The sequence below is a fragment of the Halorubrum sp. CBA1229 genome (assembly GCF_003721435.2).
In the GTDB taxonomy this organism is placed as follows: domain Archaea; phylum Halobacteriota; class Halobacteria; order Halobacteriales; family Haloferacaceae; genus Halorubrum.
Genome location: NZ_CP054585.1, coordinates 1997069 through 2050034 on the forward strand (window position 1 = coordinate 1997069; position 52966 = coordinate 2050034).

At 69.8% G+C, this 52966-nt stretch carries 61 protein-coding genes and 3 tRNA genes (1 of these 64 only partly in view); 30 read left to right on the top strand and 34 right to left on the bottom strand.

The genetic code is table 11. From position 1 onward, the window contains the following. Window positions 1-91: 91 nt before the first annotated feature. The 4 genes from Hrr1229_RS09925 (at window position 92) to Hrr1229_RS09940 (ending at window position 3621) form a co-directional block, all read left to right on the top strand. Window positions 92-943 carry a hypothetical protein gene (locus Hrr1229_RS09925; RefSeq protein ID WP_123113044.1) on the top strand — a complete coding sequence of 284 codons (852 nt, stop codon included), beginning with the start codon at window positions 92-94 and terminating at the stop codon, window positions 941-943. Beyond that, window positions 940-1716: a hypothetical protein gene (locus Hrr1229_RS09930; RefSeq protein WP_123113043.1), complete on the top strand. Its 777-nt coding sequence runs from the start codon at window positions 940-942 to the stop codon at window positions 1714-1716. The genes Hrr1229_RS09925 and Hrr1229_RS09930 overlap by 4 nt, the downstream gene beginning before the upstream one ends. Before the next feature lie 90 nt (window positions 1717-1806). Continuing rightward, the gene (locus Hrr1229_RS09935) at window positions 1807-2922 is read left to right on the top strand and encodes a putative sulfate/molybdate transporter (RefSeq protein ID WP_123113042.1); all 1116 of its coding nucleotides are present in this window, start codon (window positions 1807-1809) and stop codon (window positions 2920-2922) included. A 369-nt stretch (window positions 2923-3291) separates the two neighbouring features. Further along, the gene (locus tag Hrr1229_RS09940) at window positions 3292-3621 is read left to right on the top strand and encodes a transcription factor S (RefSeq protein WP_123113041.1); all 330 of its coding nucleotides are present in this window, start codon (window positions 3292-3294) and stop codon (window positions 3619-3621) included. 69 nt (window positions 3622-3690) lie between these two features. Here Hrr1229_RS09940 and Hrr1229_RS09945 read toward each other — a convergent pair whose 3' ends face one another. From Hrr1229_RS09945 to Hrr1229_RS09980, 8 genes are all read right to left on the bottom strand, one after another. Next, window positions 3691-4503: a hypothetical protein gene (locus Hrr1229_RS09945; protein ID WP_123113040.1), complete on the bottom strand. Its 813-nt coding sequence runs from the start codon at window positions 4501-4503 to the stop codon at window positions 3691-3693. 77 nt (window positions 4504-4580) lie between these two features. After that, on the bottom strand, window positions 4581-5237 hold the full coding sequence (locus Hrr1229_RS09950; protein ID WP_123113039.1) for a CocE/NonD family hydrolase: 657 nt from the start codon (window positions 5235-5237) through the stop codon (window positions 4581-4583). Between the two features lie 24 nt (window positions 5238-5261). Then, the gene (locus Hrr1229_RS09955; RefSeq protein ID WP_123113038.1) at window positions 5262-5660 is read right to left on the bottom strand and encodes a DUF5778 family protein; all 399 of its coding nucleotides are present in this window, start codon (window positions 5658-5660) and stop codon (window positions 5262-5264) included. An 88-nt stretch (window positions 5661-5748) separates the two neighbouring features. Further along, on the bottom strand, window positions 5749-6744 hold the full coding sequence (locus tag Hrr1229_RS09960; RefSeq protein WP_255212477.1) for an A/G-specific adenine glycosylase: 996 nt from the start codon (window positions 6742-6744) through the stop codon (window positions 5749-5751). Window positions 6745-6769: 25 nt separating this feature from the next. After that, window positions 6770-7492, bottom strand: coding sequence for a hypothetical protein (locus Hrr1229_RS09965; RefSeq protein ID WP_176329392.1), 723 nt, complete (start codon window positions 7490-7492; stop codon window positions 6770-6772). 133 nt (window positions 7493-7625) lie between these two features. Further along, a complete protein-coding gene (locus Hrr1229_RS09970; RefSeq protein WP_123113037.1) occupies window positions 7626-8330 on the bottom strand; it encodes a haloacid dehalogenase type II in 705 nt (234 codons plus the stop codon). A 138-nt stretch (window positions 8331-8468) separates the two neighbouring features. Next, window positions 8469-8540: transfer RNA gene (locus tag Hrr1229_RS09975), tRNA-Thr, on the bottom strand. A gap of 112 nt (window positions 8541-8652) precedes the next feature. Further along, a complete protein-coding gene (locus tag Hrr1229_RS09980; RefSeq protein WP_123113036.1) occupies window positions 8653-9318 on the bottom strand; it encodes a hypothetical protein in 666 nt (221 codons plus the stop codon). Window positions 9319-9377: 59 nt separating this feature from the next. Between Hrr1229_RS09980 and Hrr1229_RS09985 the strand changes: the two genes are divergently transcribed. The 3 genes from Hrr1229_RS09985 to Hrr1229_RS09995 all read left to right on the top strand — a co-directional run bounded on the left by Hrr1229_RS09985 (window position 9378) and on the right by Hrr1229_RS09995 (window position 11665). Continuing rightward, window positions 9378-10082 carry an enoyl-CoA hydratase/isomerase family protein gene (locus Hrr1229_RS09985; protein WP_123113035.1) on the top strand — a complete coding sequence of 235 codons (705 nt, stop codon included), beginning with the start codon at window positions 9378-9380 and terminating at the stop codon, window positions 10080-10082. 87 nt (window positions 10083-10169) lie between these two features. Then, window positions 10170-10240, top strand: a tRNA-Gly gene (locus Hrr1229_RS09990). A 258-nt stretch (window positions 10241-10498) separates the two neighbouring features. After that, a complete protein-coding gene (locus Hrr1229_RS09995) occupies window positions 10499-11665 on the top strand; it encodes an inorganic phosphate transporter (protein ID WP_123113034.1) in 1167 nt (388 codons plus the stop codon). A 57-nt stretch (window positions 11666-11722) separates the two neighbouring features. On the opposite strand, the gene Hrr1229_RS10000 is transcribed toward Hrr1229_RS09995, so the two are convergent. Then, window positions 11723-12460, bottom strand: a complete 738-nt coding sequence (locus tag Hrr1229_RS10000) for an undecaprenyl diphosphate synthase family protein (RefSeq protein ID WP_123113033.1) — start codon at window positions 12458-12460, stop codon at window positions 11723-11725. Window positions 12461-12567: 107 nt separating this feature from the next. Here Hrr1229_RS10000 and Hrr1229_RS10005 point away from each other — a divergent pair, with 107 nt between their 5' ends. After that, entirely contained in the window at window positions 12568-13110 is a 543-nt protein-coding gene (locus tag Hrr1229_RS10005) for a hypothetical protein (RefSeq protein ID WP_123113032.1), read from the top strand. A gap of 45 nt (window positions 13111-13155) precedes the next feature. Further along, window positions 13156-13686 (top strand): DUF5812 family protein, encoded by a 531-nt coding sequence (locus Hrr1229_RS10010; protein WP_255212478.1) that lies wholly within the window; start codon window positions 13156-13158, stop codon window positions 13684-13686. 36 nt (window positions 13687-13722) lie between these two features. On the opposite strand, the gene Hrr1229_RS10015 is transcribed toward Hrr1229_RS10010, so the two are convergent. Continuing rightward, window positions 13723-14073: a hypothetical protein gene (locus Hrr1229_RS10015; protein WP_123113031.1), complete on the bottom strand. Its 351-nt coding sequence runs from the start codon at window positions 14071-14073 to the stop codon at window positions 13723-13725. Window positions 14074-14184: 111 nt separating this feature from the next. Here Hrr1229_RS10015 and secF point away from each other — a divergent pair, with 111 nt between their 5' ends. The 3 genes from secF to Hrr1229_RS10030 all read left to right on the top strand — a co-directional run bounded on the left by secF (window position 14185) and on the right by Hrr1229_RS10030 (window position 17658). After that, the gene (gene secF / locus Hrr1229_RS10020) at window positions 14185-15066 is read left to right on the top strand and encodes a protein translocase subunit SecF (RefSeq protein ID WP_123113030.1); all 882 of its coding nucleotides are present in this window, start codon (window positions 14185-14187) and stop codon (window positions 15064-15066) included. Further along, a complete protein-coding gene (locus tag Hrr1229_RS10025; protein WP_123113029.1) occupies window positions 15066-16667 on the top strand; it encodes a preprotein translocase subunit SecD in 1602 nt (533 codons plus the stop codon). The genes secF and Hrr1229_RS10025 overlap by 1 nt, the downstream gene beginning before the upstream one ends. A gap of 235 nt (window positions 16668-16902) precedes the next feature. Next, complete coding sequence (locus Hrr1229_RS10030; RefSeq protein ID WP_123113028.1) at window positions 16903-17658, top strand: TMEM165/GDT1 family protein; 756 nt, start codon at window positions 16903-16905, stop codon at window positions 17656-17658. Here Hrr1229_RS10030 and Hrr1229_RS10035 read toward each other — a convergent pair. The 3 genes from Hrr1229_RS10035 to Hrr1229_RS10045 all read right to left on the bottom strand — a co-directional run bounded on the left by Hrr1229_RS10035 (window position 17655) and on the right by Hrr1229_RS10045 (window position 20598). Further along, window positions 17655-18398, bottom strand: a complete 744-nt coding sequence (locus tag Hrr1229_RS10035) for a ribonuclease HII (RefSeq protein WP_123113027.1) — start codon at window positions 18396-18398, stop codon at window positions 17655-17657. The two genes, Hrr1229_RS10030 and Hrr1229_RS10035, sit on opposite strands and share 4 nt — an antisense overlap. Before the next feature lie 50 nt (window positions 18399-18448). Beyond that, window positions 18449-18820, bottom strand: a complete 372-nt coding sequence (locus tag Hrr1229_RS10040) for a 30S ribosomal protein S8e (protein ID WP_123113026.1) — start codon at window positions 18818-18820, stop codon at window positions 18449-18451. Between the two features lie 143 nt (window positions 18821-18963). Further along, window positions 18964-20598, bottom strand: coding sequence for an NAD-binding protein (locus Hrr1229_RS10045; protein ID WP_123113025.1), 1635 nt, complete (start codon window positions 20596-20598; stop codon window positions 18964-18966). Between the two features lie 150 nt (window positions 20599-20748). Here Hrr1229_RS10045 and Hrr1229_RS10050 point away from each other — a divergent pair, with 150 nt between their 5' ends. The 4 genes from Hrr1229_RS10050 to Hrr1229_RS10065 all read left to right on the top strand — a co-directional run bounded on the left by Hrr1229_RS10050 (window position 20749) and on the right by Hrr1229_RS10065 (window position 22822). Further along, window positions 20749-21147, top strand: coding sequence for a helix-turn-helix domain-containing protein (locus Hrr1229_RS10050; protein ID WP_123113024.1), 399 nt, complete (start codon window positions 20749-20751; stop codon window positions 21145-21147). Next, on the top strand, window positions 21144-21422 hold the full coding sequence (locus tag Hrr1229_RS10055) for a hypothetical protein (protein WP_123113023.1): 279 nt from the start codon (window positions 21144-21146) through the stop codon (window positions 21420-21422). The genes Hrr1229_RS10050 and Hrr1229_RS10055 overlap by 4 nt, the downstream gene beginning before the upstream one ends. Window positions 21423-21531: 109 nt before the next feature. Beyond that, window positions 21532-22233, top strand: coding sequence for a helix-turn-helix domain-containing protein (locus tag Hrr1229_RS10060; RefSeq protein ID WP_123113022.1), 702 nt, complete (start codon window positions 21532-21534; stop codon window positions 22231-22233). A 43-nt stretch (window positions 22234-22276) separates the two neighbouring features. After that, a complete protein-coding gene (locus tag Hrr1229_RS10065) occupies window positions 22277-22822 on the top strand; it encodes a DUF1684 domain-containing protein (protein WP_123113021.1) in 546 nt (181 codons plus the stop codon). 77 nt (window positions 22823-22899) lie between these two features. On the opposite strand, the gene Hrr1229_RS10070 is transcribed toward Hrr1229_RS10065, so the two are convergent. Further along, window positions 22900-23295, bottom strand: a complete 396-nt coding sequence (locus Hrr1229_RS10070) for a ribbon-helix-helix protein, CopG family (protein WP_123113020.1) — start codon at window positions 23293-23295, stop codon at window positions 22900-22902. Window positions 23296-23396: 101 nt separating this feature from the next. Here Hrr1229_RS10070 and Hrr1229_RS10075 point away from each other — a divergent pair, with 101 nt between their 5' ends. Next, on the top strand, window positions 23397-24224 hold the full coding sequence (locus Hrr1229_RS10075; protein ID WP_123113019.1) for a hypothetical protein: 828 nt from the start codon (window positions 23397-23399) through the stop codon (window positions 24222-24224). 58 nt (window positions 24225-24282) lie between these two features. Here Hrr1229_RS10075 and Hrr1229_RS10080 read toward each other — a convergent pair whose 3' ends face one another. Beyond that, window positions 24283-24468: a hypothetical protein gene (locus tag Hrr1229_RS10080; RefSeq protein WP_123113018.1), complete on the bottom strand. Its 186-nt coding sequence runs from the start codon at window positions 24466-24468 to the stop codon at window positions 24283-24285. A 148-nt stretch (window positions 24469-24616) separates the two neighbouring features. On the opposite strand from Hrr1229_RS10080, the gene Hrr1229_RS10085 reads away from it, so the two are divergent. From Hrr1229_RS10085 to Hrr1229_RS10095, 3 genes are all read left to right on the top strand, one after another. Beyond that, window positions 24617-25720: an NADH:flavin oxidoreductase/NADH oxidase gene (locus Hrr1229_RS10085; protein WP_123113017.1), complete on the top strand. Its 1104-nt coding sequence runs from the start codon at window positions 24617-24619 to the stop codon at window positions 25718-25720. 56 nt (window positions 25721-25776) lie between these two features. Then, a complete protein-coding gene (locus Hrr1229_RS10090) occupies window positions 25777-26625 on the top strand; it encodes a hypothetical protein (protein WP_123113016.1) in 849 nt (282 codons plus the stop codon). Window positions 26626-26729: 104 nt separating this feature from the next. Beyond that, complete coding sequence (locus Hrr1229_RS10095) at window positions 26730-27239, top strand: universal stress protein (RefSeq protein WP_123113015.1); 510 nt, start codon at window positions 26730-26732, stop codon at window positions 27237-27239. Window positions 27240-27282: 43 nt separating this feature from the next. Here the strand turns inward: Hrr1229_RS10095 and Hrr1229_RS10100 are convergent, their stop codons facing one another. From Hrr1229_RS10100 to Hrr1229_RS10125, 6 genes are all read right to left on the bottom strand, one after another. Then, window positions 27283-28032 carry a sugar phosphate isomerase/epimerase gene (locus Hrr1229_RS10100; protein WP_123113014.1) on the bottom strand — a complete coding sequence of 250 codons (750 nt, stop codon included), beginning with the start codon at window positions 28030-28032 and terminating at the stop codon, window positions 27283-27285. A 174-nt stretch (window positions 28033-28206) separates the two neighbouring features. Further along, a complete protein-coding gene (locus tag Hrr1229_RS18185) occupies window positions 28207-28479 on the bottom strand; it encodes an SHOCT domain-containing protein (protein WP_255212479.1) in 273 nt (90 codons plus the stop codon). Window positions 28480-28542: 63 nt separating this feature from the next. Continuing rightward, complete coding sequence (locus Hrr1229_RS10110; RefSeq protein ID WP_123113013.1) at window positions 28543-28965, bottom strand: hypothetical protein; 423 nt, start codon at window positions 28963-28965, stop codon at window positions 28543-28545. Between the two features lie 168 nt (window positions 28966-29133). Continuing rightward, the gene (locus Hrr1229_RS10115; RefSeq protein WP_123113012.1) at window positions 29134-29766 is read right to left on the bottom strand and encodes a MarR family transcriptional regulator; all 633 of its coding nucleotides are present in this window, start codon (window positions 29764-29766) and stop codon (window positions 29134-29136) included. Between the two features lie 207 nt (window positions 29767-29973). Further along, on the bottom strand, window positions 29974-31044 hold the full coding sequence (locus tag Hrr1229_RS10120) for a methionine synthase (RefSeq protein WP_123113011.1): 1071 nt from the start codon (window positions 31042-31044) through the stop codon (window positions 29974-29976). After that, window positions 31044-32045 (bottom strand): 5-methyltetrahydropteroyltriglutamate--homocysteine methyltransferase, encoded by a 1002-nt coding sequence (locus Hrr1229_RS10125; RefSeq protein ID WP_123113010.1) that lies wholly within the window; start codon window positions 32043-32045, stop codon window positions 31044-31046. Before Hrr1229_RS10125 ends, Hrr1229_RS10120 begins: the two co-directional genes overlap by 1 nt. 111 nt (window positions 32046-32156) lie before the next feature. Between Hrr1229_RS10125 and Hrr1229_RS10130 the strand changes: the two genes are divergently transcribed. Then, window positions 32157-33137, top strand: a complete 981-nt coding sequence (locus Hrr1229_RS10130; RefSeq protein WP_123113009.1) for an ABC transporter substrate-binding protein — start codon at window positions 32157-32159, stop codon at window positions 33135-33137. Window positions 33138-33154: 17 nt separating this feature from the next. On the opposite strand, the gene Hrr1229_RS10135 is transcribed toward Hrr1229_RS10130, so the two are convergent. From Hrr1229_RS10135 to gpmI, 6 genes are all read right to left on the bottom strand, one after another. Then, complete coding sequence (locus tag Hrr1229_RS10135) at window positions 33155-33790, bottom strand: HemK2/MTQ2 family protein methyltransferase (RefSeq protein ID WP_123113008.1); 636 nt, start codon at window positions 33788-33790, stop codon at window positions 33155-33157. Further along, entirely contained in the window at window positions 33787-35136 is a 1350-nt protein-coding gene (locus Hrr1229_RS10140) for a mechanosensitive ion channel family protein (RefSeq protein ID WP_255212480.1), read from the bottom strand. The genes Hrr1229_RS10135 and Hrr1229_RS10140 overlap by 4 nt, the downstream gene beginning before the upstream one ends. Before the next feature lie 8 nt (window positions 35137-35144). After that, a complete protein-coding gene (locus Hrr1229_RS10145) occupies window positions 35145-36086 on the bottom strand; it encodes a 16S ribosomal RNA methyltransferase A (protein ID WP_123113007.1) in 942 nt (313 codons plus the stop codon). Between the two features lie 43 nt (window positions 36087-36129). Then, window positions 36130-36717, bottom strand: coding sequence for a DUF655 domain-containing protein (locus Hrr1229_RS10150; protein WP_123113006.1), 588 nt, complete (start codon window positions 36715-36717; stop codon window positions 36130-36132). A 47-nt stretch (window positions 36718-36764) separates the two neighbouring features. Beyond that, window positions 36765-37907 carry a thiolase family protein gene (locus Hrr1229_RS10155; protein WP_123113005.1) on the bottom strand — a complete coding sequence of 381 codons (1143 nt, stop codon included), beginning with the start codon at window positions 37905-37907 and terminating at the stop codon, window positions 36765-36767. Window positions 37908-37973: 66 nt separating this feature from the next. Then, on the bottom strand, window positions 37974-39539 hold the full coding sequence (gpmI, locus tag Hrr1229_RS10160; protein WP_123113004.1) for a 2,3-bisphosphoglycerate-independent phosphoglycerate mutase: 1566 nt from the start codon (window positions 39537-39539) through the stop codon (window positions 37974-37976). A gap of 140 nt (window positions 39540-39679) precedes the next feature. Here gpmI and Hrr1229_RS10165 point away from each other — a divergent pair, with 140 nt between their 5' ends. The 4 genes from Hrr1229_RS10165 to Hrr1229_RS10180 all read left to right on the top strand — a co-directional run bounded on the left by Hrr1229_RS10165 (window position 39680) and on the right by Hrr1229_RS10180 (window position 42805). Then, complete coding sequence (locus Hrr1229_RS10165; protein ID WP_123113003.1) at window positions 39680-40351, top strand: ArsR family transcriptional regulator; 672 nt, start codon at window positions 39680-39682, stop codon at window positions 40349-40351. Window positions 40352-40429: 78 nt separating this feature from the next. After that, the gene (locus Hrr1229_RS10170) at window positions 40430-41350 is read left to right on the top strand and encodes an EamA family transporter (protein ID WP_123113002.1); all 921 of its coding nucleotides are present in this window, start codon (window positions 40430-40432) and stop codon (window positions 41348-41350) included. Between the two features lie 171 nt (window positions 41351-41521). Next, on the top strand, window positions 41522-42115 hold the full coding sequence (locus Hrr1229_RS10175; protein ID WP_123113001.1) for a GNAT family protein: 594 nt from the start codon (window positions 41522-41524) through the stop codon (window positions 42113-42115). Between the two features lie 102 nt (window positions 42116-42217). Continuing rightward, entirely contained in the window at window positions 42218-42805 is a 588-nt protein-coding gene (locus tag Hrr1229_RS10180) for a transporter (protein ID WP_123113000.1), read from the top strand. A 32-nt stretch (window positions 42806-42837) separates the two neighbouring features. Here Hrr1229_RS10180 and Hrr1229_RS10185 read toward each other — a convergent pair whose 3' ends face one another. Continuing rightward, window positions 42838-43290, bottom strand: coding sequence for an RNA-binding domain-containing protein (locus Hrr1229_RS10185; RefSeq protein WP_123112999.1), 453 nt, complete (start codon window positions 43288-43290; stop codon window positions 42838-42840). After that, window positions 43287-43889 (bottom strand): AAA family ATPase, encoded by a 603-nt coding sequence (locus Hrr1229_RS10190; protein WP_123112998.1) that lies wholly within the window; start codon window positions 43887-43889, stop codon window positions 43287-43289. Before Hrr1229_RS10190 ends, Hrr1229_RS10185 begins: the two co-directional genes overlap by 4 nt. 102 nt (window positions 43890-43991) lie before the next feature. Between Hrr1229_RS10190 and Hrr1229_RS10195 the strand changes: the two genes are divergently transcribed. Continuing rightward, window positions 43992-44066 (top strand) — tRNA-Arg (locus Hrr1229_RS10195). A gap of 123 nt (window positions 44067-44189) precedes the next feature. Here Hrr1229_RS10195 and Hrr1229_RS10200 read toward each other — a convergent pair. The 3 genes from Hrr1229_RS10200 to Hrr1229_RS10210 are packed head-to-tail and all read right to left on the bottom strand — an operon-like array spanning window position 44190 to window position 45983. After that, on the bottom strand, window positions 44190-44711 hold the full coding sequence (locus Hrr1229_RS10200; RefSeq protein WP_123112997.1) for a hypothetical protein: 522 nt from the start codon (window positions 44709-44711) through the stop codon (window positions 44190-44192). Then, window positions 44708-45694, bottom strand: coding sequence for a hypothetical protein (locus Hrr1229_RS10205; protein ID WP_176329393.1), 987 nt, complete (start codon window positions 45692-45694; stop codon window positions 44708-44710). The genes Hrr1229_RS10200 and Hrr1229_RS10205 overlap by 4 nt, the downstream gene beginning before the upstream one ends. Beyond that, window positions 45687-45983, bottom strand: coding sequence for a winged helix-turn-helix domain-containing protein (locus Hrr1229_RS10210; RefSeq protein WP_148041750.1), 297 nt, complete (start codon window positions 45981-45983; stop codon window positions 45687-45689). The genes Hrr1229_RS10205 and Hrr1229_RS10210 overlap by 8 nt, the downstream gene beginning before the upstream one ends. A gap of 148 nt (window positions 45984-46131) precedes the next feature. On the opposite strand from Hrr1229_RS10210, the gene Hrr1229_RS10215 reads away from it, so the two are divergent. From Hrr1229_RS10215 to Hrr1229_RS10230, 4 genes are all read left to right on the top strand, one after another. Continuing rightward, entirely contained in the window at window positions 46132-46320 is a 189-nt protein-coding gene (locus Hrr1229_RS10215) for a hypothetical protein (protein WP_123112993.1), read from the top strand. Between the two features lies 1 nt (window position 46321). After that, the gene (locus Hrr1229_RS10220; RefSeq protein WP_158606061.1) at window positions 46322-47389 is read left to right on the top strand and encodes a DNA cytosine methyltransferase; all 1068 of its coding nucleotides are present in this window, start codon (window positions 46322-46324) and stop codon (window positions 47387-47389) included. Between the two features lie 345 nt (window positions 47390-47734). Further along, on the top strand, window positions 47735-48649 hold the full coding sequence (locus Hrr1229_RS10225; RefSeq protein WP_123112991.1) for a substrate-binding domain-containing protein: 915 nt from the start codon (window positions 47735-47737) through the stop codon (window positions 48647-48649). Between the two features lie 112 nt (window positions 48650-48761). Continuing rightward, the gene (locus Hrr1229_RS10230; protein WP_123112990.1) at window positions 48762-50660 is read left to right on the top strand and encodes a prolyl oligopeptidase family serine peptidase; all 1899 of its coding nucleotides are present in this window, start codon (window positions 48762-48764) and stop codon (window positions 50658-50660) included. Here the strand turns inward: Hrr1229_RS10230 and Hrr1229_RS10235 are convergent. After that, complete coding sequence (locus Hrr1229_RS10235) at window positions 50643-51944, bottom strand: RNA-guided endonuclease TnpB family protein (RefSeq protein ID WP_123112989.1); 1302 nt, start codon at window positions 51942-51944, stop codon at window positions 50643-50645. The two genes, Hrr1229_RS10230 and Hrr1229_RS10235, sit on opposite strands and share 18 nt — an antisense overlap. Before the next feature lie 181 nt (window positions 51945-52125). Next, window positions 52126-52966: the 3' portion of a GTP 3',8-cyclase MoaA gene (gene moaA / locus Hrr1229_RS10240; protein ID WP_123112988.1), read on the bottom strand. It continues 164 nt past the right edge of the window; 841 of the gene's 1005 nt are visible here — the last part of the coding sequence; the start codon falls outside the window, past its right edge — the gene reads right to left on this strand; the stop codon is at window positions 52126-52128.

The following is a 52966-nucleotide window of genomic DNA, read 5'->3' on the forward strand; positions in this document are numbered from 1 at the left end:
ATTCCGTCCGCCGAGTATCGATCCGGAGAATGACGCGACAGATTACTTAAGTCTCCTCCCTAAACGGAGTGTAGATGACGGGGGACCCGCGATGAGCGACCTCGATCCGACCGACGGGACGGTCGACGCCGCGATCGAGGCCGCCGCCGACGAGGCCGGCGTCGGCCGCGAGGAGCTGCTGAAGCGCGCGATCGTCACCCTCGCGGAGGGGGAGGACATCGACGTCCCGGACGCCGAGGAGGTGGCGGCGCTCGAGTCGCGGCTCGACGAGCTCGACGCCGACGTCGACGAGAAGGTGGCTGACCTCCGCGAGCGCTTCGTCGAGCTCTACCGCGACCTGGAGGCGAAGGCGCCGGCCGACCACGCCCACGCCGAAACGGCGGAGCGGCTGGACGCGCTCGCGGCCGACCTCGACCGGGTCTCAGAGCGACTCGACGAGCTCGAGGCGGACGCGGTGTCGCGTTCGACCGTCGACGAGGCGGTCGAGGAGCGCGTCGGCGACCTCGACGACCGGCTCGCCGACATCGAGTCGCGGACGGCGGACCTCGCCGAACTGGAGGCGCGCGTGGATGCGATCGACACCGACGACCTCGACGACAAGCTCTCCCGGGTCGCGGGCGCGGTCGTCAGGGTCCGGCGCCGGCTGGAGGCGGCCGAGCGGGACCGCGCCGACCGAGAGCGTCTCGACGCCCTCGCGGCGACCGCGAACCGAAACGGCGTGCGGAAGGCGGCCTGCACCGACTGCGGCGAGACCGTCGACGTCGGGCTGTTGACGGAGCCCGAGTGCCCGCACTGCGGGCGAGAGTTCGGCGAGCTGGAGCCGAACCCCGGCTTCCTCGGCACCTCGCGGCTCGTCGCCGGGGAGCAGCCGGCCCTCGAGGGCGACGTCGACGACGGGCGAGACGGCGGCGTGAGCACCCGCGACGTCGGGGGAGATCGATGAGCGACGACGAGGGCGATCCGCGGCGCGACACGGGCTCCGACCCGAACCTCGACTCGAATCGCGATCCGAATTCTGACGAGGAGTTCGACTCTCTCGACGACCCGGCGGCCGAGCTCGACGATCCCGCGGCCGAGATCGACGACCCTGCGACAGAGTTCGACGACCCTGCGACAGAGTTCGACGATCCCGCGGCCGAGATCGACGACCCATTCGCCGAGCTCGGTGCGGGCGTCGACGAGCGCGACACCGGAGGGGCTGAGTCGGGATCCGACGCGGACGCGGGAGCCCACGCCGCCGACGGATCCGAGTCGTCTCTACCCGGCCACGCGTCCGACGCGGGGAGCGGCGATCCCTTCGACGAGCTCGGGTTCCCCGACGCCGGGCGCGAGGGCACTTCGGACGACGCCGCGGGTCGGGGCGATCCGGGCGACTGGGACGACGAGATGGACGCCCTCGACGACGCGTTCGAGCAGATGGACGTCGACGGCCCGACCGAGGAGGACGTCTGGGAGTCGCTCGACGCCGACGCGGCCGACGCGTTCGGCGCCGCCGGGATCGGCGGGGCGACGTCCGTCCCCGGCGGGCGCGACACGGAGCACGTCGTCTCCAAGCGGACGTACTGCCAGCAGTGCCCGCACTTCACCTCGCCGCCCGAGGCCGCGTGCACCCACGAGGGGACGACCATCGTCGAGGCGGTCGGCTTCGACGAGTTCCGCGTCCGGAACTGCCCGATGGTCTCCGAGGAGAACCCGACGTTCGACGGGGACAGCTGACGGAACCTATTTCCGTTACGCTCCGTCCGATCGGGACCGTGGCCGGTTTCTGAACAGCCTCAAGCGTCCCCGGGACAGATCGTCCCTACGGTGGGTATCGTCGACGCAACGCGACGGCGCGGGATCGAGTTCGGTCCGGGAGCGCTCACCGGGGCGATAGGGGATTCGATTACGGTTATCCCGCTCGTCGTCGCGCTGTCGCTCCTGACGGGCGTGTCGCTGCCGCACGCGCTCGCCGGGTTCGGGGTCTTCCAGATCGTCTGGGGAGTCCGGTACGGGCTGCCCGTGTCCGTCGAGCCGATGAAGGCGCTGGCGGCGCTGGCGATCGCCGGCGCCCTGACGTACGCCGAGCTCGCGCTCGCCGGGCTGATCCTCGGCGTCCTCCTCCTCGCGATCGGGCTCTCCGGCACGCTCGCGCGAGTCGAGCGCTGGATCGGCGAGCCGGTGATACGCGGCGTGCAGTTCGCGGTCGGGCTGATCCTCTTGGAGACCGGGGTCGACCTCGCGCTCGGCGACCCGGTCCTCGCGGCGCTCGGGGTGGCGATCGCCGCCCTCGCGGCCCTCGCCGGGTATCGGACGGCGAGCGCGCTCGCGGTGGCGGTCGCGGGCGTCGCGATCGCCGTCGTCGTCGCGGACGTCCCGGCGCCGCAGTGGCCCGGGGCGCCGCCGACCCCGTCGCTGTCGGCGCTCTCGGCGGCGGTCACCCGGCGCGCGGCGGACGGCGTGGCCGCCCAGCTCGCGATGACGATCGGGAACGCCGCGCTCGCGACCTCCCTGCTGTTCGCCGACCTGTTCGACGCCGACGTGACGGCCGACGAGCTGTCGGCGAGCATGGGCGCGACGAACCTGCTCGCGGTGCCGCTCGGCGGGATCCCGATGTGTCACGGCTGCGACGGCGTCGCCGGGAAGCACGCGTTCGGCGCGCGCACCGGCGGCGCGAACGTCGTCCTCGGCGCCGGCTACCTCCTCGCCGTCCCGTTCGCGACCCCCGCACTCCTCGGCGCGTTCCCGCTGGCGATGCTCGGCGCGCTGCTCGCGATCGTCGCCGTCTCGCTCGCGCGCAACGCGCTCGACTCCGAGAACGTCGCGCTCTCGGTCGCTATCGGCCTCGTCGCGCTGGCGACGAACCTCGGCGCCGCGTTCCTGCTCGGGATCGTCGCGCATCTGGCGTGGGAGCGGATCGGCGACACCGACGGCGGTTTATAAATAGACGGCGGTGTAGCGGCGCGCGCCTCCGAGCGCCCGCAGGGCGCGAGGAGCGCGTGCGAGGGAGTCAGTCGCCGGAGCGAAGCGGAGGCGACTGACGAGGCTGGGGAGGCGTGAGGTGCGGTGCGGTTGCGGAGGGTGGGACTCAAAGGGGCAGCCGCGAGGACGAAGCACGGCGACGGTAGCACCGCAGCGAGGGAGCGAAGCGACCGAGCGAGGAGCGCGCCGAGCCGCGCGAGTCGTCGCGGCTGGGGCTTTGGAGGTGTTCACCGCGATGTCGCCGACCACGCATAAACGACCAGAATACGCATACCTGTATCGAGCGCAGTCACGGAAGCTAAACCGCTCTGTCCCGTACGCCACCTATATATGCAGTTCTGTGACGACTGCGGTTCGATGATGGTCTCCGTCGACGGCGAGATGGTGTGTCAGAACGACGACTGCGGCGGCACCGCCGAGCGCGACGAGTCGCTCGCGGCGGAGTTCGAGTCGACCGCGGAACAGACCGGCGACGAGGTGATCGAGACCGAGGAGGGCGCGAACTTCGAGGGGAAGCCGACCGCCACCGACGTGGTCTGCGACGAGTGCGGCCACGGCGAGGCGTGGTACACGATCAAACAGACCGGCGCCGCCGACGAGCCCCCGACGCGCTTTTTCAAGTGCAAGGAGTGCGGCCGTCGCTGGCGCGGGTACAACTGATCGGACCGATCGGCGGCCCGCCACGCGGTTCCCCCGAAACGACCGGTCGCCGGGAACCGGGGAACCACCTCAGAGTACCACCTCGCTGTCGGTGAGGAGGTCCCGCTTCGCTCGTTCGGCCTCCGGCCCTTCCGGAACGATACCGGGCGTCGAAGCCTCGTCCTCGAACCGATCCGGGTCCGGTGAGAGGGAGTCGAGCACCTCCGCGAACGTCGGTCCCCGCCTCCCCGTGAGGTGGACGAACCCCCCGTACTGTCGCTCCTCGATCGGCGTCGCGTCCGGATCCGCGAACGCTTCGCGAATGCAATCGACGTTCTCCCGGAGGTACTCCGCGGCCTTGTGCTGCGAGTACTGGCTGTCCGCGTAGTACTGTCCCTGATCGCTGTCTGTGAGGTCCGCCTCCGCGAGCGTCGAGGACTCGTACCGAACCGCGTCCTCGCTGATATCGCCGGTGAGGAAACTGAGATTCACGGTGAAACAATCCGGATACCGCAGGATCACCAGAAAGAAAATCTGCTCATCAACGGTGTAGCGCTCCTGCAAGCGGTAGTAACACTCCAGATAATACGCCGCGAGGGCTCCGATCCAGTCGTCGCGTTCGCCGTCGAGATACGCGGTCGCAACGTCGTAGTAGTCCTCGCCGGCGACCTGCTGTAAGCGGTACTCGAAGCTCTGCCGCATCTCGTCGAGCTCGTCCTCGTACACCTCCGTCAACGGGACATCCGGATCGTCGAGGAGCCTGCTTTTCCGCTCGCCGGCGTCCGCGATCCGCATCATGTTCTCGTGGAGGTCTCTCTCCGCGTTCACGTCCGGGAGCGGAATTCGAACCGCCTGTCGGCGCAGCATGTCCGTCCCGGAGCTCAATCTCTCGCGCCAATCCATGTCGGTACGCTCGTCTCAGATAGGTATTAAAATCCGAGGCCGATCGCCGTCGAGTCTCAGACCCGACCGACCGCTCCTTACGGATCGTCCCGCAGCCGGGGGCCGAGAAACGCCGCCGCGCTGTCACCCACGTCACCCGATCGCCCGACGAAGAAGTGGTCCGACTCGAACGCCTCCGTCTCGATCCCCAGCTCCTCGGCCCGCTCCACCACGGGCTCCCAGTCGGCCGTCGAGTCGCGGGTCGCGTACAGAATCCGGGCCGGTACGCCGAGGTCGACGAGGTCGTCGAGGGCGGCGACCGCGTCGGCGTCGGGATTCAGCCGCGCGGTCGGTGCGAGCGCGCAGACGCCGGCGAGGCCGGGGCGCGATGCGGCGGTCACGAGCGCGACCGTCCCCCCGAACGAGAAGCCGAACAGGCCGACGCGCTCGTAGTGCTCGACCGCCCACGCGACCGCGTTGTCGGCGTCCGTGCTCTCGCCGTACCCCTCGTCCCAGTCGCCGTAGTCGAAGCGGAGGCAGTCGATCCCCCGCCCGGTCAGCGCGTCGCTCGCGGCGGTCAGGCGCTCGTCGCCGCGGTGGCCGCCGTGCTGCGGGTGCGGCGGACAGGCGACGACGACGCTGTCGGCGCGGGAGCCGTCGTTCGCGTCGCCTCCCACCCCTCCGCCGTCGCCAGCGGCGGTGTCGAGCGTGGCCCGAACGTCGCGCCCGCCAGGGATCAGGACGGTCTCGCTCACGGTTTAAACGGACACGTCGCCGCGTCAGGGAACCTGCGTCACGCGGTCGACGCCGTCGAGCGCGGCCAGGTCCTCGGCGAGCGCCTCCTGATCGACGTTCGCCTCGTAGTAGAACACTAGGTCGAAGGTGCCGTCGCGGAGGAGCTGCTGGCACTCCCAGACGAACTCCTCGCCGTCGAGGGTGAGCCCCTGAAACTGGTTCGAAGAGAAGTTCGTGTCGTCGTTGCCGGCCTCGATGTACGCCTCGCCCTTGCCGGCGCGGTCGGCGATGACATCGTTAGCGGCGACCGTGAGCTCGTGCATCTCTAAGTCCTCCTGCCCGCCGAGCGTCGTGTGGACGATACAGCCCACGAGTTCGATGTCGCCCGGCTCCAGCAGGGCCTTCGTCCGCGTGTAGAGGTCGGAGTCGACGGTCTCGCTCATGGGTAGTCGTTCCCGCTCCCGCGATAAACGGGTGACGGTTCACACGCGGGCGATATTTATCCGACCGTCGAGCCGGCACCGCACCGACTCAGTTCCCGAGGCGGACCACCGGTCCGTCGGACCGCTCGTCGATGTCGACCAGCCCGTCGTCGGCGAGGTCGTCGACGAGCCCGCGGAGCCACTCCCGCCCGTGCTCGCCGTCGGGCGCGTAGTCCACGCGGACGCGGGGGCCGAGCTCGTCGAGCGCCAGCTCGTCGTACTCGCCGAGCGCCCGGACGACCCGCCCGCGGAACTGCCGGCGGCTCCCCTCGAAGCTCGGCTGCTCCGGCACGTCGGGCGCGGTGAAGTCGCCGGTCTCGTACGCGTGACACCGCCCGCGCCACGGGCAGCCCGCCTCGTCGCAGCGCGGGGTCGTCCCGCAGGCGACGCCGCCGAGCTCCATGATCGCGTTGTTCCAGACGCGGGACTCGCCGTCGGGCATGACACGGGAGGCGACTCGTTCGAACGCCGAATCGTCGTCGGGGACCGCGAACGCGCGGTGGAGCACGCGCTTCACGTTGGTGTCGACGACCGCGTCGCCGTTATTGAACGCGAACGACGCCACCGCGTCGGCGGTGTACGGGCCGACGCCCATCAGCTCCTCCAGTTCGTCGGGCGACTCGGGGAACTCGCCGCCGTAGTCGTCCTCGACCTGCCCGGCGGCCTCGTGGAGGTACTTCGCGCGGTTGTTGTAGCCGAGCGAGTGGTCGGACCAGAACGCGACCACGTCGCCGCGGTCGGCGGCGGCCAGGTCGGCCGTCGTCGGCCACTCGTCGATGAAGTCCTCCCACGCGGGGACCACCCGGTCGAGCTGCGTCTGCTGGCTCATCACCTCGCTGACGAGGATCTCGTAGGGGTCCTCCGTCCGACGCCACGGGAAGTCGCGGTGGTCCGCCTCGTACCACTCGATCAGCGCCTCGCGGACTGCGTCGAGATCGGCCGGCAGCTCGGGGGCGTCGCCGTCGGCGAGCCCTTCCGTGCCGCCGTCGGTGCGGAGGGCGCCGCCGGGGTCACCCCCCGTCGCGGTCGCGTCCGGATCGGTCATTACCCGTGGTCGGGCCGGCGCTCGTTTATCGGTGCTGGTCCTCGCCGCGTTCGACCGGGGTCATCGAGCGCGGGTCGCGGTCCGGCCCCGGATACTCGCCGCCGACGGCCTCGGGGTAGAGGTTCTCGGCGGAGAACACGGTCGCGAACGCCCGCGGCTCTCGGACGCTCACGGGCAGCCGGTCGCGGAGTCCGGCGGCGGCCCCTGCCCCCGTGAGCGACGGGTCGAGGCTCACGACCTGCATCGCGGCGCCGCGGTACGCCGACGCCAGCGCCGGGTGGTCGCCCGCGGGGTGCGCGACCGGCTCGCGCCACGCCTCGACCGCGTCGCGCCAGTCGGCCGCGAGGTCGGCGTCCGCGAGCGCGGCGATCACCGCCTCGGCGTCGTCGAGGAGGGCGTCGCTGGCGACGAGCGTCGTCCACGAGTGGGCGCGCAGCGGGTCGAGCGCCTCGCGGGCCGCGCCGCCGACGAGCAGGTCCGCCGCGAGGACGTCGGCGTCGGCGACGACGCGGGCCGGGCTCGGCTCGCGGTCGACCGGGGAGACGTCGGCGTCGGAGGCACCGCTGTCGTCGGAAGCATCGCTGTCGTCGGAGGCACCGCTGTCGTCGGAGGCATTATCAGTGGTGTCGCCCCCCCGAGCGGCGTCCTCGCCCTCGGGCTCCGATCGGCGATCCGCGAGCGCGACGCGCACTGCCTCCTCGGTCGCGTCGGACGCGGCGGCCCGCTCGAACAGGTCGGCGAAGGTCATGGTCGGACCGTGGTCGGCGACGGATTTCCGAGTTGCGACTGCGAGCGTGGCCGACCGTCCGCGACGCCCGCCAGCGCCCCTCGACCGTCCGCGACGCCCGCCAGCGCCCCTCGACCGGCCGGACTCGACGCCCTCACTCGAGGCGGTCCGCGAGGTCGTGGAACCCCTCGATTACGACGTCCGGGTCGGGACCTAGCTCCTCCGTCGGGAGCGTCTCCCCCGGGCGGGAGACCCACGCGGTCGACATGCCGGCGTGTTTCGCGCCCCAGACGTCGCGCATCCCGCCGCCGGAGGCGTGCAGTATCTCGCCGATCGGCGTGTTGGTCCGCTCGGCGGCGTGCTCGTAGATTCCCGCCTCCGGCTTGTACGTCTCGACCTCGTCGGCGCTGATCGCGTCCGTCACGACGTCGCCGAGGCCCGCGGCCGCGACCAGATGCTCTAACATCTCGGGCGACCCGTTCGAGACGATGTACACCTCGTAGCCCGCGTCGGTGATCCGGCCGATCCCGTCCCCGACGTCGTCGAAGATCGACAGCTCATCCTCGTAGACGGTGCGCCGGATCTCGTCGCGTGTCGCCTCCGGCACGTCGTACCCGTTCGCCTCGAGCGCGTATCGGAGGCCCTGTCCGATGAGCTCCCAGAACGGCTGGTAGGCGTCGATGTCGTTCGCGATCATCGAGTACTGGAGGTACTGCGCGCGCCACAGCTGCGAGACGCTCTCGGCGTCGTCGAGGCCGTCGACGTGCGCCTCCAGCACCGCCTCCTGCGAGCCGATGTCCACGAGCGTGCTGTACGAGTCGACGGTGACCGTCGAGACGGAATCGAAGTCCATAGTCATGGTACACCGACCCACGTCATAACCGTGGTGAATCCGGCGGCGACGGCGTCGTTTGACCGACTGACCGTCGCAGATCAGCGGAGTGCTCGACCAGTTATAACCAGGCGCGGCTCCGTGGAGCGCGCGGACCGCAGAAAGAGCCTAGGCCGAGATTTGAACTCGGGGTCTCGTCCTTACCAAGGACGCGCTTTACCGCTAAGCTACCCAGGCACGCAATCAGTCGTTGACCGGATTCGACTTTATGGGTTTCGATCCGCCGCCGAGTCGTCGCCCGATCCGGCTCCCCCGCGGTCGCGCGACCGGCCCCTCGCCGATCGGCCGCTCACCGGTCCGTCGCGCTCACGGCGCGGTCCGAGATGTCGGCGATCCGGTCGGCGGTCGCGTCCGGGAGCGCGCGCCCCGGCGGCGGGAACTCGCCGTCGTAATCGGCCGCGAGCTCGCGGGCGTACGTCAGCAGCTCCTCCGGCGGGTCGCCGCCGACGGCCGTGGTGCCGGCGACGACCGCCAGTTCGAGGGCGTCGACCTCCAGGTTCCGGTCGAGCGCGGCCGCCGCGGCGGGGTCGGTCCCATCGCGGTCGCGGAGCGTCTGGTCTCGGCCGAACGCGCGCACGACCTCGACCGCGGCGCCGGCGGCGTCGGTACACGCCAGCAGCGAGAAGCCGCGCGAGACGAGCACGTCGGCCGTGAGCACGTCCATGTCCGCGTCGATGTCGGTCTCGCTGGTGGGCGCGGTCACCCACGGCTCCTCGTGGGCCACCGTGCGGGTGAGCCGCAGTCCCTCGTAGATGAGCTGCACGCCCGCCGCCCGGTCGACGAGCTCGTCGAGGTTCACGTCGGGGTCGACCGCCCGGGCCGTGACCAGCGCCAGCACACCGGGCGTCACGGCGGCGTCCAGAATGCGGTTCTCGAGGGCCTTGCGCAGTTGCTCGGGCTCGACGTCCGCGAGCGCCTCGTGAGCGGCCTCACGCGCTCGCGCGGCATCGTCCATTACCACGAGATAGTCGAGCGAAGGGCAAAGACCTTTGGAAACGACCGGGATACCACGCCGTGATCCGCACCCAAACCGACGACCGCGTCCGCGTCGTCACGATCGACCGCCCCGAGCGGCGGAACGCGCTTCGCCCCGAGGACCTCGACGCGCTGCGGAGCGCCGTCGCCGACGCCGAGACGCCCGTCACCTACCTCCGCGGCGCCGGTGACGCCTTCTGTGCCGGCGCCGACCTCGACGTCGTCGCCGACCTCGACGCTGCCGACGACGCGGCCTCGTTCGCCCGGCGCGGGCAGCGCACCGCCGCGGCCGTCACGGACGCCGACACCGTCGTCGTCTGCGGGATCGACGGCGCGGCTCGCGGCGGCGGGGTCGAGCTCGCGCTCGCGGCCGACGTCCGGGTCGCCACGCCCGCGGCGACGTTCGCAGAGCCGGGCGTCGAGTTCGGGCTGTTCGGCGCGTGGGGCGGCACGGTCCGACTCCCGCGGGCGATGCGCGAAGGCGACGCCCTCGACTTCGCGCTCTCGGGGCGGGTCCTCGACGCCGACGAGGCGCTCCGGACCGGGCTCGTCTCCCGGGTCGTCGACGACCCGCGCGCGGTCGCCGACGAAATTGCGGCCGGCAAGCCGGACGCGCTTCGGACCGTCAAGCGTCGGGTGCGCGACCGGCGGGACGACGCCGCGCAGGCGGACGCGGAGGCCGAGGCGTTCGCTGCCCTCGTCCGGGCGCACGGGGCCGAGATCGCGGCGTCGCGGACCGAGTGAGTCCCCGAGCGAACCGGGACGACCCCGCCGCCGTCCCGATGTGACAGGTTTAAGTGGACCTCCGACCAATCATCGAGTGCGAAGCACGCACCGGTAGTGTAGTGGTATCACGCAACCTTGCCATGGTTGCAACCCGAGTTCAAATCTCGGCCGGTGCACTCCTTTCAGTCGTGTACCGCCCTGACCCCCCGCTCGTTTCACTCGCGGGGAGTCTCGGCCGGTGCATTTGTAACTGACTTCTGCGGTCGACGTTCGTCTCACTTCGTTCGACGAACTCCCTGCAGGCGGCGCACTTCTGACTGACTCCGACGGGAAGCGTCGCCGCCCGTCAAACCGGCGGTCGGGCCGCGAGCGCACCGGCCGTCGGCGCCGCAAACCTGTTCGTTTAACCGGCCGTGCGTTGTTGTTGCGAGTATATGGTCGAGGTCTTGCTTCTCGTCGGTTTCGTGGTTGCGGCGTTCGTCGGGTACAACATCGGGGGCGCCACGACCGGTCCCGCGTTCGGGCCGGCCGTCGGGTCGGGGGTGCTCTCGAAGGCGGGCGCGGCGGCGCTGATGTCGATCTTCTTCTTCGTCGGCGCCGGGACGCTCGGACAGCGCGTCGTGACGACGCTCGGTGAGGACCTCGTCACCGGGGGGAGCGTGTTCACCCTGGAGACGAGCATCGTGGTCCTCTTTTTCATCGGCGGCGCGCTGTTCGTCGGGAACTTCGCCGGCGTCCCCGCGTCGACCTCGATGACGGCGGTCGGGGCGATCGCGGGGCTCGGCCTCGCCACCGGCACCCTCGACAGGGCGGTGATGGGGGAGATCGCCATCTGGTGGATCGTCGCGCCGATCATCGGCTTCTGGGTCTCCGGGGTCGTCGGGCGCTACTTCTACCCGGCCATCGACCGGTGGGTCGCGATAGACAGCACCGACGGAGCGCTGTTCGAGTTCGACCGCTCCGGGGCGATCCCGAAGCCGGTCGCGGGTCCGAACACGACCCGGCGCGAGCTCGTCGGCGGGTTCGTCGTCATCGCCATCGGCTGTCTGATGGCGTTCTCCTCGGGGACCTCGAACATCGCGAACGCGATCGCGCCGCTCGTCGCGCTCGACGGCGTCGAGATGACGCCGATGATCCTCCTCGGGAGCGCCGCGGTCGCGGTCGGCGCGTTCACGATCGCGCGGCGGACGCTCGACACGCTCGGCAACGACATCACCGACCTCCCGCTGACCGCGGCGATCGTCGTCGCCTGCGTCTCCTCCGGGATCGTGATCAGCCTCTCGGCGGTCGGGATCCCGGCGTCGTTCGTCATCATCGCGACGATGTCGATCGTCGGGCTCGGCTGGGGGCGCGCGACGCGGACCGTCACGGTGCGGCAGGGGATCAGCGGCGAGAAGGAGCCGAAGGTGTCCGTCGGCGCGCTGAAAGCGGACGAGACGGGACCGATCGGCGAGGGCGACCCGACCGACATCCCCTCGGCGTCCGACCTGTTCAACCCGAGCACGAGCGCGCGCGTCGTCCTGATGCAGAACGTGGTCCCGATCCTCTCGACGGTCGGAGCGCTCGTCACGTTCACGCTGCTGTTCCGGTTCGTCTGGTAAATTCGGACTCCTTTTTCCGAGCCGCCTCCCGCCGGAATCGCCTCCCGCCGGAACCGCCTACCGCCCGAACCGCCGCTGACGGTCCTGGAAGTCGAGGACCGCGCGCAGGTAGTCCCGCCGCCTGAAGTCGCGCCAGTTCACGTCGGTGAAGTAGAGCTCGGCGTACACCGACTGCCAGATTGCGAAGTCGGAGAGCCGCTCCGCGCCCGTCTTGATGACGAGGTCCGGCTCCTCCGGGAACACGAGCCGGTCGGCGACGTCGGCGGCGTCGATCGACGCCGGATCGAGTTCCCCGGCGTCGACGTCGCTCGCGATCTCGCGGACTGCGGCCGCGAACTCCGCCTTCCCGCCGAGCCCGACGGTGACCCTGATGGGCACGTCGTCGTCGGTCCCGGTATTGTCGGTCCCGGTACTGTCGGTCCGGGTGTCGTCGGTCCCGGTATTGTCGGTCCCGGTACTGTCGGTCCGGGTGTCGTCGGTCCCGGTGTCGGCGTCGCCGTCGGCGCCCGCCCCGATGGCCGCGTCGTCCGGACTCCGCACGACGAACCGGGCGGGCGCGTCCAGCCGGCGGAGCTCGCGCGTGAGTGTCGGGACCACGGACTCGTCGAGCACCGAGACCGAGACGGTGACGCGCTCGGCGCCGTACTCCAGCGCCCACCCGAGCGCCTCGGCGAGGGTGTCGAACGCCCCGTCCGCGAGGAGGTCCCGTTCGGTGATGACGATCGCGACGTGCTCCGGCGGGTCTCCCTCGTGCAGTCGGTGGCGGACGCCGAGGTACGTGTCGTACAGGCCCACGTTCTGTGGTTCTCCCGCGGGGAATAAAACGTCACGTCCGCCGGTGAGGGGGTCACCCCACGCCCGCCGACGAGGGGTTTAATTCGCCGTCGGCCGTAGCGGAGACGATGGCAGACAGCTACCGCGGGGTGTTCGGCGCGATCCCGTACGCGATCCGGCACACCGAGTCGTGGACCATGCGCGTGTACGGTGTCGTCGGCGCGCTCACGGCCGGGCTGATCGCGACCGTCGTCACTCTCGCGCTCGTCGTCTGGATGGCGGAGACGACCGACGTGCAGGGCGGCACCTTCCTGTTCTCGCGGTCCCTGTACGTGATCGCCGGGTTCGCCGCCGTCGCGCCGCTGCTCGCACCGCTCCTGTTCGTCGCGCGCCGCCACCGCCGCGGCGACCCGGTGAAGCCGGGGTACGACCGGAAGATGGCGTACGGCGGATTCCTGTTCCTCCTGTCGCTGTACGCCGGTCTGGTGATCTCCGCACCGGCGGAGCTCCGCGACCCGACCGAATCCGTGGTCGTCAACGCCCTCTACGCCCTCCCGCAGCTCGCCGGCGTCGTCCCGCCCGTCGCCGCCGCGCTCGTCGTGTTCGCGGTTCACTACCGGCTCCGCGTGACCGGCGGGGCGGTGCCGGACGATCCGGCGACCGACGACTGACGCGGCTCGAAACCCCGAAAAGGGTCCGTCGCCTATCGCGGGGTAATGACCGACGATCCGGCGCGTTCCGACGCGGAGAAGACGGAGGCCGACGACGGTGCCGAAACCGCCGACGGAAAGGAGAGCACGTTCCTCGTCACGCACGTCGAGAGCGACTCGGCGGTGCTGAAGGACGTCCACGACGGGCAGGTCCACACGCTCAGCACGAATCCGGGGCTCGAGGTCGACGACGCGGTCGAGGCGACCGTCGCCCCCGACCCCCCGATGGAGGTCACGTACCGGGTGATCGAGGTGGCGGAGCGCCGGCGCCTCTCGATCGAGGAGAGCGAGGAGCCGCCGACCGTCCACGAGCGCGAGCTCGCGGCCGAGGCCCCGGCGGGGGAGCTCGCCCGCGAGCCCCGCGCCGGCGAGGGCGAGGTCCACGTGTTGACGCCGCCCGAAAGCGACACCGCCGAGGCGGTCGCGGACGTAATCGAGGACCGCGAGGCGACGCTGTCGCGGGCCGCCCGGCTGGGCGTGAATCGCGTCGAGGTCCGGTCGGAGCCCGGGGTCGTCAGCGTTCGGTACATGCCCTGACGGCGTCGGGACCGCACCGGCGTCCGGCTCCCCGACTCAGTCCCGCTCCCCGGTCGCGCCCGACGGGCCGGCCGCGCTCTGGACCCGCCAGCCGCCGTCGACGTCGCCGGCTCGCGTCTCGTAGTCGACGGTCGTCTCCCCCGTCACGACCGCGGTGTCGACGGCGTCGCCGTCGACCTCGATCCGCTCCACGCGGAACGGCACGTCGAGGCTGTCCCCGCAGCAGCCGACGTCGACGAACTCCTCGCGGACGTCGTCGACCGCGGCCTCGCCCATCACCCGAGCGAAGTACCCTCGGTAGCGGTCCGTCTCGATCTGGTCGCGTCCCCAATCGCTGAGCCCGTCGGGATACGAGAGGACGACGCGGTCGGCCTCGGGCGCGTTCATGCGTCTTGGTACCGCGGCTGTCGGCTAGTTCGTTTCGGTGGTCCGCGACGCGTTCGCCGGAACGCGACGGAGTGAGAAGGCTTATTCGCGCCCGCGCAGGAACCGGTATTTATGGTAGCGATCGAGGTACCGGAGGTCAACTACACCGAGTACTCGAACCGGCAGCTCGTGGCGGTCCCGATCGCGGTCCTGGTTCTCGCGCTCGCGATCATCCTCGGCTGGTATCTCGTCACGGGTGCGCCGGCGAACCTCGGACTGGCGTTCACGGGCGGCGTCGAGCTCCGGGTCGCCGACGACGGTGGTAACGTTGAGGAACGCATCGAAACCGAGTTCGACCGACAGCCCGACTCGATCCGGTCGATCCCCGCGGACGACGTGTACGTCGTCACCTTCCGCGCGGCCGACGAGAACCCCGAGGGGCTGGCGGAGGAGCTCGGGCAACAGGCGGACGACGCAGGGCTCACCACGACGGCGATCGATCAGGTGTCGCCGAGCTTCGCCAGCGACACGGCCCGGACCGCGATCTTCGGCGTCGCGCTGGCGTTCCTCGGCATGAGCGTGCTCGTGTTCGCGATGTTCAGGTCGTTCGTCCCCTCCATCGCCGTGGTCGCCTCGGCGTTCTCCGACCTGGTCATCCCCGTCGCCGTGATGAACCTCCTCGGGATCCAGATGACGCTGGGGACGATCGCGGCGCTCCTGATGATCATCGGGTACAGCGTCGACTCCGACATCCTGTTGAACAACTCCGTGTTGCGCCGGACGGGAGACTTCTACGAGTCGGTGAGCCGCGCGATGCGAACTGGGATCACGATGACGCTCACGTCGATGGCCGCGATGATCGTGATGACCGTCGTCGCGACCGTCTTCGGCGTCGACCTCCTCCGGAACATCGGGATCATCCTCGCGGTCGGCCTCTGTGCCGACCTGATGAACACGTACCTGCTGAACGTCTCGCTGCTCCGCTGGTACAAGTTCGAGGGGGTGAAGCGCTAATGTTAGAGCCGATCAAGAACAACTGGCGGATCCTGCTCCTCGTCGCCGTCGTGGCCGGCGCGTCGATCGCGCTGTTCGCGCCGCAGTTCGCGCCCGAGACCGCCCCCGGCGAGAACCAGAGCGAGGCGAGCCAGGGAGTAACCAACCTCCAGTACGGGCTGGACCTGGAGGGCGGGACCCGCGTTCGGGCCCCGCTGCAGGGGTACACCGCCACCGGCGTCGACTTCGCCGGCGACGACCCGGCGACGGTCGAACGGGCCGTCGCCGACGAGCTCGACGACGTGCAGCTCCGCGACGTGGGATCGAGTGTCGGCGAGGACGTGCGGGCGGTCGAGGTCACCGACCCGTCCGTGAGCGAAGACGAGTTCCGGGCGGCGATGGACGCCTCGGGGTACTCCTACGAGAGCATCCGCCCCGGCGTGACGGCCGAGACCCGCGATCTCACCCAGAGCATCATCGAGGGCAAGATCAACGAGGCGGGGCTCTCGGGCGGGAGCGTCCAGCAGGTCCAGTCACTCAGCGGCGAATACTTCATGCTCGTCGAGGTGCCCGGCGAGAACCGTAGCGACGTCGTCTCGCTGCTCCAAGACCGGGGAACGGTCCAGATCGATATCGCGTACCCGAGCGAGAACGGCACCGCCGTCGAGGAGGGCGTGCTCGTCCAGGACGACTTCGAGAACATCGGGACGGCGTCGCAGCGGGACCGCGGCACGGGCTCGTACGTCCCGGTGACCGTCAGGAACACGGCCTCCGGCGGCCAGCAGTCTCCCGCCGAGGGGTTCCAACAGGCCGTCGTCGACCGCGGGTTCCCCTCGGCGTACCAGTCGGACGCGGACCGCTGCGAATACGACCCCGAGACGGGGGAGATCGGCAATTCGAACCCGTGTCTCCTCCTCACTGTCGACGGCGAGGTCGTCAACTCCTTCGGGATGGACCCGGGGCTCGCCGACAGCATGGAGAGCGGCTCGTGGGCCGACACCGCGAACTTCCAGCTGACCACGCCCGAGTTCTCGACGGCCCAGGAGATCTCGGTCAACCTACGCGCCGGCGCGCTGCCGGCGGAGCTCGACATCAGCGGACAGGGGACCTCCAGCACCATCTCGGCCGCGCAGGGCGAGAACTACAAGAACTACTCGCTGGTGACGGGGATCCTCGCGGTGTTCGCGGTCGCGGGCATGGTGTTCCTGCGCTATCGCGAGCCCGCGGTGGCGCTGCCGATGATCGTCACGGCGCTCGCGGAGGTGTACGCCCTGCTCGGCTTCGCCGCGCTGGTGAGCTACCCGATCGAGCTGGCGGTCATCGCCGGCTTCATCGCGGTCGTCGGGACCGGCGTCGACGACTTGGTGATCATCGCCGACGAGGTGATGAGCGAGGGCGAGGTGAACTCCCGGAAGGTGTTCAACTCCCGGTTCCGCCGGGCCTTCTGGGTGATCGGCGCCGCCGCGGCGACGACGATCGTCGCGATGTCGCCGCTGATGGTGCTCTCGCTCGGGGACCTTTCCGGGTTCGCGATCTTCACTATCCTCGGCGTCCTGATCGGCGTCCTCGTCACCCGGCCCGCCTACGGCGACATCCTGCGCCGGCTGCTGACGATCCGGTGAGACGGCGCCGGAGCGGCCGTCCGTCTCCCCACCCCGCAGCCCCGGTCGGCTCGCCGCCGCGAACGAGAAGACGACAAACTATTATTTTAGACGACTCTAATATAACTGTGATCACCGACGACCGCCCAGAGCCGGCCGGCCGGACCGACCCGCGAGCCGAGACGACGGCCGCCGGACGGGCGGACGCGTTCGGGCGGTCGGCCTCGATCGGTCAGCGTCGTGACGGAGGGAATGCATGACGGCCTACTTTGAGATCCTCATCGTCGCGTTCGTGGCCCAGTTGGCCGTGTTGCCGGGCGAGAAGGTGCAGTTCATGATCGCCGCGCTGTCGACGCGGTACGACCCGAGGGTCGTCGTCGCGGCCGCCGGGTCGGCGTTCGCCGGCTGGACCGCGGTCGAGATCGCCTTCGGGCAGGCGCTGCAGTCGGCGCTGCCGGGGGTCGTCCTCGACGCCGTGACCGCCTCGCTGTTCTTCGTGTTCGCGTACCTGCTGTACCGGTCGATGCCGGACCGCGAGACGAGGGAGGTCGCGTCCGGCGACGGCGGCGCGGAAGCGACGGCCGCCGGCGCCGAGGATCCCGACCCGGAGGCCGTCGACGCCGACTACGCCGACCTTGACTCAGTGACGCTCCCCGGCCCGCTCGCCCGGTACGAGGGGTCGTTCGGCGGCTTCCTTCCCATCTTCGTGCTCATGGCCACCGGCGAGTTCGGCGACAAGACGCAGCTGGTCACGATCGGACTGGCCGTGCAGTACGGGGTGACCTCCGCCATCTGGGTCGGCGAGATGCTCGCGATCATCCCGATCAGCATCGCGAACGCGTACTTCTTCCACACGTTCGCCCACCGGTTCAACGTGCGGCGCGCGCACCTGGCGTCCGCGGTGCTGTTCGCCTTTTTCGGCGCAGACACCGTCCTCTCGATCGTCGCCGGCTTCTCCGTCTGGGAGACGTTCATCGGCGCCGTGAGCGGGGCGGTCTCGACGCTCGTTTAAAACTCGTCCAGTCCCGACTGCTCCGCGGCCGCCAACACGTCGTCGCAGGTCGCCCACGACCGGCGCGCGCAGTCCGGGACGTCGCCGTTGTCGGCGACGTACGCTCGCAGGAACGACCGCGTCGTCGGGTCGCTCGGGTAGCCGCTCCCGACGCCGTCGTACGCCGGGTAGCGGTCGTCGAGCGCCGCCATCCGGGCGTCGCGAGCCACCTTGGCGACCACGCTCGCCGCGCCGACGACCGGGTCGTCCTCGTCGGCGCCGTGGAAGGCCTCGACGTCGACCGCGGGGAGGTCGTCACCCCCGCTCTCGTCGCCGGGGTCGTGGACCCCGCTCTCGTCGCCGGGGTCGTGGACCCCGCCCTCGACGAACTCGCTGAGCCGCCGCGCGAACCGCGCCTCGCTGGTGTCGCCGGCGTCGGCGACGACGCGGACCGGCTCGTCGCCGACCCTTTCCCCGCCCTCGGCGAGCGCGGCCCGCACCGCCCGCGCCTGTCCGCTGACGGTGAGCGTGTTCATATCGGTGTCTGGTCGGTCGATCTCCGCGGGCTCGACGAGCGCGACGCCGACGGCGACGCCGTCGATCCCGCGGATAGCCTCGTCTATCGCCTCGCGTCGCTCCGGGGCGAGCCGCTTCGAATCGTCGACGTCGGCCGGGAGGCTCGACGGGGCCGCGAGCACGGCCGCGGCGACCATCGGCCCGAGCACGGGTCCTTTGCCGGCCTCGTCGACGCCGAGGTACACGCGTCGGTGGTCGTCGGCGAGGGGTAAATACGTTCAGAAAAGGCGCGGACTTACTCGACGAGGACCGCGTTGACGTGCCCGGACTGGCCGGGGCGCGAGGTGACGCGGGCGCGGCCGGCGGACGTGTCGATGATGGCGCCCTTGGTGACGATGTTCCGGCGGGCGTAGTTGACGTTCGAGGGGTTGTCGACGACGTTCTCGATCTCGGCCTCGCTCACGTCGCCGCCGTCGGCGACCTGCGCGACGTTCGTCGAGAGCGCGCGGACTTTCTTCTCCGTGCCGCGGGAGTCGATGTACTGGAGTCGCGTCTCGCCGACGGTGGTCTCGGCGGGCTCGCGGCCGAGCTGGTGGCGCTTCTTGTTCGAGGCGGGCTTGAGTCGGCCGCCCGTCCGCTTACGCGTGGAGCGTCCCTGGTCTTTCATACAGGTACGAACAGCCAGCGAATACTTGAAGCGTTCGACTCGCCTCGGCGGCGAGGCGGCGCGTGACGGCCGCGACGGCCCGTCGCGGCGCTGCAATCCGGTCACAGGACCGGCGCACGCGCCGACGGAACCGGCGCGTGCGGTCACGCGAACCGGCGCTCGAACTCCCGGATCCCCTCGTCCGTGCCGACGACGACGAGCTCGTCGTCCCTGTCGATCCGCGTGTCGGGACCGATATCGGTCACCGTCTCGTCGTCGCGCTCGATTGCGATGACGGTGCAGCCGGTCGTCTCGCGCACGTTCGCCTCGCCGACCGTCCGCCCGGCGAGCCGCGGCACGCGGTTCCTGACGACCTCGATCTGCTGATCCAGCGAGAGCACGTCGCGGTCCTCGATGACGGTTGAGGCCGACAGCCGCCCGGTGACCGTCGCGAGCGAGAGGACGTAGTCGGCGCCCGCGCGGTGCATCTTTCGGACGCTCGCGGCCTCCTCGACGCGGGCGAGCACCTGCGTGTTCGGCGCCAGATCGCGGATCACGAGCGTCGTGAACTCAGTCGTGGTGTCGTCCGGCAGCGCGAGCACGACCGTTCGCGCCGACTCGACGCCCGCGGCGCGCAGCGTCTCCGGCTCGGTCGCGTCGCCGACCACGTCGACGCCCTCGGCGTCGTCCCGGTCGACGACCGTCACGGGCAGATCGGCGTCCGCCACCGTCTCGGCGACGCTCTGCCCGACCTGCCCGTAGCCGATGACGACGGTCTCGCCCGCGCCGAACCGCCGCGTGGCGGAGTTCGTCAGGTCGACGAGCCGCTCGAGCTGGTCGGACCGCCCGGAGACGAGCAGGACCGTCCCGGCCGACAGCGTCGCGTCAGGCGGGGGCGCCGCGTCGAACTCGCCGTTGAACCACGCCCCGATCACGTTGACGCCGGCCCGCTCGCGGATCCCGCTGTCGGCCAGCGTCGACCCCGCGAGCGGGCTCCCGTGCGGGACCGACACCTCCGCCAGCCGCAGCGAGTCGCCGATGGCGACCGCCTCGCCGAGGTCGGTCTGGAGCGCGGTCGTCACCTTCGCGGCGAGGCTCTCGCCGAGCAGCGACCGCGGCGAGAGCACCTCGTCCGCCCCGGCGAGCCGGTGGTACCGCTCGCGCTCCGGGTCCTCGAGGACGCTGACGACGCGAACCTCGGGCGCGAGCTCCTTCGCGGCGAGCACGATGCTCGCGTCGACCTGGTCGGAGACGTCCGTCACCAGCGCGCGCGCGCTGGCGAGGTTCGCGGCCGCCAGCCCCTCGGTCGACTCCGGGTCGGCGCGGATCACGGTCCGCCCCGCCTCGTGGAGCCGCACGGCTCTGTCGTCGTCGGGCTCGACGATCACGTAGGGGATCCCGTGGGAGTCGAACTCCGCGATGAGCGCCGCCGACCGCGAGGTGTCGGAGCAGACGACGACGTGACCGGACAGGTCGTCGTCCAGCGAGGTGGGCGCGGTCGTCGAGAACGCCTGCTCCAGCAGCGGCGTCACCACGACCGGCAGCGCGCCGATCAACAGCACCATGCCGACGAGGTCCATCACGGCGATGAACGCGTTCAGCTGCTGGCTCTCCCACGGGGAGTCCCCGCCGAACCCGGTGGTGGTGAACATCTCGACCGAGAAGCGCAGCGCCTCGATCATCGTGCGCGGGTCGCCCTCGTACACGCGCATCCCGTAACGGTAGGTGACCGCGGTGAAGATCAGCACGAAGAGGACGAATCCGAAGTATCCGACGACGCGGCGCTTCCACGAGTCCATCGCGTCGCTGTACACCGCCCACCCACAAAAACGGGGCGCGTCCGGCGGCGCCACGGGGGCGCGTGCGATCGCGTACTCTTGGCCGAGAGGAACTGATGGGCCGAGACGAAGTTCGATGGTTTAAGACACGGGGAGAGCCAACGGGAAGATATGGTGCGGGACCCGTCGCGCGAGGAGGATCCGCCGTCGGTCGACGACGTGCTGGACGCGCTGGCCGACGACGCCGCGCGCCGGATCGTGGCGGCGCTCACCGAGCCGAAGACGGCGAGCGACCTCTCCGAGGAGTGCGACATCCCCCTGTCGACGACGTATCGGAAACTGGAGAAGCTCACCGACGCCTCCCTGCTTCGGGAGTCGACGGACATCCGCCGTGACGGCCAGCACACGACGCGCTACGCCGTCTCCTTCGACTCCGTAACGGTCTCGATCGACGACCCGCGAGACGATGGAGACGGCCCCCGCGATCTCACCGTCGAGTTCTCCCGCCCGGATCGCACGCGGGACGAACGCTTGGCCGACCTCTGGTCGGAACTGCGAGAGGAAACATGACAACGCACATCGACCTCGCTATCATCGTGGCAAAGACCGCCATCCTCGCGCTCGGTGGCAGCATCACCTACTACGCGCTCCGCGCGTACGGCAGAACGGGGGACCCCTCGCTGCGCGCGCTCGGGGCCGGCTTCGGGATCGTGACTGTCGGCGCGCTGGTCGGCGGCGTCTCCCACCAGATCATCGGCGCCGACCTGGCGGTGGGGATCGCGATCGACAGCCTGCTGACCGCGGTCGGCTTCGGCGTCATCGTCTACTCGCTGTACGTGGAGTGACTTCGATCGTGTCTCTCCCCCGGTCCCGGCGGCGGGTCCGGCGGTTGTCGACGTCCGACGAACCCCGGTTTCGGTAGCCTTTTGCGGCGCTCCGCCATCGAATCTCATAATGAGCGACGCACGCGAGGAGCTCTCTCGCCGGATCGCCGGCGAGATAACGCTCAGCGACGACCCCGGGGCGACGCTCCGGAAGTGGCGGACCGACTTCGACGTCTCCCAGACCGAGCTCGCAGACCAGCTCGACGTCTCCTCGTCGGTGATCTCCGACTACGAGAGCGGGCGGCGCGAGAGCCCGGGGATCGGCGTCGTGCGCCGAATCGTCGACGGGCTCTTAGACATCGACGAGCGGCGCGGCGGCGGGCGGCTCCGCCAGTACGCCCGCGTGCTCTCGGCGGGGTTCGAGAGCGACATCGTCCACGACCTCCGCGAGTACTCCACCGCGGTGCCGGTCGAGGAGTTCTACGAGGCGATGGACGCGACGGAGATCGCCCGCGGCGACCAGGACCACGTCAACGGCCACACCGTCATCAACTCCATCGAGGCGATCACGCGGCTCTCCAGCGAGGAGTTCTACCGGCTGTACGGCCAGTCGACGAACCGCGCGCTCGTGTTCACCGGGGTGACCCGCGGCGAGTCGCCGTTGGTCGCGCTCCGGGTGGTGAGCCCGACGCCGAACGCGGTCGTCCTCCACGGGATCGAGGCCGAGGACCTCTGGGAGCACGCCGCCGACCTCGCGCGCGTCGACCAGTTCTCGCTGGCGACGTCGACGCGCGACCTCGACGACTGCCTGGCCGACCTACAGGCGCTGTGACCGAACCGCGGCCCTGAAACCGCCGGCGCCCCTTTCGCCGCGTATGACCGACGAGTACGCCGAGCGGCTCCGCGCCAACCGCCGCGAGAAGGACGAGTTCTTCGCCGAGCACCCGCAGTCGCCGATCCCGCCCGAGCACCGCGACGGGTTCGACGGCCTCGACTACTTCCCGCCCGACGCCGACTACCGCGTCGAGGCGACCGTGACGGTCCACGACGACCCCGAGCCCGTCGAGATGGAGACGACCGCGAGCAACCCGGTCCGCTACCTCCGGGTCGTCACCTTCGCGTTCGAGGTCGACGGCGAGGAGCACAGACTCGCCGGCTACCGGCAAGAGGGCGAGGACGGCGAGATCTTCGTCCCCTTCCGCGACAAGACGACCGGTCAGCAGACGTACCACCAGGGCCGGTACATGGAGCTGGAGCCGGAGGGTGAGCTCGCCGACGGCGACGTCGTCGTCCTCGATCTCAACCTCGCGTACAACCCGTTCTGCGCGTACAGCGAGACGTTCGCCTGCCCGCTCCCGCCCGAGGAGAACTGGCTGGAGATCGTCGTTCCGGCCGGCGAGCGCGCGCCGGACCTCGAGTAGTCGCGCGCCGTCGCCCCCCGACCGCGGTTCGTCCCGGTCTCTCGCTCAGTGCTCACTCCCCGCGCTCCCGCCAGCGCTCACTCCTCCCGGTCGCGGATGACCATCGCCTTCACCCGGTTGACGGCGTCGAAGTCGCGGAGCCGGTAGCTCAAATCGCGGACGCGAGCCGCCTCACCGCGGCAGAACAGCGATTCGAGGCACCACTCTCCCTGGTGGGTGTGGCTGGTGTTGAGGATCACGTCCTGATACGCGTGCTGGACGCCGTGGAGCTCTCGGATCACGTCGTGGTGACGGTAGTCGAAGCCGACGAGCGCGACCACCTCGCCGGTCATCGATTCGAGCCGCGCGTGCGACTCGACGTACTCCCGCATCGCCTCCCGGACCGCCCGCGACCGGTTGTCGATCCCCTCCTCTCGCCAGACGCGATCGAACTCGTCGCGGAGGTCGGCCGGCACGTTGACGCTCGTTCGCATGGCTCCGGGTTCGTCGCGCCCCCACAAGAGTCCCGAGTATTACGATCCCCCCGATCCGGGAGTAACAACCGTTATCGGCGGCTCCCTCGGAGTCGACGGTAATGCTCCACGGCGACGCGACCGGGCTCCTCCTCGGGGCCGTCGCGCTCGGCGCCGTCCACGGCGTCGAGCCGGGCCACGGCTGGCCGGTCGCGGCCTCCTACGCCCTCGACCGGACGCACACCTGGACGTACGGGCTCGCCGCGAGCCTGATCATCGGTGTCGGCCACCTCGTGAGCAGTATTGCGATGGTGGGGGCCTTCTTCTACGCGAAGGGATACTTCGAGCTCGCGCGGGTCAACGAGCCGATCACGGTGTTCGGCGACCTGCAGATCGGCGGTCCCGTCAGCCTCGTGGCCGGCGTCCTGCTCATCGGCCTCGGGATCCGGGAGTACACTCACGGCCACGGGCACTCGCACGGAGGCGGGCACGGTCATTCTCACGGCGACGGCGGCCACTCGCACGATCACGACGAGCACTCTCACGACGGCCACCTGCATGACGACGACGAGCACTCTCACGACGGCCACCTGCATGACGACGACGAGCACTCGCACGACCACGACGGCCACATGCACTCCGGCGCGAACCCCGCCGACGCCGCCGACCGCGGGCTCCTGGGGATCGCGTGGTTCGCGTTCGTGCTCGGGTTCGCCCACGAGGAGGAGTTCGAGATCATCGCCCTCTGTGCGGGCTCCACGCACTGCCTCGAGCTGATGACCGCGTACGCGCTCACGGTGATCGCCGGCATCGTCGGCCTGACGCTGCTGCTGATCGCGGGCTACGAGCGCCACGAGGAGCGGGTCGAACGGTACGCCCCGTACCTCCCGGTCTTCTCCGCCGCGGTTCTCGTCGCCATGGGAATCGGGTTCATCACCGGCGTGTTCTAGCCGAACGCCCCCGCTATCAGGCCCGGTGAGTCGAAAGAAAGAGAGGGAGCGTGCCGCGCTATCGCTCTAACTCGACCGTCAGGTCCGTCGCGATCCACGCGTCCGTGTTCCCCTGCTCCGTGAAGACGGTCCGATCGGGCGAACAGCGACTCGCCGCGACGATCGGTCGTTCGTCCGTCGACTCCTCGGCGCCGTCTTCGATCCGGTCCTCGGCGCTGTGCCCGATCCGGTCCCCAGTGCTCATTACCAGTCCGTCGGAGACACGGGTGGTTATAGGTTTCGGTCGGCCTAAACCCTCGCCGCATTCCGGCGGCGCCGGCACCGGTGGAACCGTCGGCGACCCGCGCGGGGGATCGGAGCGCCTTACCCGACCCGGTCCCTCCGGCCTACCGATGACGGATTCGCTCTTCGAGCCGCTGACGCTGCGCGACACCGAGCTCCGGAACCGCGTAATGTTGTCGCCCATGTGCCAGTACTCCGCGAACGACGGGTTCGCGAACGACTGGCACCGGATCCACCTCGGCTCGCGCGCGGTCGGCGGCGCCGGCGTCGTGATGACCGAGGCGACCGCGGTCGAGGAGCGCGGTCGAATCACCCCGGGCTGTCTCGGGATCTGGTCCGACGAGCACGCCGAGGCGATCGGGCCGATCGTCGACTTCGTCCGGTCGCAGGGCGCGACGCCCGGGATCCAGCTGGCGCACGCCGGCCGCAAGGCCTCCCACCGGCCGCCGGCCGAGGGCGGCGACCCGATTCCCGCGGACGACCCGGCCGGCTGGGAGACGATATCGGCGACCGACGCACCGTACCCCGACGGCGACGCCGCCGAGGGCGACGAGCCCGCGGCGACCCGCCGGATGGACGGCGACGACGTCGACGCCGTGATCGAGTCGTTCGCCGACGCCGCGGCGCGCTCGCTCGACATCGGCTTCGAGGTCGCCGAGGTCCACGCTGCGCACGGCTACCTCCTCCACCAGTTCCTGTCGCCGGTCGCCAACGACCGCGAGGACGAGTACGGCGGGAGCTTCGAGGACCGGACGCGGCTCCTCCGCGAGGTCGTCACGGCCGTCCGCGACGTCTGGCCCGACGACAAGCCCGTCTTCGTCCGGATCTCCGCGACGGACTGGCTGCCCGACCGCGACTCGTGGGACGTCGACGACTCCGTGCGGCTGGCCCCCCTGCTCGCCGAGGCCGGCGCCGACCTGATCGACGTCTCCGGCGGCGGGATTCACCCCGACCAGCGGCTGCCGGGCACCGGCCCCGGCTATCAGGTGCCGTACGCCGAGGCGATCCGCGAGGGGACCGACGTGCCGGTCGCCGCGGTCGGCGGGATCACGGAGCCGACCCACGCCGACGCGCTGGTCCGGAACGGCCGGGCCGACCTCGTCGCGCTCGGCCGCGAGCTGCTCCGCCACCCGTACTGGCCGCTGGAGGCCGCCCACGAGCTCGGCGCAGAGGTCGAGTGGCCGGTGCAGTACCGTCGCGGCCGGTTCGACTGAGGGCGCCGCGGGAGCGCCGGCCGGGCTTTTTATCCGCGCGCCGCGTACCTCACGCCATGAGTTCCCGCGACGACCGACGCGACGACGAGCTCGAGGAGCGGCTCGACGAGCTCGAGGACGTCCTGACTGAGCTGCGGCGCGACCTCGGCGAGAGCGAGCGGGACCGCCGGGGGCCGCCGCGGCCGCCTCGGCTCTCGGAGCTGCTCCGATTCACCGAGCAGTACACGATCCCGACGATTATCGCCCTCCTCGAGACGACGATCAAGTCGCTCGAACTGCTCCGTGGGACCCTCCGACTCGCCGATCCCGGACGCAGCGTCGCCGGCGACACCGGCGCGACCGCCGACCGCCTCGCAGACGTCCGCGACGGCGCGAGCGCCGGGCTCGCCCGGTCGCTCTCGGAGCTCCGAACGGCGCTCTCCGAGGCCGACCTCCCCGAGGAGGCCGCCTCGCGCTCGATCATCGCCGACGCCCGCGATCTCACCGCCGAGATCGAGTCGCGGATCGAGGAGGGCCGCCGGGAGGCCGACACCGCCCGACGGCAGACCCCGCGCGACGACTCTCGGGGCGGCCGGAGTGACCGGACCCCCGAGGCGGGGGGACGCGAAACGGACGACCGCGACGCGGGACGCGGCCGCGACGGCGGGTCCCCCGGCGGCGACCGCGGGGTTCGGATCGACGTAACCGACCCCGACGCGGAACCGGAGGACGACGCGGGCAGCGAGGGTCACGACGAGCCGGAGGACGACCCGGCGCCCGAAGTCGACGTCGAGTCCGAACTGGAGTCGATCAAGCGCCAGATCGACGACGAGGCAGGGGACGCCGGCGAAGAGGCCACGGACACCGACGGAGAGGATTCGGACGACGGAGGAGAAGGCGACGACACCGACCCCGAATCGGCCTGACGGCCGCAACGTCGGTGGTTACACGACGGCCTGCACGCGGTTGTCGGTTTCTCGTTGGCGGGAAACACCGGAAGACATTCTCGTACACCGGACAATACAGAAGTATGACAATTGTCGTTCCATTCGATGGATCTGGACTGGCTGAAGCAGCGCTCGTCCGTGCCACCGAGTTCGGGAGCGTATTCGACGAAGACGTGCTGGCTGTGAGTGTCATCCCGAATGGGAATAGGGACTACGCCAGGGAACGCGACTGGATCGAACAGGACGAGGAGTTCGATCTGGAATCCGTCGTTTCGACCTTACATAAACAGGTAACTGATCTGTGTCCGAGCGCTGATTTCCGTCACAAGGTCGTCGATCGGTACGCTCCCTCCGGCACCATCTCGAAACGTCTGCGGAAGGTGGTGCGCGACGAAAACGCATCAATGGTGTTCCTCGGGAGCGAAAACGCCGGTCATCTCGTCACCGCAGTGAGCAGCGTCGCGGGAACCGTCGCAGCAGAGGACTCCTACGACGTTGTCATCGTCCGCGACCGAAGCCCAGCGAAGATCGCCAAACTCAGGGATGCCTCCACGCACAACAACCCAAAATCGGACTTTTATCTCCCCAACTGAACCCGAACCCGATTCGTAGCGAAGGGCTTCAACGAAGCCATCTCTAAAACTCTGCGCCCAGTCGCGCCGCGACGCGCTCCGCGGAGTCGACGAGCAGGGCGTCGTCGTCGGTGAACACCTCCAGCGCGACGGTGCCGTCGAACCCGTCGAGCTCGGCCGCGACGGCCCCGTAGTCCACCTCGCCGGCGCCGACCGGAAGATGGGTGTCGCCCCGGCGGCGAACGTCGTGACAGTGCAGGTGCGAGACGCGGTCCCCGTGGGCGCGGAGGAACCGCGCGATCGCTTTGTCGCCGCCCTCCATGTAGGCGTGGCCCACGTCGAAGCAGACCGGGGTGTCGGTCTCGCGGGCGATCTCGCCGAGGACGGAAAGCTGGAGCCCCGCGTGCTGGTGGCCGACGTTCTCGACGACGACCTCGACGCCCGCCTCGCGGCCGGCGTCGGCGACGCGGCGGAGCTGCTCGGCGGCGACCTCGCGGAACTCCACGTCGTCGCGGTCGGCGGAGGTCGCGTGGAGCACCGCCTTCTCGGCGCCCAAGTCGCCGGCCGCTTTTAAAAGCCGTCGCTGGTAGGCGACGATGGCGTCGTTGACCTCGGGGACGTACGTCGCCAGCCGCTGGCCGTACGGGAGGTGAACCACGAGATCGCGCCCGGCGAGCGCGGCGTCGAGCCGCTCCGGGCCGATCTCGCCGGGCACGAGCGTCGGCTCGCCGATCCCGAGCTCGCAGAAGTCGAACCGCGACGGCGACGCCGCGAGGCGGTCGACGTCGTCGCCGACGGTGAGACCGATCTCCATGTCGGCGGTGGGAACGGCGGCGTGTTATGTATCCCCCTTCGTTTCGGTGGATATATATAAAAAATAACTCGTCATCGAGGGTGAACCGCCCCGACCGAGTTCGCGGTGTCGGCGCTCGAATCCCTCGTCCGGGAGTCCATCCCGGGCACGGTGCCCGCGGAGGACCGGAATCGGTCAGGCGCCGTTTCGCCCGGAATTCCGGTCGAGGAGCACGTAGACGAGATAGAGCGGGACGGCGATCAGCAGTCCCATCCAGAGGAGGCCCCAGAGTCCCATGAAACCGCCGAAGAGGCTCCACCCGCCAATCATGCCGCCGCCGTAGCTCCCGCTGCCGTAACTCCCGCCGCCGTGAGCGGCCACGGTGCCCGTCGCTGCGATCAGCGACGGCACCGCGCGCGTCGCGATGCGACGAATCGTCCGTCCGACGCCGTTGGTGTGGTGTGTCATCGTGGTCGGTGGGTCAGCAGTTTGCGTCAGCCTGTGCCGGACGAGCGCCTCGAACGGGGGTCGCTAGCAGCCGTACCCCCGGCCGCTCGTCCTCACGGTTGTGTGATCGTCGTGGTCGTCGTCCGCCATGTCCCGGGCCATCTCGTCGACGGTCACGCCCGTGTACGTCTCCATCTGGTTCACGGCGTTCGGGCCCATGTGATCGGTCATGTGAGCCTCCATCCAGGTCGCCCACGCCGCCGCCTCGCCGTCGACCGGCGTCCCCGCAACCTCGTCACCGACGTGCGAGTCCGTCTGTCCGGTCATGTGACCGTCCGTCCACGTCGTCCGCTCCGCCGTCTCACCGTCGACCGGCATCCCGTCGGTCGACGTCTCGTTCTCCTGGACCGGTGCGTCCCCGTGTGCGCTGACGGCCGGGACGGCGAACGCGAGTCCGACGATCGCGAGCGCCACGAGCAGCCATCGTGCGATGTTTCGATCGGTCATTGTGTCTCTCCTCAACTGTCCGTACGACGGGTTCCGAGTTATCTCCGTGGGTGTGAACGCAACCGAGAGATCGTTCGAAAATGTTTATAGCCGCTTCTAAACGTTTTGTTCTGCGAGGAACGTTCATGCCTGTCGAATTCGGGGGGAAGAGAGCCCGACAGTCCGTGGCTACCGTTCCGACTGTCGCTGCCGGAGGTCGTCGCTCGGATACACGCGATAGGTCCGTCCTTGCCGTTCCCGGTACAACAGTCCGCGCTCCTCGAGCGAACTCACGGTCTGACTCACTTTGCTCTTCGAGAAGTCGGACCGATCTCGGAGTTCGATCTGCGTGATCCCGGGAGAGATCAGGACGGGTTCGAGGACGCGTCGTTCGTCGTCCGGCAGAAGATCGAGAACGCGCGCCTGCGGGTCGGCCTCGGGATTGAGGGACGCCGCCTGCGAGTCGGATTCGGGGGAGGGGGGTGTCGCTTGCGACCCTCCGTCTTCTATCGAGGTAGGGGCCGCCACCGAGCTCTGGTCCGACTCTCGGTGTCCCACCGGGCCGGCCTCTCCCGATCGGGTGAGCTCGTCTCGGGTCAGGAGATAGACGCCGCCGATCACGCCCGCGATCAGCAGCGTTCCGACCGCGTACCAGAGCGGGTCCGGCCCGTGCATCGTCCCCATCGACGAATCCATCACCGACCCCATCGACTGCTCGAAGGCGCGGCGCTGTCGATAGGCCCGCCAGGTGAGCACCCCGCCGGCCAAGAGGACGAACCCGAGGAGCACACCGACGACGGCGTCCGCTCGGCGTCGGTTCATACGACAGCCCCCGATCGCGAGGTCTTTCTGCTCATACCGTCGCTTTGTCGGCGGGGGTGTGTGATGATTGCGGATCGCGACCGCGCCAGCGGGGTCCCCCGTCTCGGAGGGCATCCGTCGGCGTGTCCGACCGGCCGTCGCGGCGAACGCGGACCAGTCACCGCGGCGCGTCCGCCAGTCCTTGCGGCGTGCGCGGATCCTCTCGCCTCAGTCGTCGAGCGGGTTCTCGACGTCGATCTCGCCGGAATCGATCTCGGCTTCGACCTCGCGGACGGCGGTCACCATGTTCTCCGTCTTGCCGTACGCGATCTCGCGGGGCAGGAGCTTCAGCCCGCAGTCGGGCGAGATCGTGAGTTTCTCCGGCGGGACGACGCGGAGGCCCTGCCGGATGTTCTCTTTGATCTCCTCGACGGGCTCGACCTCGGCCGTGTGCGCGTCGACGACGCCGAGCGCGAGGTCGGGTTCGAACTCGGGCTCGGTGAACGTCGGGATCTGCTCGAAGTCGCCGTTACACAGCTCGACGTCGAACTCGTCGATCGGGTAGTCGTTGATCTCGGGGTAGATCCGCGAGTAGTCGCCGTAACAGACGTGGAGCCCGATGCGGACCTCCTCGTCGATGCCCGAGACGATGCGTTCGAGCGCCTCGCCGACGATGGCGTGGTCCTCCGGCGTCGTCGCCAGCGCGGGCTCGTCGATCTGGATGTAACGCGCCCCCGCCTCGACCAGCTTCTCGACCTCCTCGTTGACGAGGTCGGCGAGGTCGTAGACGAGCTCCTCGGTGGAGGGGTACGCCTCGTTGAACGCCCAGAATCCGAGCGTGTACGGCCCCGTGATGGGGACCTTCACCGGGCGCTCGGCGACGTTCGAGGTGAACTCGAACTCGTCGACGAGCCACGGCTCGTCGTACGCGACCTCCTCGACGACGGACGGCTTGTCGAAGTAGTTGTGGCCCCACACCTTCACGGGGCCGTTGAACTCGTAGCCGTCGATGCGGTCGGCGAAGAACTCCACCATCTCGTTGCGGCGCATCTCGCCGTCGACGACCGTGTCGAGCCCGGCGCGCTCGTGCTCGTGGGTGATGAGGCGACAGGCGTCGTCGTGGGCCTCCTCGAGGTCCGCGGCGTCGAACTTCGAGTCCGGGTCGTCGACGAGCTCGTCCGCGCGGTTCAGCCACTTCGGCTTCGGGTACGAGCCGACGACGGTCGTCAGCAGGAACGCGTCGTTCGGGTGGTCGGCGGGGCGGAACTGGTCGCGGTTGGCGTCGGGGTTTCGGACCATTAGTCGAGCACCTCCGTGGCGGCGGCCAGCGCGTTCAGCTTCGCGCGGTACTTATTGGCGGGCAGGTAGAACAGCTCGGTGTTCGGGGTCAGGTACGTCCGGTCGAACCCCTCGGCGGGGACCTGCGACTCGAACCACTCGACCCGCTCGGCGAGCGTCTCCGGCTCCTCGACAAGCGTGTTCTGGCCGTCGACGAGGCCGAGCGCGAGCGAGTCGGTGGCGCCGAACTCCTGCACGTTGTAGACGGTGTCGTCGCGGTCGCCGGCGACGAGGTCGAGCCCGAGCGCGTCCGCGCCCGCCTCGTCCACAAGGTGCGCGTACAGCTTCTCGCCGAGCGCGCCGTACGAGGTTTGCACGACCACGTCGGCGTCGGTCGCGTCGGCGACCGTCGCGATGGCGTCCGTCGCGGTCGACTCCGCGCCCTCGGCGGGCGGGTTCGTCACCAGCGACGGCTCGAGGAGGAACAGCGTCTCGTGGGCGGGGAACGCCTCGACCTCGCCGGCGAGGAACTCGGCGATCGCGGCCTGGAACGCCGCCTCGTCGCCGTAGTGCTCGTCGCTCGCGAGGTCGGCGAGCGAGTACGGGCCCGGCAGCGTCGCGGCGAGGGGGGCCTCGCCGTCGATCAGGTCGACCGCGGACTCCAGCTCGCGCGCCACGTCGCCGGAGAAGTCGAGGTCGGCGACGACCCGCGGGTCGCGGTAGAAGTTGTTGTTGTCGTAGTACCGGACGATCCCGCCGGTCTCGACGCTGTCGTGCACCGTCAGCGGATGCGCGATCATGTCGTCCCAGCGACCCTGCCCCTCGACCACGCGGTCGAGGCCGGCGTCCAGCTGGTCGTCGACGTACTCCGCGCGGACCTCGTCGTACTGCTCGACGATCGCCTCGCTCTCGTCGCCGCTCAGCAGGTCGCCCTTCTGGTGACCCTTGAGGTCCGAGAGCGTCTCTTTCGCCCAGTCCGGGAGCGGGTACAGCCCCGGCGTGGCCGCGACTCGTTCAGTCATCACCAGTAGTTCGATATGCCGTCGTATAATATTTGCTAATACATTTTATGCTCATAAGTTATTATTATAACCGGGGCGAACCGTTAAGCCGACCGTCGGGGATCGATCCCCATGACCGTCGTCTCCCTGTTCCCCTCCGCGACCGAGCTGGCGGCCGCGCTCGGCGCGACGCCCGCCGCGGTCTCGCATCAGTGCGACCACCCGCCCGCGGTCGAGGACCGGCCGACGCTCACCGGGCTCGTCCCCGACCTCGGCGCCGACCCCGCGGCGCTCGACCGGGTCGCCGCCCACGACGACACCTACTACCTCGACGGCGACCGGCTCGCCGCGGCCGATCCCGACGTGATCCTCACGCAGGGCGTCTGCGCCGTCTGCGCGCTCGACGCGGGGCTCGCGCGCCGGGCGGTCGAGCGGCTCGACCTCGACGCAGCGGTGCTCGACGTCCACGCCGACGACCTCGACGACGTCCTCGCGAACGTCGAGCGCGTCGGCGAAGCGGTCGGCCGTCCGGCGGTCGCGGCCGCGCTCCGCGACGACCTCGACGCCCGGATCGACGCCGTCGCCGAGGCGGTCCCCCCGGGCGACACGGCAAACTCGGCCGACGCCAGCCCGTCGGCCGACGCTGTCCCCGCGGCCGACTCCCGACCCCGCGTCGCCGTCCTCGACTGGACCGACCCGCTCCGCCACGCCGGGCTCTGGGTCCCCGACCTGATACGGATCGCCGGCGGGGGGCCCGGGCTCGTCGCAGCCGGCGAGCGCTCGCGAACGATCGATCCCGACGAACTGCGCGCCTTCGATCCGGAAGTGGTCGTCGTCGGTCCCTGTAGCGCCGACGTCGACGAGGCCGAGCGCGCGGCCGTCGACCTGCTGACCCGCGAGTCACTCGACGACGTGGCCGCGGTGCGCGACGGCCGCGTGTACGCGATGGACGGCACCGCTTACCTGAACCGCCACAGCCACCGCGTCGTCGACACGCTGGAGGCGCTGGCGGGCGTCGTCCACCCCGATCGGTTCGAGAGCGCCGACGAGAAGGTGCGGCGCGTCGACCCGGAAGCGGCGACCGAGCCGGCCGGAATCCCCGACGGCGCGTGATCCGACGGCCGACGGCCTCACTCCCGTCGGTCGAGCCGCAGCACGGTGAGCGTCTCGAACGGGAACGACTCCTCGACGGCGACCTCGTGGTCGAAGCCGGCGTCGTCGATCAGCGCGAGCACCTCGTCGTAGCCCGTCAGCGAGGAGACGAGCAGCAGGACGACCCCCCCCGGCGCGAGGACGCGCCCCACGTCGGCGAGGAACGGCTCTATCAGCTCCCGGCCCGACTCGCCGCCCGAGAGCGCGCGCTCCATCCAGTCGCCCCACTCGTTGTCGGGGTCGGTCGGGAGGTACGGCGGGTTGAAACAGACGGTGTCGAACGCATCCTCCCGGAAGGGCGCGAGGAGGTCGGCGACGACGCCCTCAACGCCGCGCTCGCGCGCCTGTCGGGCCGCGTGCGGGTTGAGATCGCTGGCGACCACGTCGAGGTCGCGCTCCGCCGCGATCCGCGCCGCGACCCAGCCGGAGCCGGTTCCCACCTCCAGTACGCGACCGTGCGCGCTCTCGACCGCGGCCTCGGCGAGGAGCCCGGAGTCTTCGGCGGGCTGGTAGACGACCGCGTCGTCGACGCCGCGGCGCGCCGCGAGGTCGCCGGCGGTGTCTTTACTCTCCGCGGCAGCGTCGTCTCCCCCCTCTTTCGGAGCGTCGCTCACTCGTCTCCCCCCGCGTCGCCGTCGTCCCCGGTGCCCGCGTCGTCGCCCTCGTCGCCGCTTTCGTCGGTCTGTTCGCCGCCGTCGCTCCGGTTCCCGCCGCCGCGCGTCGCCGCCCGCCCCTCGACCGACGCGTCGAGCTGCGGGCCGGACGTGCCCTCCTCGCGCGCGGAGAGCGTCTGCTGCGGGAACGGGATGATGATCCCCGCCGCTTCCAGCGCGGACTTGATCTCGCCCATCGCGGCCGTCTGCGTGCGCCAGCGCTTCCGCATGCTCGGGTTTCGGATCCAGTACCGGGCGCCGAGCACGACCGCCGAGTCGTCGAACCGCTTCGTCACGACGTCCGGCTCGGGCATCGAGGCCACGTCCTCGACGCCGCCGATCGCCTCCTCGATCACCGCCGCCGCGCGCTCGATGTCGGCCGCGTAGTCGACGCCGACCTCGACCTCGATCCGAAGGCGGTTCCGGCGCGAGCGGTCGATGATCGACCCCGACCGCACGTCGTCGTTCGGGAGCGTGACGACCTCGCCGTCGAACGACCGGAGGCGGGTGCTCATGATCGAGATCTCCGTGACAGTTCCCTCGTGGTCGCCGACCTCGACCCAGTCGCCGACCTCGAACGGCCGGGAGAACATGAGCACGAACCCGGCGAGGATCGCGCCGAGCGTCTGGCGGGCCGCCATCCCGACCACGATCCCCAAGAAGCCCGCGCCGACGAGGAGGCCGCCGACGTTGTCGGTGAACAGCCCGACGACCACGAGCAGCGCGAAGGTGTACACCGTCAGCTGCGTGAGCCGCCGGACCACCTCCTCCTGGTGGTCGGTGAGGACGGTGCTATCGGCGGAGAGCTGGCGGATGACGCCGCCGAGGAAGTCGGTGACGGCGTAGGCGCTCGCCAACAGTACCACCGCGATCACGACGTTCGCCAGCTGGTCCGTGATCGCGGCCGCCTCGAACGCGTCGAGCAGCGCCCCGCTCCGGTCCCACACCACGAGCAGCGAGAGCGCGCCGACCGCGGTCGCGGCGCCGACGGACGCCGAGAGCAGCAGCCGCGTGGACGAGGTGAGATCGCCGTCCCGCCGCTTCGCCCACGCGGTGAGCAGCCGGACGCCGAGCACGCCCCCGACGATCAGCGCGGAGGCGAGGGTGCGTCTGACGTTCTCGGTCAGGGTCCCGTAGAGGTCGCCGACGGGGCCGGTGGCGTTGCCGCCGGCGGTCAGGAGTTCGGGGAGCGGACCCGCGAGGAGCGACGCGACGGAGAGCGAGGGAGCGGCGGACGACGCGGCGGAGACCAGGGCGACGGCGGGCGACCCGGCCGCGATCGCGAGGACGATGTCTGCGAGCGTCATCCGCCCGATCACACCTCGGTCGGCGAGCCGTGCTCCCGGGCCAGCTCGGCGAGCGCGGCGAACGCCGCCGGCTCCAGCGTGCCGGGTCGCCGGCGGAGCAGCTCCTCGTCGGCGGCCTCGACGACGGCCTCCGGCTCGTCGAGCCCGGAGATGTGACCGGTGTTCCGGATCGCGTTCCGCACCGTCTTGCGCCGCTGGGTGAACAGCGCCTTCACGAACCGGAGGAAGAACGCCTCGTCGCCGACCGCGTAGTCCGGGTCGCGGGGCGTGCACCGGACGACGGCGCTCTCGACGGCGGGCTGGGGGTCGAACGCCTCCTTCGGGACGCGCTCGACGATCTCGACGGCGGCGTAGTGCTGGGCCGACACCGAGAGGCGGCCGTACTCCGACTCGCCCGCGGACGCCACCATGCGCTCGGCGAACTCGGCCTGAAACATCAACACGAGCGGCTTCCCCTCGGGGAGCAGCCGGAAGGCGATCTCCGAGGAGACGCCGTACGGGAGGTTCGCGACGCAGGCGGTAAAGGGCGGGAGATCGACGTCGAGCGCGTCCCCTTCGATCACGTCGAGGCGGCCGTCGTCGACCGCGGTCGCGAACTCCTCGCGGAGGAAGTCAGCGAAGGTCCCGTCGCGCTCGATCACGGAGAGGCGGCCGGGGGCGTCCCGATCGGCGTCTCGGTCGCTGCGGTCGGCGTCGCCGTCGCGGTCGTCGTCGGCGACGACCCTCGCCAGCAGCCGGTCGGTGAGCGCGCCCGCGCCGCCGCCGATCTCCAGCAGGTGGCTCGCGTCGGCGTCCGCCGGGAGGTACCCCGGAATCCGGTCGAGCACGCGGTCGTCGACGAGGAAGTGCTGGTCGCGGTCGGGGTTCGCGCGCTCCCCGGCGCGCCGCGCGAGGGCGTCGGGGTCGCGGTCCCCGTACGCCGCGGCCTCACCCGTCGATAGGTCGGTCATGCCCGGGATTGGCCGGCGTTCGGGGTAAAAGTCCCGTTTCGACTTACTCCTCGCGGCCCGCGAACGTCCGGTACTTCAGGTCGTCCTTCTGTACCTCCTCGACGATCCGCTCGACGATCACCTCTCGCGGGCGATGGAGCCCGGAGACGCGCTCGGACACCTCGGCGAAGCTCTCGAAGGGGCCGCGCTTGCGCTCGTCGAGGACGTTGTTCCGGAGCTGTTTGCCCACCCCGGGGAGGAGGTTGAGCTGGTGGAGCCGGAGGGTGATCGGGCCGGCCTCGTTGTAGAAGTCGACGAAGCGCTCCTCGTCGCCGTCGACGATCGCCTCGACGGCGTACTCCACCTCCGCGGCCGCGTTCCGGGTGAGGTCGTCGTACTCCACCTCGCGGTATCGACCGACTGCCGGCCCGTCGAGCGCGATCCGGTCGCTCACGGACGCCTCGGTCCCGTCGTCGAGCGCGAGCTCGTACAGCCGGAACGACTCGGTCCCGAGCCCGTACGCGACCGGCGTCTTCCGCGACGGCGGCCGGTCGTCGTCCGGTCGCCCGTTCGGCAGCACGTCCAACAGGACGGCGACGGGACCGTCGTCGGCGTCCGCCGCGTCGGGCGCGTCGGCGTCGGGATCGCTCATACTCGTTTTACGGTCCCGACCGGTGAAAAAACCGCTGCCGCGCCGACCTATCGAGAGAACTCGATCGCGGCGCCCTGCCCGAAGCCGACGCAGAGTGTCGCGAGCCCGCGGTCCGCGTCGCGTTTCTCCATCTCGTGGAGCAGCGTGACCGGGAGGCGCGCGCCGGAGGCGCCGAGCGGGTGGCCGATCGCGATGGCGCCGCCGTTGACGTTGAACCGCTCCTCGTCGACCCCGAGCTCGCGTCGCGAGTACTCGCACTGGGAGGCGAACGCCTCGTTGAGCTCGACGAGGTCGTAGTCGTCGATCGTCGTCCCGGCGCGGTCGAGCAGCCCGCGCGTCGCGGGCACCGGACCGATCCCCATCACGGTGGGGTCGACGCCGGCGACGTTGTTCGTGCCGACCTCCGCGAGCACGTCGAGCCCGTGGTCCTCGGCGAACGCCTTACTCGTGACCACCGTCAGCGACGCGCCGTCCGATATCTGCGAGGAGTTCCCCGCGGTCACCGTGCCGTCGCCCGTGAACGCGGGCGGCAGGTCGGCGAGCTTCTCGGCGGTCGTGTCCGGGCGGATCCCCTCGTCCGCCTCGACGAGCCCGTCGTCGGTCTCGACCGGAACGATCTCGTCGTCGAAGCGGCCCGACTCCGTCGCCTCCGCGGCGCGCTGGTGGCTCCGGGCCGCGTACTCGTCTTGCGCCTCGCGGCTCACCCCGTACTCCTCGGCCACCTTCTCGGCGGTCATCCCCATCTGGAGCTGGAAGACGTTGTACTCCTCCGACAGCTCCGGGTGGAGGTGCTGGTAGGAGTCGCCGTCCATCGGGACGCGGCTCATGTTCTCGACGCCGCCGGCGATAACGCAGTCGCGGTTCCCGGCCGCGATCGCGTCCGACGCGGAGATGATCGCCTGCATCGAGGAGGCGCACCAGCGGTTGATCGAGGTCGCCGGCACCGACTCGCCGAGCTCCGAGAGCAGCGCGATGACGCGGGCGACGTTGTTGTCCTGCTCGGTGCGCTGCTGGGCGACGCCCCACATCAGGTCGTCGACGTGGTCGCTCGTCAGCCCCGTCTCCGCGAGCGCGTGGTCGATGAGCGTCGTCGAGAGGTCCTCGCTGCGGACGTCGGCGTAGGCGCCCCCGTCTTTCCCCTGCGGCGTCCGGTAGGCGGCGGCGATCACCGGCGTGGTCTCGTCTGTCATGATCGTTTACAGACCGGTGACGCTCTTAAATGGCCGTGGAACCGCCGAAAATCAGACCCGAGTTTACTATTTATTCTCGAGGAGCGGCTCGCCGGTCATCTCCCCCGGGCGGTCGAGCCCGATCAGGTCCACGAGCGTCGGAGCGATGTCGCACAGCGACCCGTCCTCGCGGATCGCTCGCCCGCCGTCGTCGCCGTCGGGAGTCAGGTAGACGATCGGGACCGGGTTGAACGTGTGCGCGGTGTGCGGGTCCTCGAGCGTCCCCATGTCGTCGGCGTTGCCGTGGTCGGCCGTCACGACCGCGTGTCCGCCCGCGTCGGCGACCGCGTCGAGGAGTCGGCCGAGCTGCGCGTCGACCGCCTCGACCGCCTCGACGGCCGCGTCGAAGTCGCCGGTGTGGCCCACCATGTCCGGGTTCGCGTAGTTGAGCACCATCAGGTCGGGGTCCGCCTCCTCGATGATCCCGACCGCCTCGTCGGTGAGTTCCGGCGCGGACATCTCCGGCTGCTGGTCGTACGTGGAGACGTCCGGACTCTTCACGATCTCGCGCAGCTCGCCGTCGAACTTCACCTCGCGGCCGCCGTTGAGGAAGTAGGTGACGTGCGGGTACTTCTCCGACTCCGCGATCCGGAGCTGCGTGAGCCCCGCCTCGGAGACGACCTCGCCGATCGTGTTCTCGGGGATCTCCGGCGGGAACGCGACCGGGAAGTCGAACGTCTCGTCGTACTCGGTGGCCGTCGTCATCCGGATCTCCGGCTGGTCGACCTCGAACTCCCACTCGGGCCGGGTGTCCGTGAGCAGCCGGACGAGCTGGCGGGCGCGGTCCGCCCGGAAGTTGAAGAAGACCACGGCGTCGCCGTCGGCGAGCGCGGGCTCGTCGCCGACGAGCGTCGGCTCGATGAACTCGTCCGTCTCGCCGCGGGCGTGGGCCGCCGTCGCCGCCTCGACCGCCGTCTCGGCCTCGTGGGGCGCCTCGCGCTTGACGATGGCGTCGTACGCCTTCCGCGTGCGCTCCCAGTTCTCGTCGCGGTCCATCGCGTGGTAGCGCCCCGTGACGGTCGCGACGTGTCCGGTCCCGCGCTCGTCGGCCTTCGCCTCCACCTCGGCGAGGAAGCGGTCGGCGATCTCCGGGGCCGTGTCGCGGCCGTCCGTGAACGCGTGGCTGGTCGCCGGCACCCCGGCGTCGGCCGCGGCGTCGATCAGCGCGAGCAGGTGCTCGACGTCGGAGTGGACGCCGCCGTCGGAGACGAGCCCCATGAAGTGGACCCGTCCGCCGGTCGACTCCGCGTGTTCCAACGCGCCCGCGATCGCGTCGTTGTCGGAGAGCGAGCCCTCCTCGAGCGCGTCCGTGATCCGCGTGTACGCCTGCTTGACGACGCGCCCCGCGCCGATGTTCAGGTGGCCGACCTCCGAGTTCCCCATCTGGCCCTCGGGGAGCCCCACGCGCCGCCCGTGGACGACGAGCCGCCCGTCGGCGCCGCGCTCGGTCGCGTCGTCGAACGTCGGGGTGTCGGCGGCCGCGACCGCGTCCCGGCCGGCCGGCCGCCCCGAGGGGTCGACCGTCTCCCCGTCTCCACCTCCCGCACCGCTTCCGAGTCCCCAGCCGTCGAGGACGATGAGCGCCGTTTCCATACCCCTCGTTTCCCGTGACGGGGTAACTACCCTTCGCTCCGGACGCTCGCGCGATTCCTCCCTTCGACGGCCGAAGCGCGTCCGACCGGCTCGCGCTCCGGAAGTCAGCCTTTTATATTCGTGACGCTAACTATACGTTAATGGACTCCGCGGTACTGCTCGATCTCCTCGGGAACGAGAACCGGCGGCGCATCCTCCGGCTGCTCGCGACCAAGCCCTGTTACGTCACGGAGATCTCGGAGTACCTCGACGTCAGTCCGAAGGCGGTCATCGACCACCTGCGGAAGTTAGAGGAGGCCGGCCTGATCGAGTCGACGACCGACGACCAGCGCCGGAAGTACTTCCGGATCACCCGCAGCCTCAGGCTAGAGGTGAGCGTCTCCCCGTACGGGTTCGGCGCGAAGAGCGCCTACCCTGCCAAGAACAGCCTCGACATGTCCGGGCGGTGTCCCCACCTCACCATCGAGGCGCCCGACGGCTCGGGGACGTCGAACGACATCGCCGACCTCGCAGGGGAGTACGCCCGCCTCCAAGACCTCGATCGCGAGCTGTCGCTGGCCCAGCGGTGGGTGCAGGGCCGGGTCGAGGACACGCTCGCGGAGATCGACGAGCGGCTCGGCACCGAGGCCGACAGCCGGTTTTACGCCGCGATCCTCGCCGCGGTGATCGAGACCGACGGCACGCCCGCGGCCGTGGCCGACGAGGTCGGCGCCCGCGAGGACACCGTCGCCGACGCCCTCGGGCGCCTCGCCGACGTCGGCGTCCTCGCCAGCGAGGTCGACGGCGACGCGGACAGCTACCGAGTCCGGTAGCGCGTCGGAATTCCGCGCTCTCCCAGCACGTCCGGCCGCTTCCGGAACCTTTTGAACCGCGCCCGGAGGAGGACGCGTGTGAGCCGAGCACGGGACCTCGCGTTGTTCCTCGTCCTCGCCGCTGTCTGGGGGTCCGCGTTCATGGCGATCAAGGCCGGGCTGGCGTACTTCCCGCCGGTGCTGTTCGCCGCGCTTCGGTACGACATCGCCGGGGTCGTCATGCTCGCGTACGCCGCCTACGCGGTCGACGACCCGATCCCCCGCGGGCGCGACGAGTGGGCCGTCGTCGCGGTCGGCGCGACGCTTATCATCGCCGCCTACCACGCGTTCCTCTTCGTCGGCGAGACCGACCCCGCCGTGACGAGCGCGGTCGCGGCCGTGATCGTCAGTCTCTCGCCGGTGCTGACGACCGTCTTCGCGCGCGCCTTCCTCCCTTCAGAGCGGCTGACCGTCGTCGGCGTGATCGGGCTCCTCGTCGGGCTCGTCGGCGCGGTCGTGCTGGCCGCGCCCGACCCGGCGAACCTGACCGGCGGCGGTACGGTCGCGAAGCTCCTCGTGTTGCTGGCGGCGGCCTCGTTCGCGCTCGGGTCGGTGCTCACCCGCGCGTCCGACGCCGACCTCCCGATCGAGACGATGGAGGCGTGGTCGATGATCGGCGGCGCGCTGCTGATGCACGTGGTCTCGACCGGACTCGGCGAGTCGGTCGCCGACGTCGCCTGGACGACCGAGGGGATCGCGGCGCTGGCGTACCTCTCGATCGCCGCCAGCGGGCTCGGGTTCCTCATCTACTTCGACCTGCTCGATCGGCTCGGCCCGATCGAGATCAACCTCGTCTCGTACGTCGCCCCGATCTTCGCCGCGCTCGCCGGGTGGATGTTCCTGAGCGAGGGGATCACTCTCAACACGGTCGCCGGCTTCCTGATCATCTGCCTCGGCTTCGCCCTCGTGAAGCGGGCGGCGATCCGATCGGCGCTCCGCGAGTACGGGACCGCCGGGTGAGGTCGTTGTCGCCGTCGCTGTCGCGGCCGTTGTCGCCGTCGCTGTCGCAGCCGTTGTCGCCGTCGCTGTCGCGGCCGTTGTCGCCATCGCCGTCGCCGCCGTTTCGTCGTTGGACGTGAACGACCCCCACGCCCGGCGATCCTTTTAGGCGATCCCCCGATACGGGCCGCCATGTTCCCCGAGACGATCGAGACGGAACGCCTTCGACTGGAGCCCCGCCGCCCGGAGACCGTCGACCTCGACGCGTGCTACCGGATCTGCTCGTCGGACCCCGGGATCGACGAGGTGACCGAGTACGTGACGTGGGACCCCCACGAGACGAAGAAAGAGACGCTGGAGTTCCTCGAACGCGGCCGCGAGCGGTGGGAGGACCGCGAGGCAGCGAGCTACGTCATCCGCCCGCGGGAGGGCGAGGACGGCGCCGGCGAGATAGCCGGCTTCGGCGGGTTCTCCGTCGACTGGGACCGGCGGACCGCCGAGCTCGGCACGTGGCTCCGGAAGCGGTTCTGGGGCCAGGGGTACTCCGGCGAGCGCGCCGCGGTCCTCGTCGAGGTCGCCTTCGACGACCTCGACCTGGAGGTCGTCGCCGTGAGCCACCACCCCGACAACGACAACTCGCGACGGGCGATCGAGAAGTACGTCGACCGTCTCGGCGGCCGCCGCGAGGGCCGCCTGCGGAACACGCTCACCTTCCTCGACGGGAGCGTGCACGACGAGGTGCGCTACACGATCTCGCAGTCGGAGTGGCGCGAGGCGACGAGCTGACGGGGTCGGGGCTAAACGGCCTTTTCTGTCTCTGAAACGATTTCTTTCGACGCTCATCGCGAGCCAACAGACACTTATCACGGCCGAAACGACTCCGGGTGCATGTCAGCCCCCGATCGAACGAACGGCCCGAACGCAACGAGCGGAATCGTCGGCGGCGCGGCCGCGGGCGCCGTCGCGTACGTCCTCGGCTACCTGTTCGCGTACGTCACCCAGCAGTCGGCGGTCGAGGAGCAGCTGGCGGGGTTCAACTTCTTCGCCGACCTGTTCGGCGGCGACCCCATCCCGACGTGGCAGGCGATCGGGTGGGTGTTCTACAACGGGCACTTCGTCGACACCCAGATCCCGTCGCTGGTCGGCGGGTCGCAGTCGACGAACCTCATCTCGCAGGCCGACGGCGGGTCGCTGACGCTGTTGTTCGTCGTCCCGCCCGTCCTGCTGGTCCTCGCCGGGCTCGTCGCGAGCCGGGTCGCCGGCGCGACGGAGCCGGCCGACGGCGCGAAGGCCGGCGCGTTCGTCCTCGTCGGATACCTCCCGCTGGCCGTGATCGGCGCCCTCCTCTTCCGGTACTCGGTCGGCGACGGGAGCGTCGCGCCCGACCTCGTCACGGCCGTCCTCCTCGCCGGCGCGGTGTACCCGGCGCTGTTCGGCGCGGTCGGCGGCGCGGGCGCGACGCTGCTGAGCGACTGAGAGAGCTATACCAGGACGGTTCGTTTCGGAGTTCAGTAGTCGGCCTCGTCGGGGTCGAACCGGTCGCCGTACTCCCGGACGGGGTCGACCGGCCGGCCGTCGTCGGTCTCCGGCGCGACGTAGTCGATGAACGACTCGACGTCGGGCTCGCGGACCCGGACGTCGACGTCGATCTCGCCGAGCTCGTCCGGCTCGCCCACCGCGAAGTTGACGACGCCCTCGAACGCGGCCTGCTTTTTCAACGAGAACGCGAACCCCTCGTCGGTGCTGTTCCGCAGGAACACCCGGCGGGCGGTGTCGAGGATCTCCTGCTCGTGGAGCACATCCGAGAAGGCGTCGAGGGTGTGCGCCTCGGCGACGAGGCGGCCGTCCTCGTGGACCGGCTCCGCGTCCGGGAACACGTTCCGCACCGCGTCGTCGACCCGATCGGTGGCCTCCGTGTCGCGGACCGGGACCTCTATCCGCACGTCGATGCTGTAGATCACGCCCCGCCACCTCCGGCGTTCGTGGCCGGCGTCGACTCCGCCTCTCCGTCCGCCTCGACGCCCAGCACGTCCCGGACGCGGGTCCGGAACTCGTCGAGCGTCCCCGTGTTGTCGATCTCGACGTCGGCGCGGTCGAGGGTGTCGCCGAGGCCGAGGTCGATCTCGCGCTCGTCGCGCTCGCGGAGGGCCTCCAGGTCGGAGTCGGAGTCGTCGCGGCCGCGGGCGTCGAGGCGCTCGGCGCGGAGCTCGAAGGGCGCCCGGACCGCCACGAGCGTGAAGTCGTCGCCGAACGCCTCGCGGAAGCGCTCCAGCTCGACCGTGGAGCGCAGGCCGTCGACGAGCACGGCGTCGCGGTCGCTCTCGGCGGCGGCCTCGCGGATCAGCGGGAGGGTCCGCGCCGCGATGGCGTCGTCGCCCTCCTCCTCGCGGAGCGCCTGCGCGATCCGGCCGTGGTGCTCGGCGGGGTCGAGCCCGCGGCGGCGGCATTCCGCCCGGATCACGTCGCCCATCACGACGACCGGGATGTCGGCCGCCTCGGCCACGTTCGCCGCCTCCCCCTTCCCGCTCCCGGGGAGCCCGACGGTTCCGATGACGTTCATTAGCGCCGAGTAGTCCCGTGCCGGACTTAGGTCTGCTGTTGCCGCCGTCCGCCGGCGCGAACCGTCGGCGTTTTTTATATCGGGCGGTAGAAGACGAGGCGAGGGCACGTAGCTCAGCTAGGATAGAGCGTCGGACTTCTAATCCGATGGTCGTGGGTTCGAATCCCACCGTGCCCGTTCGTTCCCTGCGGTCACTCACGAGCGCGATGTACTCTCACCTCCTCGCTCCGAGTTCCCCGTCTTCGACGGCGCCTCATCTCGGCGGTGGATCCGGATGCGGAGCCACCAGCGATCCGGAGATCAGGAGGAGATCCCCCGCAACCGCTCCCTGACCGCCGGCGCGACCTCGTCACCGACCCGCACGCGACTCTCTCCCCGGGCGAACGTTATCTGCACGAACCGCGGGAGCCCGGAGCGGGGTTCTCCCGGATACGCCAGCACGGGCACGAGCGCGTCCCCGTCTCGGACCGCGCTCGCGGACGGCGCTCCCTCCCTGGCGAACAGCGATCGGCCGGACATGGCGGTGACCAGGGACTCGCGCCAGTCCCGGTTCCCGATCATCCTGTTCAGCTTTTCGACGTCCATCGACGTCTTCGCGCTGTCGTCCTTACACTCGACGAGCAGCAGCCGGCCGTCTTTGCAGTACACCAGGTCGTTTATCACCGCGTTCTTGTTTTTCGTCAGGCTCTGCGCGCCGCCGGGTTCCTTGATCTCCAATCGCGGGACGTCGGTGCCGCGCGGCGGGTCGCTCGCGAGGAGGTTCCAGTCGTCGGCTCTGAACAGCCGCTTGGTCCGGACGTACACCTGTTCCTCGGAGGTCATCGATACCCGTCCAGCCGGCCCTGGTCGCTCTGCCGGAACTGCGCGAAATCGGTCAGCGTGTCGTCGGACAAAACGAGGGCGTCGGCGCAGGCGTACCACAGCGACGTCTTGTTCCCCGGCTTGTACGGGTGGTAGTCGAACCACGTCTCCCGGTCGATCTTCGGCATGTGCAAGACTAGGTTGCGGTCCCTGTCCCGGACCGTCGGCCCCGTTCGGCAGTAGAGGTAATCGTACGCGAACTGCGACCCGATGTACGGGTCCGTGCGCCGAGTCTGGAACTTGAAGTCGCACACCACCGTCTCGCCGCGGTCCGTCCGGAACGACCCGTCTCCCGTCAGCCCGTCATACTGCGCCACCGCGGAGTCCGTCGACCGGATCGCGACTGAGTTCGGGGGGGTTTCGTACGGCGCGTACTCCGAGAGGATCCGCTTTGCCCCCTCCTCCGACTGCGCTCGGATCTCCTCCGCTGCCGGCACGGCCGGATCGCAGTCCGCCCGCAGGAACTCGTCCACGAACCGGGCGATCAGCTCGTCCTCGGAGCCGTCGTGAACGAGCTCGTAGTCGTCGTCCGTCGGCCAGGGCGGGATCAGCATCGGCGTCTCGTTGATCTCCTCGATCCGTCGAAGCGCCTGGATCGCTCGGTGGTTCAGATTCGTCTTACTGGCGTTCTCGCCGTGCTTCTTCGCGGCGTACGGAACGAAGAAGACGCCGGGAACCCCGAGTTCGGCGGCCTTCACCAGCCTCGCGACTCGCTGTAACGGATTCTTCCCCGTGGGAACGTGCCCCGTCTTTTCGACCACGAGAACGGGCGCTCCGTCTCGGAGCAGGATGATGTCGGGCCGATCGTAGCTGGCGATCTCTAAGACGGGCTCCGGCGAGTCGTCGTCCAGCCGTGAGATGTCTGCGTCGGAGAGCCGCTCCGACAGGTTCTGAAACCAGTCCGCTTCCTGAATCGCGTCGTGAACGATCGTGTACTCACTCATTTTGTATCACTTTCTTCGAAACCCTGTCTCCCACTTCCGTGAGCCTGTAAACCCTCCCGCGCTTCCGGTGCGGGTTGATACACGTAACGAGGGCCTCGTCCGACAGCTCGGACAGCACGTTACTCACGTGGTTCAACCGGATGTCGGCGCTCTCGGCGACCTGTTTCGGCGTCATGGGGTTGTCCTTCAGCGCGGTGACGACGGACACCCGCCGCTTGCTGCTTGACACGTAGCCGTACAGGTCGAGCTCCTCGTCGGATAGCCCATTATCTTCGGCCTCTCCGGGCATCGTGTCGGAATAAATGAACACGAGATGGATAAGAAGTAGTTACGGTTTACACACGAGTTACCTATATATCACCTACAAAATACTAACTGAATACACACGAGTTACCTCACAAAAGCTAATATACCCGGGAACACAACCTCTCTGTAAGATGGCCGAGAAACGCGATTCTAACGATGTCGTTTCGAGCTATCCGTTCTCCGAGGACGACGGCTCGAACGGTTCCGACGACTCGGACGGCGAGGACTCGTTCGTCTGTTCGGACTGCGACCGGGAGTTCGAAACGAAGCGGGGGTTGAACATTCACCGGGGCCAACAGCACGACCGAGATGGGGAGTAGGATGGACGTCGTCGACCTGTTCTGCGGTGCCGGCGGGCTCTCTGCGGGGTTCGATCAGGCGGGGTACGACGTCGTGGGGGGCGTGGACTTCGAGGGCGCGTTCGCCGCGACCTTCGAACACAACCACGACGCGGAGTTCGTCGAGGCCGACCTGAGTGAGGTCACGGGGACCGGCGTGTTGGACCGGCTGGGGTACGACCCGGGCGACGTCGACGGCGTCATCGGCGGCCCGCCGTGTCAGGGATTCAGCCTGGCGGGCGCGAAGACCGACCCCGCGGACGAGCGCAACTTCCTCGTCACCAACTTCATCAAGTCGGTGTACGAGATGGAGCCGGACTGGTTCGTCATGGAGAACGTCCCCCGTATCACGACGATGGAGGACGGGAAGGTGTTGGAGTATATCCTCTCTCAGTTCGACAAGATCGGCTACCGCACCGGCTGGTCGGTGCTCAACGCGGCCGATTACGGGGTTCCGCAGAACAGGAAGCGCGCGTTCTTCATCGGGCACAAAGCCGGCGAGAAGGTGGCGTTCCCCGAGGCGACGTTCCGGAACTCGACCGAGCAACAGACGCTGTCCGCCGACCGGCGGCCCCCGCGCACGGTCCGCGACGCGTTCGGCGACCTGCCGTCGCTGGACCCGGGAGAACAGAAGACCGCCTACGCGTCTGACCCGGACGGGGAGTACCAGCGGGAGATGCGGCGCAACGGCCCCGAACTGACGAATCACCGCGCACCGAACCACGGCGACACCGTCGTCGAGCGGATCGAAAAGGCCGCTCCCGGGGAGAAGATCCCGTACGACAGCTGGTCGCAGAAGCGACGACTCGCGGACGGGGAGCCCGCCCCGACGCTCCTGGCCGGACCGCGGCCGACGTACCACTTCGCACATCCGTCGGACGACAGGGGGCTCAGCGTTCGCGAGCGAGCGCGCCTCCAGTCGTTCCCGGACGACTACCTGTTTAAAGGCCCGATAGCGAAACAACGGCAGATGACCGGGAACGCCGTGCCGCCGCTCCTGAGCCGGGCGGTCGCGCGCGAGATCTCCGCGCAGATCGCGCCGGCGACGTAGCGGGGGCTCCACCGGGTCGGTCTTCTTCCTCGGCTCGCGTCCGACCGCTCGCTCGGAACCCCTCGTCCCCCAGGGTGTGAAACCGTCATCCGTTACCCGCTCGCGACGCCGCAGCGGGCCCTCCTGCGGCCGGTTTCGTGCGGATGGCGCCACGGACGAGGGGCGTTCCGTCTCAGTCGTGTCCGCACGGGCCCGTCAGGCGCCGGCCGAACCGGTCGGCGCAGCCCCGACAGACGCCGATGTCGACACGGGCGCCAGCCTCATCCGCGGGACAGCTCTGGGCATAATGTAACCAATATCGGGATCTAACAACTGTTTTGTAACTGTTTGCGTTTGTTCTACCTGATGGATCGACGGCGATACGTGCAGCTCATCGGCGCCGGCGGAGCCCTCTCGCTTTCGGGCTGTGTCGGCGGCGCGTCGACCTCGGCGGAGCCCGGCCCCGAGGCCGAGACGAGCGGGGAGACGCTGACCGTCGCGACGGCGACGACGACCCGGGACAGCGGGCTCCTCGACGAGCTGGTTCCGGGGTTCGAACAGAGGTTCGGGTCGTCGGTGGACACGGTCGCCCGCGGCACCGGCGGGGCGCTCAGGACCGCCCGGAACGGCGACTGCGACGCGGTGCTCGTCCACGCTCGGTCGCTGGAGGACGAGTTCCTCCGGGCGGGACACGGCGTCAACCGGCGCGCGGTCATGGTGAACGACTTCCTGCTGGTCGGCCCTCCCGAGGACCCGGCCGGCGTCGCCGGCGCGGACCCGGTCGAGGCGGTCGCGGCGATCGCCGCGGCCGAGGCGTCGTTCCTGTCGCGGGGCGACCGCTCCGGCACCCACCTCCGGGAGCGCCGGCTGTGGAGCGAGGCGGGGATCGACCCCGCGGGCTCCTGGTACCGCGAGTCCGGACAGGGGATGGGAAACACGCTGGCGATGGCCGCGCAGTCCGGGTCGTACACCCTGACCGACCGCGGGACGTTCCTCAACGTCGGCGAGGGCGGGCTGACGGCTCACGTCGCGCGCGGCATCGCGGACCCGCCGCCGCTGCTCCGGAACGAGTACGCCGCCATCCCGGTCAACCCCGCCCGGCACGACGTGGCGTATCCGCTGGCTATGGCCTTCCTCGGCTACGTCACCGGCCCCGGACAGGCTCGGATCGAGGAGTTCCGCGTGGCCGGCGAGCGCGCGTTCCGACCGCTCGCCCGGTCGCCGGAGCCGCGGTTCGACCAGTACGTACCGAGCGGCTGGCCGGACGCCGACGACTCCTGACCCCTCCCCTCCGCTCTCCCTCTCCTCCGTCGTCCGCCGGCCATCGGAGGCGTCTCCGGCCGACGGTTCCGCGAGCCACACGCCCAAGTACTCGCTCCTCACAGCCACACGCGTGTACCGACGAGACCTCAGGGACACCGACTACGACGGCCTCCTCGCCGACGCGGCCGTCGCGGACCGCGTCGTGCAGGCCGCGGTCGGGCCGGACGGCCGGATCGCCTACGCGAAGAACCGCGAGCTGACCACCGACATCTGGCTCTCGACCGACGACGGCGACGCGCGGCTCACGAGCCGCGGGGCGTCCGCCATGCGCTACGGTCGCACCGACGCGCGGTGGCTCGACTGGAGCCCCGGCGGCGACCGGCTCGCCTTCGTCACCGCCGACGCCGAGCTGGCGACCGTCGACGTCGACACCGGCGCGGTCGAGGTGCTCACCGACCTGGAGGGCGGTATCGCCGGCCTCGCGTGGGGCCACCCCGGCATCGCGGTCGTCACTGACGGCTTCTCTCGCGCGAGCCTCGCGGTGGTCTCCCCCGACGGCGACCGCGTCGAGGCGATCGCGAACGACGAGTTCCTCTACGCCGACCCGCACTGGCAGGGCGAGACCGTCGTCGCGACCCGGTCGCGACACGCCGACCTGTTCGACTACGAGGCCGCGCTCGTCCGCGTCCCCCTCGACGACGAGGAGGTCACGGAGCTGTTCGCGGAGCCGGGCGTCCGGGCGGCCTGCCCGCGCCCGCGACCCGGCGACGACGAGGCGGTCGCGTTCGTCCACGACGGGAGCGGGTACGACGCGGTGTACGGGGTCGACGCTGAGGGGAACGAAATCGCCCCGCTGTACGGCGTCCCGGAGACGGAGGTCGCGGCGCCCGAGTGGAACGACGCGGGCGACCGGCTCGCCGTGACGGCAACGAGCGGCGGTCGAACCGGGGTCCACGTCGTCGATGTCGGCGGCGCGCTCGCGGCCGCCGACTCCGGGCCCGGCGTGGGCGCGGATCCCGAGTCGGCAGCCGACGCGACGGTGCTCGCGTCCGGCGACGCGATCCACGGCGCGCCGCGGTGGGACGGCGACCGGGTGATATCGGTCCGGGAGTCGCCGACCGAGCCCCCGGCCGTCGTCGACGCGGCGAGCGGGGAGCGGCTCACGCCGTCGGCGACGGCGGGGCTGGCGGCGCGGCTCCCCGCGCCCGAGGCGTTCACGTACGACTCGGCCGGGACGGAAATCCACGCGGTGGTCTATCCGCCCGATTCGGACGCCGAGGGGGGATCGGTTCCCCTCCTCGTGAAACCCCACGGCGGCCCCACCGCCTTCGACGGCTTCGGCTTCGACCACCGGGCCGCCTACTTCGCGGCGCTCGGCTACGCGGTCGTCCGCCCGAACTACCGCGGCTCCGACGGGTTCGGTCGGGCGTTCCGCATGGCGAACGACGGCGACTGGGGCGGCGGCGACCTCGACGACGTGGTCCGGGCCGCGGACGCGACGGCGGCGCGGTACGACGCCGTCGACGGCGACCGCGTCGGGATCTTCGGCGGCTCCGGCGGGGGGTTGATGACCGTGAACGCGCTCGGCAACAGCGACCGGTTCCGCGCCGGCGCTGCCTTCTACGGCGTGTACGACTACGAGTCGTTCGTCGACGACACCGACGACGTGGGGTGGCAGCTCCTCAAGCGGGAGCTCGGCGACTTCGTGCGGGACCTCGACGCCTACCGCGACGCGAGCCCGATCCGGACGGTCCCCGACATCGACGACCCGCTCATGGTGCTCCACGGCGAGGCGGACGCTCGCGTCCCGATCAGTCAGTCGGAGCAGCTCGTCGAGGAGCTGGAGCGACACGACGTCCGCCACGAGCTGCGCCGGTACGAGGGCGAGCCGCACGGCTTCGGGGAGCTGGAGCACGTCCTCGACGCGTACACGCGGGTCGCGGACCTATTCGCGAAGTACCTCCGGAAGCGACCCGACGACGGGAGCAGCCGGCCGTACGAGCCGCCGGAGTCAGTGACCCACGACTGAAGTCGTGGGCTTGTCAGTGGACTCGCCTTCTGCCGTCGAACTGACGGAGGCGGTAAATTCGCCGTTCAGGTTCAGCGTCCCTGACTTGAGCGCACACTGACAGGGTGCGCCTCCACCCGAAGACGTCTGCCCCGAGCGGAGACGTTTGAGAAGTTTCCGAGCAATGTTCTTGCTCGCATTGTAGTCCGCGTTCAGTTCGTACTCGCATTTCTGACACATGAACTGGTGTTTCGACCGCCGATTCGTTTCGTGTGTAAAGCCGCACTTCGAACACCGCTGGCTCGTGTACGCCGGACTCACCTGCTCCACCTCGACATCGAGCATCTCGGCTTTGTACTCCACGTACTCGTACAAGCGTCGGAACGCCCACGCGTGGAATCGCTTCGCACCAGCCATCCGATCGCGGATATCGGTCAGGTTCTCGAACGCGACGTGCGTACATTCGTGGTCGCGAGCATCGTCGATAATCTGGTTCGAGGCACGATGGAGTTCGTCCCGCATCCATCGGTGTTCGCGGTCGTCCACCGACTGTATCGACAGGTGCGCCGACCGTGTCCCTGCCTGTTGCATCGATCCGCGGGTCTTCTCGAACTCGCGGCGTCGATGGTTCATCTCGTCAGCGTTCCCAATAAACGCGCCTGTGGAAGTCACGGCGAGCGAGCCGTCCACGTTCAGATCGACGCCAAGGACTGTTCTGTGCTCGGCGCCAGAAGAAGCAGTCGTGGACTGCTCGTGTTCGTCTGTGTTGCGGCGCATTCGCGCGTGGAGGTAGAATGAGTCGGTCGAGCGGTCGTACTGAAGCGTGGACATCCGGAACTCGAAGTTCTCGTTCAGCAGGTACTCGCCGATCGGTGTCTCTCCCGGGTCATCGGGAATCACGTACGGACACTCGACGCGCCCGTTTGTCGTGGAAAGGGACACGTGGTCGCGGTGGAACGTCGCGCTGCGCTTGTCGTAAACGACACTCCACGCGTCGAAGTGCGGTTGACTGGTGTTGTCGTCTTTTTTGAGTCGGGCGACACCGCTTTTCGTGGCCTCGATAGCGCGTCGAATCCCCTTCTGAACGAGGTTCGCTGTCAGCGCTGTTTCGTCCCGAAGTCGGTCGTAAAGCACGTTCTCGGCTTGTTGTTTCGAGGTGACGCAGTGCTCGTCCGGGTATCTCCACGCCCATTCCGCAGTCGTGTTCGCACAGTGGAGGAACTGATCTTTCGTCTGATGGAGGTCGTCGCACCGCTCGTCGGGTACGTCAAGCTTGACTTTGACGGTGCGAATCACATCCTCCACCTGTATTTCACATTTTAATCTATTTATTTATAAATTCTACGGCTGGTGGTGGGGAGTCAGGTTGCTATCGCTCGTTGTCTGTTGCGGAGAGTGTCGGATTCCTCCCACGGCTGAAGCCGTGGGCTTCCTCCTTGTTACACTGTGAGCCGGCGAGAAATCGGTTGGCGGTCTCGGATCGACCTCAGTCCGCCACGCTCGGCGCGCCGAGGTACTCCTCGTTGATCTCGTACTCCCCCTCGTCGTTCTCGACGAGGTACTCGCCGTAGTAGGGGACGCGGTTGGCGACGACCGCCTCGAACGTCTCGGCGATCTCCTCGCGGGTCATCTCCCCCATCGACCGGAGGTCGTCGTTGCGGTTGAGACACCCTTTTAAATACCCCTCGTGGGTGACGCGGACGCGGCCGCAGTTGGCACAGAACTCCTCGTTCTCCACGGGGTCGACGATCTCGACCATCCCGCCGCCCTCGCCGTCGGCGTCCTCGCCGACGAAGTAGCGCTTCCGGTCGTGCATCTCGCGGTGCTCGACCCGGTCGGCCTCCTCGGCGAGCCAGTCGTGGACGCGCCCGATGTCGATGTTCCACTCCGGCTTCCCGGTGAGCTCCGGCATGTACTCGATGAGCTGGAGCTGGAGCCCCTCGTTGTCGGCGACGTGGTCGACCATCTCCTCGACGTAGCCCGCCGTGTGGGTGAACACGACCATGTTGAGCTTCACGGGGTCGAGGCCGGCGTCGACGGCGGCTCGCACGCCTTCCAGCACCTTCTCGTAGGCGCCGGACTTCGTCACCTCGGCGAAGTCGTCGGGGTCGAGCGCGTCCTGCGAGACGTTCACGCGGTCGAGTCCGGCCGCCTTCAGGTCCTCGGCGCGCCCGGGGAGGAACGTCCCGTTCGTCGTCATCGACACCTCCATCGAGTCGGGCGTGCGCTCGATGATCTCCTCGAGGTCCTGCCGGAGCATCGGCTCGCCGCCGGTGAACTTCACCGAGTCGACGCCGTACCCCTCAACGACCTCTAAGAAGCGGACC

What these genes read in the sequence shown, in the direction of transcription:
- Hrr1229_RS10225 (WP_123112991.1), top strand. Translation starts at nt 47,735, where the DNA reads ATGGATCGACGGCGATACGTGCAGCTCATCGGCGCCGGCGGAGCCCTC.
- Hrr1229_RS10100 (WP_123113014.1), bottom strand. Translation starts at nt 28,032, where the DNA reads ATGGAGATCGGTCTCACCGTCGGCGACGACGTCGACCGCCTCGCGGCG.
- Hrr1229_RS10075 (WP_123113019.1), top strand. Translation starts at nt 23,397, where the DNA reads ATGCTCCACGGCGACGCGACCGGGCTCCTCCTCGGGGCCGTCGCGCTC.
- Hrr1229_RS09930 (WP_123113043.1), top strand. Translation starts at nt 940, where the DNA reads ATGAGCGACGACGAGGGCGATCCGCGGCGCGACACGGGCTCCGACCCG.
- Hrr1229_RS09955 (WP_123113038.1), bottom strand. Translation starts at nt 5,660, where the DNA reads ATGAGCGAGACCGTCGACTCCGACCTCTACACGCGGACGAAGGCCCTG.
- gpmI (WP_123113004.1), bottom strand. Translation starts at nt 39,539, where the DNA reads ATGGAAACGGCGCTCATCGTCCTCGACGGCTGGGGACTCGGAAGCGGT.
- Hrr1229_RS10115 (WP_123113012.1), bottom strand. Translation starts at nt 29,766, where the DNA reads ATGAACCGACGCCGAGCGGACGCCGTCGTCGGTGTGCTCCTCGGGTTC.
- Hrr1229_RS10120 (WP_123113011.1), bottom strand. Translation starts at nt 31,044, where the DNA reads ATGGTCCGAAACCCCGACGCCAACCGCGACCAGTTCCGCCCCGCCGAC.
- Hrr1229_RS10215 (WP_123112993.1), top strand. Translation starts at nt 46,132, where the DNA reads ATGGCCGAGAAACGCGATTCTAACGATGTCGTTTCGAGCTATCCGTTC.
- Hrr1229_RS09970 (WP_123113037.1), bottom strand. Translation starts at nt 8,330, where the DNA reads ATGACTATGGACTTCGATTCCGTCTCGACGGTCACCGTCGACTCGTAC.
- Hrr1229_RS10220 (WP_158606061.1), top strand. Translation starts at nt 46,322, where the DNA reads ATGGACGTCGTCGACCTGTTCTGCGGTGCCGGCGGGCTCTCTGCGGGG.
- Hrr1229_RS10155 (WP_123113005.1), bottom strand. Translation starts at nt 37,907, where the DNA reads ATGACAGACGAGACCACGCCGGTGATCGCCGCCGCCTACCGGACGCCG.
- Hrr1229_RS10210 (WP_148041750.1), bottom strand. Translation starts at nt 45,983, where the DNA reads ATGCCCGGAGAGGCCGAAGATAATGGGCTATCCGACGAGGAGCTCGAC.
- Hrr1229_RS09980 (WP_123113036.1), bottom strand. Translation starts at nt 9,318, where the DNA reads ATGGACGATGCCGCGCGAGCGCGTGAGGCCGCTCACGAGGCGCTCGCG.
- Hrr1229_RS09960 (WP_255212477.1), bottom strand. Translation starts at nt 6,744, where the DNA reads ATGACCGATCCGGACGCGACCGCGACGGGGGGTGACCCCGGCGGCGCC.
- Hrr1229_RS10005 (WP_123113032.1), top strand. Translation starts at nt 12,568, where the DNA reads ATGGCAGACAGCTACCGCGGGGTGTTCGGCGCGATCCCGTACGCGATC.
- Hrr1229_RS10025 (WP_123113029.1), top strand. Translation starts at nt 15,066, where the DNA reads ATGTTAGAGCCGATCAAGAACAACTGGCGGATCCTGCTCCTCGTCGCC.
- secF (WP_123113030.1), top strand. Translation starts at nt 14,185, where the DNA reads ATGGTAGCGATCGAGGTACCGGAGGTCAACTACACCGAGTACTCGAAC.
- Hrr1229_RS09925 (WP_123113044.1), top strand. Translation starts at nt 92, where the DNA reads ATGAGCGACCTCGATCCGACCGACGGGACGGTCGACGCCGCGATCGAG.
- Hrr1229_RS09945 (WP_123113040.1), bottom strand. Translation starts at nt 4,503, where the DNA reads ATGGATTGGCGCGAGAGATTGAGCTCCGGGACGGACATGCTGCGCCGA.
- Hrr1229_RS10060 (WP_123113022.1), top strand. Translation starts at nt 21,532, where the DNA reads ATGAGCGACGCACGCGAGGAGCTCTCTCGCCGGATCGCCGGCGAGATA.
- Hrr1229_RS10145 (WP_123113007.1), bottom strand. Translation starts at nt 36,086, where the DNA reads ATGACCGACCTATCGACGGGTGAGGCCGCGGCGTACGGGGACCGCGAC.
- Hrr1229_RS10180 (WP_123113000.1), top strand. Translation starts at nt 42,218, where the DNA reads ATGTCAGCCCCCGATCGAACGAACGGCCCGAACGCAACGAGCGGAATC.
- Hrr1229_RS09965 (WP_176329392.1), bottom strand. Translation starts at nt 7,492, where the DNA reads ATGACCTTCGCCGACCTGTTCGAGCGGGCCGCCGCGTCCGACGCGACC.
- Hrr1229_RS10095 (WP_123113015.1), top strand. Translation starts at nt 26,730, where the DNA reads ATGACAATTGTCGTTCCATTCGATGGATCTGGACTGGCTGAAGCAGCG.
- Hrr1229_RS10080 (WP_123113018.1), bottom strand. Translation starts at nt 24,468, where the DNA reads ATGAGCACTGGGGACCGGATCGGGCACAGCGCCGAGGACCGGATCGAA.
- Hrr1229_RS10090 (WP_123113016.1), top strand. Translation starts at nt 25,777, where the DNA reads ATGAGTTCCCGCGACGACCGACGCGACGACGAGCTCGAGGAGCGGCTC.
- Hrr1229_RS10030 (WP_123113028.1), top strand. Translation starts at nt 16,903, where the DNA reads ATGACGGCCTACTTTGAGATCCTCATCGTCGCGTTCGTGGCCCAGTTG.
- Hrr1229_RS10130 (WP_123113009.1), top strand. Translation starts at nt 32,157, where the DNA reads ATGACCGTCGTCTCCCTGTTCCCCTCCGCGACCGAGCTGGCGGCCGCG.
- Hrr1229_RS10205 (WP_176329393.1), bottom strand. Translation starts at nt 45,694, where the DNA reads ATGAGTGAGTACACGATCGTTCACGACGCGATTCAGGAAGCGGACTGG.
- Hrr1229_RS10015 (WP_123113031.1), bottom strand. Translation starts at nt 14,073, where the DNA reads ATGAACGCGCCCGAGGCCGACCGCGTCGTCCTCTCGTATCCCGACGGG.
- Hrr1229_RS10050 (WP_123113024.1), top strand. Translation starts at nt 20,749, where the DNA reads ATGGTGCGGGACCCGTCGCGCGAGGAGGATCCGCCGTCGGTCGACGAC.
- Hrr1229_RS10055 (WP_123113023.1), top strand. Translation starts at nt 21,144, where the DNA reads ATGACAACGCACATCGACCTCGCTATCATCGTGGCAAAGACCGCCATC.
- Hrr1229_RS10200 (WP_123112997.1), bottom strand. Translation starts at nt 44,711, where the DNA reads ATGACCTCCGAGGAACAGGTGTACGTCCGGACCAAGCGGCTGTTCAGA.
- Hrr1229_RS09940 (WP_123113041.1), top strand. Translation starts at nt 3,292, where the DNA reads ATGCAGTTCTGTGACGACTGCGGTTCGATGATGGTCTCCGTCGACGGC.
- Hrr1229_RS10085 (WP_123113017.1), top strand. Translation starts at nt 24,617, where the DNA reads ATGACGGATTCGCTCTTCGAGCCGCTGACGCTGCGCGACACCGAGCTC.
- Hrr1229_RS18185 (WP_255212479.1), bottom strand. Translation starts at nt 28,479, where the DNA reads ATGACACACCACACCAACGGCGTCGGACGGACGATTCGTCGCATCGCG.
- Hrr1229_RS10165 (WP_123113003.1), top strand. Translation starts at nt 39,680, where the DNA reads ATGGACTCCGCGGTACTGCTCGATCTCCTCGGGAACGAGAACCGGCGG.
- Hrr1229_RS10150 (WP_123113006.1), bottom strand. Translation starts at nt 36,717, where the DNA reads ATGAGCGATCCCGACGCCGACGCGCCCGACGCGGCGGACGCCGACGAC.
- Hrr1229_RS10010 (WP_255212478.1), top strand. Translation starts at nt 13,156, where the DNA reads ATGACCGACGATCCGGCGCGTTCCGACGCGGAGAAGACGGAGGCCGAC.
- Hrr1229_RS09995 (WP_123113034.1), top strand. Translation starts at nt 10,499, where the DNA reads ATGGTCGAGGTCTTGCTTCTCGTCGGTTTCGTGGTTGCGGCGTTCGTC.
- Hrr1229_RS10125 (WP_123113010.1), bottom strand. Translation starts at nt 32,045, where the DNA reads ATGACTGAACGAGTCGCGGCCACGCCGGGGCTGTACCCGCTCCCGGAC.
- Hrr1229_RS10190 (WP_123112998.1), bottom strand. Translation starts at nt 43,889, where the DNA reads ATGAACGTCATCGGAACCGTCGGGCTCCCCGGGAGCGGGAAGGGGGAG.
- Hrr1229_RS10065 (WP_123113021.1), top strand. Translation starts at nt 22,277, where the DNA reads ATGACCGACGAGTACGCCGAGCGGCTCCGCGCCAACCGCCGCGAGAAG.
- Hrr1229_RS10175 (WP_123113001.1), top strand. Translation starts at nt 41,522, where the DNA reads ATGTTCCCCGAGACGATCGAGACGGAACGCCTTCGACTGGAGCCCCGC.
- Hrr1229_RS10070 (WP_123113020.1), bottom strand. Translation starts at nt 23,295, where the DNA reads ATGCGAACGAGCGTCAACGTGCCGGCCGACCTCCGCGACGAGTTCGAT.
- Hrr1229_RS10040 (WP_123113026.1), bottom strand. Translation starts at nt 18,820, where the DNA reads ATGAAAGACCAGGGACGCTCCACGCGTAAGCGGACGGGCGGCCGACTC.
- Hrr1229_RS10110 (WP_123113013.1), bottom strand. Translation starts at nt 28,965, where the DNA reads ATGACCGATCGAAACATCGCACGATGGCTGCTCGTGGCGCTCGCGATC.
- Hrr1229_RS10045 (WP_123113025.1), bottom strand. Translation starts at nt 20,598, where the DNA reads ATGGACTCGTGGAAGCGCCGCGTCGTCGGATACTTCGGATTCGTCCTC.
- Hrr1229_RS10140 (WP_255212480.1), bottom strand. Translation starts at nt 35,136, where the DNA reads ATGACGCTCGCAGACATCGTCCTCGCGATCGCGGCCGGGTCGCCCGCC.